The sequence below is a fragment of the Mycobacterium sp. 852002-51163_SCH5372311 genome (genome assembly GCF_001667115.1).
Taxonomy (GTDB): domain Bacteria; phylum Actinomycetota; class Actinomycetes; order Mycobacteriales; family Mycobacteriaceae; genus Mycobacterium.
Map to the genome: position 1 here is coordinate 1 of NZ_LZIJ01000186.1, position 42,734 is coordinate 42,734.

Annotated in this window: 49 protein-coding genes and 1 pseudogene; 18 read left to right on the forward strand and 32 right to left on the reverse strand. The window is 66.6% G+C overall.

The window, feature by feature from the left end:
* Positions 1 to 154 precede the first annotated feature (154 nt).
* From A5791_RS22145 to ruvC, 5 genes are all read right to left on the reverse strand, one after another.
* Positions 155 to 847 carry a hypothetical protein gene (locus A5791_RS22145; RefSeq protein WP_067241462.1) on the reverse strand — a complete coding sequence of 231 codons (693 nt, stop codon included), beginning with the start codon at positions 845 to 847 and terminating at the stop codon, positions 155 to 157.
* 133 nt (positions 848 to 980) lie between these two features.
* A complete protein-coding gene (locus tag A5791_RS22150) occupies positions 981 to 1,367 on the reverse strand; it encodes a DUF1304 domain-containing protein (protein WP_067241463.1) in 387 nt (128 codons plus the stop codon).
* 15 nt (positions 1,368 to 1,382) lie between these two features.
* Positions 1,383 to 2,444, reverse strand: a complete 1,062-nt coding sequence (gene ruvB / locus A5791_RS22155) for a Holliday junction branch migration DNA helicase RuvB (protein WP_067241465.1) — start codon at positions 2,442 to 2,444, stop codon at positions 1,383 to 1,385.
* Positions 2,441 to 3,034, reverse strand: a complete 594-nt coding sequence (gene ruvA, locus A5791_RS22160; RefSeq protein WP_067241467.1) for a Holliday junction branch migration protein RuvA — start codon at positions 3,032 to 3,034, stop codon at positions 2,441 to 2,443. The genes ruvB and ruvA overlap by 4 nt, the downstream gene beginning before the upstream one ends.
* The gene (gene ruvC, locus A5791_RS22165; RefSeq protein ID WP_067241472.1) at positions 3,031 to 3,585 is read right to left on the reverse strand and encodes a crossover junction endodeoxyribonuclease RuvC; all 555 of its coding nucleotides are present in this window, start codon (positions 3,583 to 3,585) and stop codon (positions 3,031 to 3,033) included. Before ruvC ends, ruvA begins: the two co-directional genes overlap by 4 nt.
* Positions 3,586 to 3,702: 117 nt before the next feature.
* Between ruvC and A5791_RS26180 the strand changes: the two are divergent.
* A pseudogene (locus A5791_RS26180) lies at positions 3,703 to 3,869 on the forward strand (AbrB/MazE/SpoVT family DNA-binding domain-containing protein).
* A 13-nt stretch (positions 3,870 to 3,882) separates the two neighbouring features.
* Positions 3,883 to 4,389, forward strand: coding sequence for a DUF2617 family protein (locus A5791_RS22170; RefSeq protein WP_067241475.1), 507 nt, complete (start codon positions 3,883 to 3,885; stop codon positions 4,387 to 4,389).
* Positions 4,390 to 4,420: 31 nt separating this feature from the next.
* On the opposite strand, the gene A5791_RS22175 is transcribed toward A5791_RS22170, so the two are convergent.
* The 12 genes from A5791_RS22175 to A5791_RS22230 all read right to left on the reverse strand — a co-directional run bounded on the left by A5791_RS22175 (position 4,421) and on the right by A5791_RS22230 (position 16,764).
* On the reverse strand, positions 4,421 to 5,176 hold the full coding sequence (locus A5791_RS22175; RefSeq protein WP_067241476.1) for a YebC/PmpR family DNA-binding transcriptional regulator: 756 nt from the start codon (positions 5,174 to 5,176) through the stop codon (positions 4,421 to 4,423).
* A 131-nt stretch (positions 5,177 to 5,307) separates the two neighbouring features.
* The gene (locus A5791_RS22180) at positions 5,308 to 6,651 is read right to left on the reverse strand and encodes an AarF/ABC1/UbiB kinase family protein (protein ID WP_067241477.1); all 1,344 of its coding nucleotides are present in this window, start codon (positions 6,649 to 6,651) and stop codon (positions 5,308 to 5,310) included.
* A gap of 279 nt (positions 6,652 to 6,930) precedes the next feature.
* Positions 6,931 to 7,527 (reverse strand): pyridoxal 5'-phosphate synthase glutaminase subunit PdxT, encoded by a 597-nt coding sequence (gene pdxT, locus A5791_RS22185; RefSeq protein ID WP_067241478.1) that lies wholly within the window; start codon positions 7,525 to 7,527, stop codon positions 6,931 to 6,933.
* A complete protein-coding gene (gene tesB / locus A5791_RS22190; protein ID WP_067241480.1) occupies positions 7,524 to 8,360 on the reverse strand; it encodes an acyl-CoA thioesterase II in 837 nt (278 codons plus the stop codon). Before tesB ends, pdxT begins: the two co-directional genes overlap by 4 nt.
* Before the next feature lie 9 nt (positions 8,361 to 8,369).
* Positions 8,370 to 9,218, reverse strand: coding sequence for a pyridoxal 5'-phosphate synthase lyase subunit PdxS (gene pdxS, locus A5791_RS22195; protein WP_231995986.1), 849 nt, complete (start codon positions 9,216 to 9,218; stop codon positions 8,370 to 8,372).
* Positions 9,219 to 9,405: 187 nt separating this feature from the next.
* The gene (locus tag A5791_RS22200; RefSeq protein WP_067241486.1) at positions 9,406 to 10,470 is read right to left on the reverse strand and encodes an NUDIX domain-containing protein; all 1,065 of its coding nucleotides are present in this window, start codon (positions 10,468 to 10,470) and stop codon (positions 9,406 to 9,408) included.
* Entirely contained in the window at positions 10,470 to 11,594 is a 1,125-nt protein-coding gene (locus A5791_RS22205) for a glycosyltransferase family 4 protein (protein WP_067241488.1), read from the reverse strand. The genes A5791_RS22200 and A5791_RS22205 overlap by 1 nt, the downstream gene beginning before the upstream one ends.
* Positions 11,594 to 12,601: a phosphatidylinositol mannoside acyltransferase gene (locus A5791_RS22210; protein WP_067241491.1), complete on the reverse strand. Its 1,008-nt coding sequence runs from the start codon at positions 12,599 to 12,601 to the stop codon at positions 11,594 to 11,596. The genes A5791_RS22205 and A5791_RS22210 overlap by 1 nt, the downstream gene beginning before the upstream one ends.
* Entirely contained in the window at positions 12,598 to 13,263 is a 666-nt protein-coding gene (pgsA, locus tag A5791_RS22215) for a phosphatidylinositol phosphate synthase (RefSeq protein WP_067241574.1), read from the reverse strand. Before pgsA ends, A5791_RS22210 begins: the two co-directional genes overlap by 4 nt.
* Complete coding sequence (locus tag A5791_RS22220) at positions 13,260 to 13,832, reverse strand: HIT domain-containing protein (protein ID WP_369828119.1); 573 nt, start codon at positions 13,830 to 13,832, stop codon at positions 13,260 to 13,262. Before A5791_RS22220 ends, pgsA begins: the two co-directional genes overlap by 4 nt.
* A 1-nt stretch (position 13,833) precedes the next feature.
* Positions 13,834 to 16,005, reverse strand: coding sequence for a threonine--tRNA ligase (thrS, locus tag A5791_RS22225; protein WP_067241494.1), 2,172 nt, complete (start codon positions 16,003 to 16,005; stop codon positions 13,834 to 13,836).
* Positions 16,006 to 16,140: 135 nt separating this feature from the next.
* Positions 16,141 to 16,764 (reverse strand): PaaI family thioesterase, encoded by a 624-nt coding sequence (locus A5791_RS22230; RefSeq protein ID WP_067241496.1) that lies wholly within the window; start codon positions 16,762 to 16,764, stop codon positions 16,141 to 16,143.
* A 101-nt stretch (positions 16,765 to 16,865) separates the two neighbouring features.
* Between A5791_RS22230 and A5791_RS22235 the strand changes: the two genes are divergently transcribed.
* Positions 16,866 to 17,936 (forward strand): M42 family metallopeptidase, encoded by a 1,071-nt coding sequence (locus A5791_RS22235; RefSeq protein WP_369828120.1) that lies wholly within the window; start codon positions 16,866 to 16,868, stop codon positions 17,934 to 17,936.
* On the opposite strand, the gene A5791_RS22240 is transcribed toward A5791_RS22235, so the two are convergent.
* Positions 17,933 to 18,796 (reverse strand): aldo/keto reductase, encoded by an 864-nt coding sequence (locus tag A5791_RS22240; RefSeq protein ID WP_067241503.1) that lies wholly within the window; start codon positions 18,794 to 18,796, stop codon positions 17,933 to 17,935. The two genes, A5791_RS22235 and A5791_RS22240, sit on opposite strands and share 4 nt — an antisense overlap.
* Positions 18,797 to 18,828: 32 nt before the next feature.
* Here A5791_RS22240 and A5791_RS22245 point away from each other — a divergent pair, with 32 nt between their 5' ends.
* Positions 18,829 to 19,332, forward strand: a complete 504-nt coding sequence (locus tag A5791_RS22245) for a DUF1990 domain-containing protein (protein ID WP_067241505.1) — start codon at positions 18,829 to 18,831, stop codon at positions 19,330 to 19,332.
* 12 nt (positions 19,333 to 19,344) lie between these two features.
* Here the strand turns inward: A5791_RS22245 and A5791_RS22250 are convergent, their stop codons facing one another.
* Positions 19,345 to 19,803, reverse strand: coding sequence for a DoxX family membrane protein (locus A5791_RS22250; protein WP_067241507.1), 459 nt, complete (start codon positions 19,801 to 19,803; stop codon positions 19,345 to 19,347).
* A gap of 83 nt (positions 19,804 to 19,886) precedes the next feature.
* Between A5791_RS22250 and A5791_RS22255 the strand changes: the two genes are divergently transcribed.
* Positions 19,887 to 20,600: a metalloregulator ArsR/SmtB family transcription factor gene (locus tag A5791_RS22255; protein WP_067241509.1), complete on the forward strand. Its 714-nt coding sequence runs from the start codon at positions 19,887 to 19,889 to the stop codon at positions 20,598 to 20,600.
* On the opposite strand, the gene A5791_RS22260 is transcribed toward A5791_RS22255, so the two are convergent.
* From A5791_RS22260 to fdxA, 5 genes are read right to left on the reverse strand one after another with little or no spacing between them, the layout of a single operon-like run.
* Complete coding sequence (locus A5791_RS22260; protein ID WP_067241577.1) at positions 20,581 to 21,528, reverse strand: nitronate monooxygenase family protein; 948 nt, start codon at positions 21,526 to 21,528, stop codon at positions 20,581 to 20,583. The two genes, A5791_RS22255 and A5791_RS22260, sit on opposite strands and share 20 nt — an antisense overlap.
* A gap of 56 nt (positions 21,529 to 21,584) precedes the next feature.
* Positions 21,585 to 21,932, reverse strand: coding sequence for a cupin domain-containing protein (locus tag A5791_RS22265; protein ID WP_067241511.1), 348 nt, complete (start codon positions 21,930 to 21,932; stop codon positions 21,585 to 21,587).
* Between the two features lie 38 nt (positions 21,933 to 21,970).
* Positions 21,971 to 22,396 carry a hypothetical protein gene (locus tag A5791_RS22270; protein WP_067241513.1) on the reverse strand — a complete coding sequence of 142 codons (426 nt, stop codon included), beginning with the start codon at positions 22,394 to 22,396 and terminating at the stop codon, positions 21,971 to 21,973.
* Entirely contained in the window at positions 22,393 to 23,073 is a 681-nt protein-coding gene (locus A5791_RS22275) for a metalloregulator ArsR/SmtB family transcription factor (protein WP_067241516.1), read from the reverse strand. Before A5791_RS22275 ends, A5791_RS22270 begins: the two co-directional genes overlap by 4 nt.
* A complete protein-coding gene (gene fdxA, locus A5791_RS22280) occupies positions 23,070 to 23,426 on the reverse strand; it encodes a ferredoxin (RefSeq protein ID WP_067241519.1) in 357 nt (118 codons plus the stop codon). Before fdxA ends, A5791_RS22275 begins: the two co-directional genes overlap by 4 nt.
* 50 nt (positions 23,427 to 23,476) lie before the next feature.
* Between fdxA and A5791_RS22285 the strand changes: the two genes are divergently transcribed.
* The 3 genes from A5791_RS22285 to A5791_RS22295 all read left to right on the forward strand — a co-directional run bounded on the left by A5791_RS22285 (position 23,477) and on the right by A5791_RS22295 (position 26,771).
* Positions 23,477 to 24,082, forward strand: coding sequence for a DUF2249 domain-containing protein (locus A5791_RS22285; RefSeq protein WP_067241521.1), 606 nt, complete (start codon positions 23,477 to 23,479; stop codon positions 24,080 to 24,082).
* On the forward strand, positions 24,082 to 24,885 hold the full coding sequence (locus A5791_RS22290) for a class I SAM-dependent methyltransferase (RefSeq protein ID WP_067241530.1): 804 nt from the start codon (positions 24,082 to 24,084) through the stop codon (positions 24,883 to 24,885). The genes A5791_RS22285 and A5791_RS22290 overlap by 1 nt, the downstream gene beginning before the upstream one ends.
* Before the next feature lie 311 nt (positions 24,886 to 25,196).
* The gene (locus A5791_RS22295) at positions 25,197 to 26,771 is read left to right on the forward strand and encodes an adenylate/guanylate cyclase domain-containing protein (RefSeq protein ID WP_067241534.1); all 1,575 of its coding nucleotides are present in this window, start codon (positions 25,197 to 25,199) and stop codon (positions 26,769 to 26,771) included.
* Here the strand turns inward: A5791_RS22295 and A5791_RS22300 are convergent.
* Genes A5791_RS22300 through pcaH form a run of 3 tightly spaced genes read right to left on the reverse strand, consistent with a single transcriptional unit; the run spans position 26,768 to position 29,374 of the window.
* Complete coding sequence (locus A5791_RS22300; protein WP_067241536.1) at positions 26,768 to 27,994, reverse strand: lyase family protein; 1,227 nt, start codon at positions 27,992 to 27,994, stop codon at positions 26,768 to 26,770. The genes A5791_RS22295 and A5791_RS22300 overlap by 4 nt on opposite strands.
* Positions 27,991 to 28,608 (reverse strand): protocatechuate 3,4-dioxygenase subunit alpha, encoded by a 618-nt coding sequence (pcaG, locus tag A5791_RS22305; protein ID WP_067241539.1) that lies wholly within the window; start codon positions 28,606 to 28,608, stop codon positions 27,991 to 27,993. The genes A5791_RS22300 and pcaG overlap by 4 nt, the downstream gene beginning before the upstream one ends.
* Positions 28,601 to 29,374, reverse strand: a complete 774-nt coding sequence (pcaH, locus tag A5791_RS22310) for a protocatechuate 3,4-dioxygenase subunit beta (protein ID WP_067241541.1) — start codon at positions 29,372 to 29,374, stop codon at positions 28,601 to 28,603. The genes pcaG and pcaH overlap by 8 nt, the downstream gene beginning before the upstream one ends.
* A gap of 68 nt (positions 29,375 to 29,442) precedes the next feature.
* Here pcaH and A5791_RS22315 point away from each other — a divergent pair, with 68 nt between their 5' ends.
* Positions 29,443 to 29,823, forward strand: a complete 381-nt coding sequence (locus A5791_RS22315; RefSeq protein WP_067241545.1) for a nuclear transport factor 2 family protein — start codon at positions 29,443 to 29,445, stop codon at positions 29,821 to 29,823.
* A gap of 28 nt (positions 29,824 to 29,851) precedes the next feature.
* Here the strand turns inward: A5791_RS22315 and A5791_RS22320 are convergent, their stop codons facing one another.
* Positions 29,852 to 30,337, reverse strand: coding sequence for a hemerythrin domain-containing protein (locus A5791_RS22320; RefSeq protein WP_067241547.1), 486 nt, complete (start codon positions 30,335 to 30,337; stop codon positions 29,852 to 29,854).
* Positions 30,334 to 31,311: a Rieske 2Fe-2S domain-containing protein gene (locus tag A5791_RS22325; RefSeq protein WP_067241552.1), complete on the reverse strand. Its 978-nt coding sequence runs from the start codon at positions 31,309 to 31,311 to the stop codon at positions 30,334 to 30,336. The genes A5791_RS22320 and A5791_RS22325 overlap by 4 nt, the downstream gene beginning before the upstream one ends.
* 326 nt (positions 31,312 to 31,637) lie before the next feature.
* Here A5791_RS22325 and A5791_RS22330 point away from each other — a divergent pair, with 326 nt between their 5' ends.
* From A5791_RS22330 to A5791_RS22350, 5 genes are read left to right on the forward strand one after another with little or no spacing between them, the layout of a single operon-like run.
* The gene (locus A5791_RS22330; RefSeq protein ID WP_067241582.1) at positions 31,638 to 32,966 is read left to right on the forward strand and encodes a Rieske 2Fe-2S domain-containing protein; all 1,329 of its coding nucleotides are present in this window, start codon (positions 31,638 to 31,640) and stop codon (positions 32,964 to 32,966) included.
* Complete coding sequence (locus A5791_RS22335) at positions 32,963 to 33,514, forward strand: 3-phenylpropionate/cinnamic acid dioxygenase subunit beta (RefSeq protein WP_067241553.1); 552 nt, start codon at positions 32,963 to 32,965, stop codon at positions 33,512 to 33,514. Before A5791_RS22330 ends, A5791_RS22335 begins: the two co-directional genes overlap by 4 nt.
* A complete protein-coding gene (locus A5791_RS22340) occupies positions 33,511 to 33,831 on the forward strand; it encodes a dihydrodiol dehydrogenase (protein ID WP_082967077.1) in 321 nt (106 codons plus the stop codon). Before A5791_RS22335 ends, A5791_RS22340 begins: the two co-directional genes overlap by 4 nt.
* Positions 33,828 to 34,628, forward strand: a complete 801-nt coding sequence (hcaB, locus tag A5791_RS22345; RefSeq protein ID WP_067241554.1) for a 3-(cis-5,6-dihydroxycyclohexa-1,3-dien-1-yl)propanoate dehydrogenase — start codon at positions 33,828 to 33,830, stop codon at positions 34,626 to 34,628. Before A5791_RS22340 ends, hcaB begins: the two co-directional genes overlap by 4 nt.
* Positions 34,625 to 35,362: a class II aldolase/adducin family protein gene (locus A5791_RS22350; RefSeq protein WP_067241556.1), complete on the forward strand. Its 738-nt coding sequence runs from the start codon at positions 34,625 to 34,627 to the stop codon at positions 35,360 to 35,362. The genes hcaB and A5791_RS22350 overlap by 4 nt, the downstream gene beginning before the upstream one ends.
* Here A5791_RS22350 and A5791_RS22355 read toward each other — a convergent pair.
* Entirely contained in the window at positions 35,359 to 36,156 is a 798-nt protein-coding gene (locus A5791_RS22355; protein ID WP_067241560.1) for an IclR family transcriptional regulator, read from the reverse strand. The two genes, A5791_RS22350 and A5791_RS22355, sit on opposite strands and share 4 nt — an antisense overlap.
* A 135-nt stretch (positions 36,157 to 36,291) precedes the next feature.
* Here A5791_RS22355 and A5791_RS22360 point away from each other — a divergent pair, with 135 nt between their 5' ends.
* Positions 36,292 to 38,130 carry a PPE family protein gene (locus A5791_RS22360; RefSeq protein ID WP_067241561.1) on the forward strand — a complete coding sequence of 613 codons (1,839 nt, stop codon included), beginning with the start codon at positions 36,292 to 36,294 and terminating at the stop codon, positions 38,128 to 38,130.
* On the opposite strand, the gene A5791_RS22365 is transcribed toward A5791_RS22360, so the two are convergent.
* Positions 38,123 to 39,775 (reverse strand): acyl-CoA synthetase, encoded by a 1,653-nt coding sequence (locus tag A5791_RS22365; RefSeq protein ID WP_067241562.1) that lies wholly within the window; start codon positions 39,773 to 39,775, stop codon positions 38,123 to 38,125. The two genes, A5791_RS22360 and A5791_RS22365, sit on opposite strands and share 8 nt — an antisense overlap.
* Before the next feature lie 115 nt (positions 39,776 to 39,890).
* Here A5791_RS22365 and A5791_RS22370 point away from each other — a divergent pair, with 115 nt between their 5' ends.
* The gene (locus A5791_RS22370) at positions 39,891 to 40,556 is read left to right on the forward strand and encodes a DedA family protein (protein ID WP_067241566.1); all 666 of its coding nucleotides are present in this window, start codon (positions 39,891 to 39,893) and stop codon (positions 40,554 to 40,556) included.
* 3 nt (positions 40,557 to 40,559) lie between these two features.
* Here the strand turns inward: A5791_RS22370 and A5791_RS22375 are convergent, their stop codons facing one another.
* Entirely contained in the window at positions 40,560 to 41,156 is a 597-nt protein-coding gene (locus A5791_RS22375; RefSeq protein WP_067241567.1) for a TetR/AcrR family transcriptional regulator, read from the reverse strand.
* 154 nt (positions 41,157 to 41,310) lie between these two features.
* Here A5791_RS22375 and A5791_RS22380 point away from each other — a divergent pair, with 154 nt between their 5' ends.
* Positions 41,311 to 41,745, forward strand: coding sequence for an anti-sigma factor antagonist (locus A5791_RS22380; protein ID WP_067241572.1), 435 nt, complete (start codon positions 41,311 to 41,313; stop codon positions 41,743 to 41,745).
* Between the two features lie 108 nt (positions 41,746 to 41,853).
* On the forward strand, positions 41,854 to 42,734 hold an 881-nt coding region (locus tag A5791_RS22385), incomplete at its 3' end, for a glutamate--cysteine ligase (protein ID WP_067241573.1).

The window sequence follows — 42,734 nt, forward strand, 5'->3', positions numbered from 1 at the left end:
CAAAGACATTCCGCACATCACCCCGCCGATCATCGCCAAATACGTCAGCGACCTACGCCTACTCGGCCTGCTCTAACCCAGCGCCGACAAGACGCAAAAGCACCCGAAAACAACCATTTTCGGGTGCTTTTGCGTCTACTCGCGAGCGAGCGACTCAGGCCTGCGGGTGCGGCCACCCGGCCGCCGCGGTTTCGCGCTGTCGACGGAAACTCCTCCTCGGCTTCTTCGCGGGAGACGCGGTTCCCACTTGCGGCCGGGTCTCGGCGTCCGGCGACACCTCACGCGGCGGCTCTTCCAGACCGGAGTAGTACGGCTCGCCGGCCGGATGCGCCGCGGGTTCGGCGGATTCGGCAGGCGCCAATGGGTACACATCGCGGGCCAGTCGCACAGCCAGGCGGGCCAGCACGGCCCCACCCAGGAAGACGATCAGCGCACCGAGGCCCGAGAAGTACGCGATCTCGAGTGCCGCCCGTTTACGATCCGTGCCGGCAACCGGGTCGCCGACGGACCCTAGGTGCAACACCGGGGCAACCGCGCCGCCGACGACGAACCACGCGCCAGCAAGGGTTGCCAGCCAGCCGCCGACCATGGCGCTCGCGCGGTTGCCGGAGACGATCAGCAGCAGACCGCCCACCACCGTGATGGCTCCCGGCAGCACTTCCAGCCAGCCCCGGGCTGCGGTCCATGCCCATGCCCGGTCAGGAGTGTAGGCGAAGTTGAAGTGGGGACCGACGAAGGGAATCAGCGCCCCCCAGGCGCCCAGAATGACCAAGATCAGCCCGGTCACCGCGCCACGGGACCGCGGCATCCGCAGCCGGCCCGGACGGTTGCTTTCGACGTTTTTCATGACATCTCCTCGCTTCGGTACCGCGCTTGAGTACCCGGCCTCAGTGACCCCGAAGCGGCGATGCCACGCACAAAACGCCATGTCGCGTGGCCAATGAGGCTGGTGAGGCTGTTGTTATCAATGTGGCGAAATGTTACGCCGCCAGAGCCGTCGCGACCAGCACCACAGCAATGGCCGGAAACAGGCCCTGAACCAACGCGGCCCGCGCCTTCTCCCGTGCCGAGACCAACAGCACCACCGCTGCCAACCCCATCGATCCCACGCCGGCGAAGATCAGTGCGGCTCCGACGGCCTTGTGCCCCATCGCGATCGCGGCGATACCCACTGCGGTGACGATCGCCAGAAACAAGTTGTAGAAGCCCTGGTTGAGCGCGAGCAGCTTGGTGGTCTCGGCTTCCTCGGGCGTTGTGCCGAACGCGGCGCGAGTACGGGGCGAAGTCCAGGTCAGCGACTCCATCGTGAAGATGTAGACGTGCAGCAGCGCGGCCAGCCCGGCGAATACCAATCCGGCGATCAGCATGAGTGCCTCCACTCGCTAGTCGAACAGTCCAGGCTGTCCGAACCCGGTGACACCGGCCGGCGGGATCATGCCCAGGTGGGTCCACGCCTGGGCGGTGGCCACCCGGCCACGCGGGGTACGGGCGACCATACCGGCCCGGACCAGAAACGGCTCGCACACCTCCTCGACGGTCGCCGCCTCCTCCCCGACAGCTACCGCCAGCGTCGACACCCCGACCGGCCCGCCGCCGAAATTTCTGGTCAGCGCGGACAACACCGCCCGGTCCAGCCGGTCCAGACCGAGCTCGTCGACGTCGTAAACCGCCAGCGCGGACTTGGCAACGTCGCGGGTGATCACCCCGTCGGCGCGCACCTCGGCGAAGTCACGGACCCGGCGCAGCAGCCGGTTGGCGATCCGTGGCGTGCCGCGCGAGCGTAGGGCGATCTCCGCGGCGGCCTCGGCGCCCAGCTCGATGCCCAGGATCCCGGCGGAACGGGCCAGCACGCGTTCCAGTTCGGCGGGCTCGTAGAAGTCCATGTGCGCGGTGAAACCGAACCGGTCGCGCAGCGGCCCTGTCAGGGCGCCGGACCGGGTGGTCGCGCCGACCAGGGTGAACGGGGCAACCTCCAAGGGGATCGAGGTCGCGCCGGGACCTTTGCCGACGACCACGTCGACGCGGAAGTCCTCCATCGCCAGATAAAGCATTTCCTCGGCCGGGCGGGCGATGCGGTGGATCTCGTCGATGAACAGCACGTCGTGCTCGACCAGGTTGGACAGCATCGCGGCCAGGTCACCGGCTCGTTCCAGGGCGGGCCCGGACGTCACGCGCAGCGAGGAGCCGAGCTCGGCGGCGATGATCATCGCCAGGGACGTCTTACCCAGCCCCGGCGGCCCGGACAACAAAATGTGATCCGGTGTGCCGCCTCGGTTCTTGGCGCCCTCGATGACCAGTTGCAGTTGTTCGCGCACCCGCGGCTGGCCGATGAATTCGCGCAGCGAACGCGGTCGCAGGCTGCCGTCTACATCGCCCTCGCCGGACAGCAGCGCCCCGGAAATCTCGCGCGCCTCCGGATCTGGAGACTCTGAATCGGTGTTCATTTCGATTTTCCAAGCAGCGACAGGGCGGCGCGCAGGGCAGTCGAGGTGGTCGCGGCATGATCACCGGTCAGCACCTTGTCGGTGGCCTCCTCGGCCTGCTTGGCGGCAAACCCGAGGCCGACGAGAGCCTCGACCACGGGGCTTCGCACCGCGTGCCCGTTGACCGCGGGTGCGCCCACCGAAGCTCCGGCCAGTCCCACCTTGTCGCGCAGTTCCAGCACCATGCGTTCGGCGCCGCGTTTACCGATGCCGGGCACCCGGGTCAGGGCGGTGACGTCGCCGTCGGCCAGCGCCTGCCGCAGAGCGGCGGCGTCGTGCACTGCCAGCGTCGCCATCGCCAGCCGTGGCCCGACACCCGAAACCGACAGCAGCGTCAGGAACAGGTCGCGGGTTTCCCCGTCGCAGAACCCGTACAACGTCATGGAATCCTCACGCACGACCATTGCCGTGACCAGCCGGGCCTCGGTCCCCTGCCGCAGCGTCGCCAACGTCGACGGCGTCGCGTTCACCCGGTAGCCGACGCCGGCGGCCTCTATCACGACGTGGTCGAGCGCCACTTCGAGCACCTCACCGCGAACCGAGGCGATCATCGCGCGGCCTTCAGCTTGGCGAGGTACGCGTGTCGGTGCTGGGCGGCCAGCGCCTCAGCCGCGGCCATCCGCGCGATCATCGGCGCTCGCCAGCAGTGGCAGATCGCCAGGGCCAGCGCGTCCGCCGCGTCGGCTGGTGTCGGTTTGGCTTGCAGCGCAAGTATTTTGGTGACCATCGCGGTGACCTGGGCCTTGTCGGCGGCGCCGTTGCCGGTCACCGCGGCCTTGACCTCGCTGGGGGTGTGGAAATACACGTCGATCCCGCGCTTGGCCGCTGCCAGGGCGATCACGCCGCCGGCCTGGGCGGTCCCCATCACCGTCGACACATTGTGTTGGGAGAACACCCGCTCGATGGCCAGCACATCCGGATGATGCGTGTCCAGCCAATGGTCGACGGCGTCGCTGATGGTCAGCAGGCGCTGACCCAGCGGTGTGTCCGACGGTGTGCGCACCACATCGACATCCAGCGCGACGACCTGCCGGCCGCTTCCGCTCTCGACAACGGACAGCCCACAGCGCGTCAGGCCGGGGTCGACGCCCATCACCCGCATCGTCTGCTCCCCGCGTGGTAGGAAAGCTGCCGGTACGAACAGCTGTTCGAGAGCCTAACGGGCGCCACCGACAGCGGCGGGTAGGACACGCGGTCATGCTGGCGTGGCAAACGGTAGATTTTCCACCAAGCGACGACCATCGACGCAGGGGGCGCTTGGTGATTCCCAAGCGGATTCGCGACCGCCTCGGATTGCGCGGCAATGATCAGGTGGAGCTCCTCGTCGCCAGAGCGAAACGTCCCCTGCCTCCGCTGACCGACGAGGTCGTTCGGGAAGCGCGCTAGGAAGGAACTGCCGGTGCCACTCCATCAACTCGCCGTGGCTCCGGCGGACGTGTCCGGGACGAAACTCGGGCTCGCCCTCAATGTGCCGGCGCCGAGCCCGTTGGCGACCTACCGAGTGGACCACCCCGGTGGCGGTGCACTGCTACTCGGGGTCCTCGGCGCATCGCATGTCGTCACGGTGGAGCACCCGGGATGCCGTTTCTCCGAACAGGTTTCGTGTGCCGCGGGTGGAGACGGCCAACTGCCCCAGTACACGGACGCGCCGGGGTACTACTTGAAATCCCGCACCGAGACGCACGACGAGGCGACGTTCCGCCGGATCGCCGCGGACCTCCGCGAGCGTTGCGCGGCCGAAACCGGTTGGCTGGGCGGAATGTTCCCCGGCGACGACGCGGCGCTGACCGTGCTGGCCGCCGAACCCGACGGTTGCGGCTGGCGCTGGCAGACGTGGCACCTGTACCCCAACGGCTTGCGCGACGGCGGCACAGTGGTCCACACCGCGAGCCGCTGGCACCCGTGAGCCGGCCCGTGCTTGCCGGCCGCGGGCGCGGTCACTCCTCGTCGAGAGCAACCAAGACTTCGTCGGACACGTCGACGTTCGTCCAGACGTTCTGCACGTCGTCACTGTCTTCCAGGGCGTCGACCAGCTTGAACACCTTGCGGGCGCCATCGATGTCGACTGGCACGCTCACCGACGGCTGAAAACTGGCCTCAGCGGACTCGTAGTCGATACCGGCGTCCTGCAACGCCGTTCGCACCGCCACCAGGTCACCCGGCTCGGTGACGATCTCGAAGCTGTCGCCGAGGTCGTTGACGTCCTCGGCGCCCGCCTCCAGCACCGCCATCAACACGTCGTCTTCGGTCAGGCCGTTCTTCTCCAGCGTCACGACGCCCTTGCGGGAGAAAAGGTAAGCCACCGAGCCCGGGTCGGCCATGGTGCCGCCGTTGCGGGTCATCGCCACCCGCACCTCGCTGGCGGCGCGATTGCGATTGTCGGTCAAGCACTCGATCAGCACCGCTACGCCGTTGGGCGCGTAGCCCTCGTAGGTGATGGTTTGCCAGTCGGCGCCGCCGGCCTCTTCGCCGGCCCCGCGTTTGCGGGCCTTCTCGATGTTGTCGTTGGGTACCGAACTCTTCTTCGCCTTCTGAATCGCGTCGTAGAGCGTCGGGTTGCCTGCGGGGTCACCACCACCGACCCGGGCCGCAACCTCGATGTTCTTGATCAGCCGGGCGAACATCTTGCCGCGGCGAGCATCGATGACGGCCTTCTTGTGCTTGGTGGTGGCCCACTTGGAATGGCCGCTCATCCCCTGCTACCTCTTTTTTCTGGTTCTATGTCGTTTCTGGTTCTTATGTCTTTTCTGGTTCTACGTCTCGATAAGTTCGCCAAACGAGTCTACGTGGACGGGGGGCGCTGGTTGTCCCGCGCCCGCACGGCCTAGCCCGTATTGGGCTCGAAGAATCCCGGTAGCCATCGCTTGGCGAGCGTGGCGTATGCCACATGTGCGTCCAGCTGCACGGCGACCCCGAGCAGACCGCCGAGCGTGCGGAGCAACATGACCCATCCGGGCGGGATGGTCAACTGACGGGCGAGCTTGAACCGGTCCGCGAATCCTTCCCGCATCGGATCGGCCGTGACCAATGCCGTCTTCTGGAACCACTTCCGGGTGAAATGGAACTCACCGGCCCGTAGCGGGTCGATATAGGCCCACAGCGGGTCGATGTACTCCACCACTTGCTCGGCGGTCAGCTCGTAGTCGCGCGGCATGAACCCGAGCTTCTTCAGCAGCCGGATCACTTCATCCCACTGTTCGTCGCGCGCCCAGCACAGCAGTTCGCCGAAGTCGGCGGACAGACCGCCGGGATGCTCCGCGACGGCGCCGAAATCAATGACTCCGAGCCGGCCGTCCGCCAGCACCATGAAATTGCCCGGATGCGGGTCGGCGTGGACAAGTCCGACGCGTGCGGGTGAGCTCAAGATGAACTCGAAAAGCAAGGCGCCCACGGTGTCTCGTTCATCCCGAGTGCCCTCGCTGATGATCGTGGAAAGACGGCGGCCCTCCATCCACTCCGAGATGATGACCTTCGGCGCACTGGCGACCACTGCCGGCACGAAGTACTTCTCATCGCCCGCAAAGGCTTTCGCGAACGCACGCTGATAGTCGGCTTCCAGCCGGTAGTCCAGCTCCGCTTCGATGCGCTCGCTGACCTCTGCGACGATTCGGTCCACATCTGCCCGCGGCACAATCTGCTTCACGACCCAGGAGAACCGCTTTATCAGCTTGAGATCCGCCCGCAGGGCCTCGTCGGCACCGGGGTATTGGACCTTGACGGCGACCTCACGGCCGTCTTTCCACCTGCCCTTGTGAACCTGCCCAATGCTCGCGGAGGCGACGGGGGTGTCGTCGAAGGACTCGAAGCGTTGACGCCATTTGGTGCCCAGCTGGGCGTCGAGTACCCGGTGCACCTTTGCTGCGGGCAGTGGCGGGGCCTCGGTTTGCAGCTTGACCAAGGACTCGCGGAACGGCTCCGCGAACTGCGGTGGTATCGCGGCCTCCATCACCGACAGCGCCTGACCGACTTTCATGGCACCACCTTTGAGCTCGCCCAGCACCTGGAACAGCTCGTCGGCGGCCTTCTCCAGAAGTTCGGCGTTGACCTCGTCCTTGGACTTGCCGCTCATCCGCTTGCCCACGCCAAGAGCGGCGCGTCCAGCCGCGCCCGCCGGAAGGCTCGCCAGCTTTGCGACGCGTCCCAATCGGCCCCGCACGATGTCGGCCATGCACACATCATGCCTGGTGGGCGTCTGATCGCGAGGGCGCGAGCAGCTGTCAGGGGGCTTCGCCTCGCCGTGGGGGGTGCGCGTTCAGTGTGAACTGACGGCTTCCGGGGTGAGAGCAGGGTGGGAATCGGCGCGAATCTCCGCCCAGGCTGCACCCGCAAAGCCCAGGGTTCACACCCGCAAAGCCCGAGACTACGAATGGCTCCGCAGGCATGAACACTCGCCTGATCAGTCCGCGGGAATACCGGACTGCCCTCTGGGTTCAGCGTCCCGCGAGGGCTACGCCCGCCCGGTGATGATGTCTACGAACAGCCGGTGGATGCGACGGTCGCCGGTCATCTCCGGGTGGAACGCCGTCGCAAGCACCTGTCCCTGACGTACGGCGACGACGTGGCCGGCGGCGCGCGCCAGCACCTGCACATTGGCGCCCACTCGCTCGACCCAGGGCGCGCGGATGAATACCGCCCGCACCGGGTCATCCAGGCCGGCAAACACGACGTCACCTTCGAACGAGTCCACCTGCCGTCCAAAAGCGTTGCGGCGCACCGTCATATCGACAGCGGCCAATGGCAGCGCCTCGCGCCCGTCGGCGCCCGCGTCCAGGATCTCGCTGGCCAGCAGGATCATCCCGGCGCACGCGCCATAGGCTGGGAGCCCGTCGGCCAGCCGCGCGCGCAACGGCTCCAGCAAGTCGATGTCGACCAGCAAGTGGCTCATCGTGGTGGATTCCCCGCCCGGAATGACCAAGCCGTCCACCGCTTCGAGCTCGCTGCGGCGGCGCACCGTCATCGGTTCGGCGCCGCATTCGCGCAGCGCGGCCAGGTGTTCGCGCGTGTCGCCTTGCAGCGCAAGGACACCGACCTTGGGAGCCTTCACGGCTGGTAGCCGCGCTTGAAGCGGGTCAGCCCTTCCTGCATGACCGCCGCCACCAACTCACCGCGCTGGGTGAAGATCTTGCCCTGGGTGAGCGCCCGACCCCCGTTGGCCGACGGCGAGGACTGGTCGTAGAGCAGCCATTCGTCGGCACGAAAGGACCGCATGAACCACATCGCGTGATCAAGCGAGGCCACTTGCAGATGCTCGCGCACGTCGAGGTGTGTGACCTGCGCCGATCCCAGCAGCGTGAGGTCGCTCATGTAGGCCAGCGCGCAGATGTGCAGCACCGGGTCGTCGGGCAGCGGATCGCGATGCCGAAACCACACCTGCTGCTGGGATGCCTTGCCGGGCAGACGTTGCAGCTTCTCCCGCGGCACGATGCAGACGTCCCACTCCTCGAACTGCTTGAACCCGGCGTCGTCGAACACCCGGACCGACTGCAAGCCTGGGAGGCCGTCGGGCGGCGGAGCGGCCGGCATGGCGTCCTGATGGCTGATCCCCTGCTGGTGGGTCTGAAACGACGCCCCCATGCTGAAGATAATTTCGCCGTGCTGGATGGCGTTGACTCGCCTGGTGGCGAACGATCCGCCGTCGCGGGTGCGCTCCACCAGGAAAATCGTCCGCTCCTTGGCATCGCCCGGCCGCAGGAAGTAACCGTGCAGCGAGTGCACGCGGTAGCGCGGGTCGACGGTCCGCACCGCCGACACCAGCGATTGCCCCGCCACATGACCGCCGAACGTGCGCTGCAGGAAACCCGAGTCTGGGCTGAACACGCTGCCGCGATAGATGTTGACCTCGAGTTGCTCGAGATCAAGGATCTCCTCGATCGCCACGTGAAGTTTTTACCAGCCGCGTTCGGCCAGGCGATGCGGCGCGGCAATCTGCTCCACGTTGATGCCCACCATCGGCTCGCCCAGCCCGCGCGACACCTTGGCCAGCACGTCCGGGTCGTCGTAGAACGTGGTGGCCTTGACGATCGCGGCGGCGCGCTGCGCGGGGTCGCCCGACTTGAAAATGCCCGACCCGACGAAGACGCCCTCGGCCCCGAGCTGCATCATCATCGCCGCGTCGGCGGGGGTGGCGATGCCGCCCGCGGTGAACAGCGTGACGGGCAGCTTGCCGGCCCGCGCCACCTCGACGACGAGCTCGTATGGCGCCTGCAATTCCTTTGCGGCAACGTACAATTCGTCCTCAGACAACGAGGCGAGCCGGCGGATCTCGCCGCCGATCGCCCGCATGTGCGTGGTCGCGTTGGAGACGTCGCCGGTACCGGCTTCGCCTTTGGAGCGGATCATCGCCGCCCCTTCGCTGATTCGGCGCAGCGCTTCACCGAGATTTGTCGCTCCGCACACGAACGGCACGGTGAACTTCCACTTGTCGATGTGGTGGGTGTAGTCGGCGGGAGTCAGCACCTCGGATTCGTCGATGTAGTCCACGCCGAGACTTTGCAAGATCTGCGCCTCGACGAAGTGTCCGATGCGCGCCTTGGCCATCACCGGAATGGTGACCGCGGCGATGATGCCCTCGATCATGTCGGGGTCGCTCATCCGCGAGACCCCGCCCTGTGCGCGGATATCGGCGGGCACCCGCTCCAAAGCCATCACCGCGACCGCACCGGCGCCCTCGGCGACCTTGGCCTGCTCCGGGGTGACGACGTCCATGATGACGCCGCCCTTGAGCATCTCCGCCATGCCGCGCTTGACCCGCGCGGTCCCGGTTTGCCCGCTACCGTTCGGCGAAGGGGCGGTATCCACTGCTGATCTCCTTCAACTGGTGTCCGACCAGTCTAATGAGGGGCGCCCCTTCCCTCGCGAGCAGCCGCAGAATCGCACTCCGCGGGCCCTAAGAGTGCGATTCTGCGTCTGCTCGCCGAGAAACTCAGCGGATGGACTGCAGTTGGCGCGGCCGCTCGGCACTGCGGCTGTCGGCCAGTGCGACCGCATCGGCGAGCCGTTCGGCCAGCTGAAGCGGGTACACGGTTTCGCCGGCCGCCACCAGCTCGGCGATATCGTCCGCGGTGCACCACCGATGGCCGTGGATGTAGCGGCGTTCCAAATCGGTCCGCCCCACGGTGGACGGCTCGAACCGCTGGGTGCGGTAGACGAAGAAGAACTCCTCGCTGTCGATCAGGGCGTCGTTGAACTCGAAGACCTCGTCGCGTCGCCAGACGGGCCCGATCATGTCCGCCGGCTTGACCCGCAAGCCGGTCTCTTCGGCGAGTTCTCGCGCCGCGGCTTCGGCCAGCCGCTCACCTTGCTGCACTTCGCCACCGATGGTGAACCACCACCGCGGCGCAGCGCCCAAGGCCAAATTCTCCATAGCCGGATCCGAACCGCACAGCAACAGCACCGCGCCGGCCTCGTCGAGCAGCACCACCCGGGCCGACGTGCGGTGGTTGAGCACACCTGGCGCCCCGACATCGCTGTGCGCCAACGCATGCGGCCGCTCGGCGATCTCGAAATACGTTGGCAGCGGGGCTCTTCCGCCCAGCCGGAACAAGCGGACCATGCGCCGCTCGGCCAGCACCAGCGTGTCGCGGACCGCGTCGTTGTGGAATCGGCGGGCAAGGAGGACCCGGGCTTCGGCATCCGCGAGCTCGGCGACCAGGCCCGCCGGCAGCGATGCCGGATCCACCATGGCCAGCGCCGCCGAGAGCTCGTTTTCGCACGCTTCGCGCAGGTGCCGCGGCGCCCGCTCGGCGGCGTCGGCCAGCGCGGTCAGCCGACGGCCCTCGGGCGAGTCGCCGTACGCGTCGATCGCGACGGCGCGGGCCACCACCGCACGCCGGGCCAGCGCACTGTCCAGCGCCTGCCACGACAGGTCGTAGCGCACGTTCAACCGGTCCAGCCGGTTGGCCCGCTGATACCCCCAGGCGCCGAACACGGCCAGCACCGCAAAGAGCACCGCTGCCAGCACAATGACGGCGATCGTCAGCGAGGTCATCAGCTGGCCACCTGGACCTTGGTGCCCGCCCCGGCGACGGTCTCGTATACCCGCATGATCTGGCTGGCCACTACCGACCAGTCATAGCGACCGACGGCCTGCGTCCCCGCGGCCACGTATCTTTCCCGCAGCACGTCGTTCTCCAGCACCGCCACCAGCGCATCGGCCAGCGCGGCTCCGTCACCCACCGGCACCAGGCGGCCGATTTCGCCGTCACACAGCACCCGCCGGAAGGCGTCCAGGTCGCTGGCCACCACCGGGGTGCCGGCGGCCATCGCCTCGACCAGGACGATGCCGAAACTCTCGCCGCCGAGGTTGGGCGCGCAGTACACGTCGGCGCTGCGCATCGCCGACGCTTTTTCAGCGTCGTCGACCTGACCCAGAAAACGGATGTGCTGCACCAATTCGCCTGCCTGGGCCCGCAATTGGTCCTCGTCACCGCGGCCCACCACCAGCAACTGCACATCGCTGAAGCGCTCCACCAGTCTGGGCAGCGCGTCGAGCAGTACCGCGATGCCCTTGCGCGGCTCGTCGTAGCGGCCCAGGAACAGCACCGTCTTGCCGGGCCGTGGATAGCCGTCGAGCAGCGGCGCCGACGCCAGCGATTCGACATCGACCCCGTTGGGGATCTCGACCGCGTCGGAGCCCAGCGCCTCCATCTGCCAGCGCCGGGCCAAGTCCGACACCGCGATCCGGCCGACGATCTTCTCGTGCCAGGGCCGCAGCACACCCTGGAAAACGGCCAGCGTCAGCGATTTGGTGGTCGAGGTGTGGAAGGTCGCCACAATCGGGCCCTCGGCAACCCGCAGCGCCCACATCGACAGGCTGGGCGCATTCGGTTCGTGCAGGTGCAGGACGTCGAAGTCACCCTCGGCCAGCCAGCGCCTGACCCGTCCGTGTACGGCCGGACTGAACTGCAACCGCGCCACCGAGCCGTTGTAGGGAATCGGGATCGCCCGCCCCGCCGAGACGACGTAATCGGGCAGCGACACGTCCGGCGAGGCCGGCGCGAGCACACTGACCTCGTGGCCGCGGGCACGCATCACCTCGGCCAGTTGCAACACATGTGACTGGACCCCACCCGGCACGTCGAACGAGTAGGGACACACCATCCCGATCCGCATCAAGCTTCCTTCAACCAAGCCTGTCTCGCATCGGACAGATCGGCCAGCCACTGGGGCTGCATCATGTGCCAATCGGCGGGATGAGCGGCGATGTTGGTGGCGAACTGGTCTGCCAGCGCCTGGGTGATCACGCCCACGTCGCCGCTGCTGCAATCCAGCGGCTCCTGGATCGAGCAACCCCAGCCTTGAACCTCACCGTCCTCGAACCAGCAGTGCACCGGCAGCAACGCCGCCCCGGTCTCGATGGCGAGTTTGGCCGGCCCCGCCGGCATCCGGGTGGCTTCGCCGAAGAAATCCACTTCGACGCCCGTGCGGGTGAGGTCGCGCTCGGCCATCAGGCACACTGCCCGGTTGTCGGCCAGCCGCTCGCACAGCACCTCGAAGGGCGGCCGGAACGACGCCTGGCTGCCGCCCGATAGCGGCAGCACCTCGAAGCCGAGGCTCTGGCGGTAATCGATGAAGCGCCGGTACAGCGACTCGGGCTTGAGTCGTTCCGCGACGGTGGTGAAGGTGCCGCGGGTCTGCACCAGCCACACCCCGGCCATGTCCCAGTTGCCGCTGTGTGGCAAGGCAAGCACCACACCGCGACCGGCGGCTAAGGCGGCGTCCAGGTTGTCGGCGCCGCGGAACGCTTGGTCGAGCACTTGGGCCAGCGCGTGATGGTCCATGGTCGGCAGCCGGAACGCCTCCCGCCAGTAGCGGGCGTAGGACGCCAGCGAGGCGCGCATCAGTGCGTCCGGGACTTCGCGGGGCGGCACCCCGATGACGCGGGCCAGGTTCTTCCGGAGTTGCTCGGGGCCCCCGTGGCGTGACGCGTAGCGCGCCCCGGTGTCGAATGCGCTGCGCGCAGCGAACTCCGGCATCGCCCGCACGGCCATCCAGCCGGTCGCGTACGCCCAGTCGGTCGCGGTATTGGTCACCAGGCTGCGGGCCAGCTGGCGTTGCGCGCCAATGACTCCCAGGCCTAATCGAGGGCTCAATCGGGTGCCGAATCGTGCGGCGGTCATGGCCCGCTCTTTCCCGGACCGACGGCGGGACCGCTGATCCGATCGGTGGCGCCGGGCGAGGTCCACACCGTGTGCAACCGCTGTGCGCAAGTGATCAGGCTGGCCACCGCCAGCGCCCACATGCCGACCGCCAGGGCCGGCGGCCAGCCGATGTATGGAAGGTCGGACACGCCGGCGCCGGTCAGCACGATGATCAGCCGCTCCGGGCGTTCGATGAAACCGCCGTCGCCGCGCAACTTGCTGGCTTCCGCGCGGGCCTTGATGTACGAGATGACTTGCGAGGTGACCAGGCAGACCAGCGTCGCCACCGCCAGCACCGTGTCGTGCTTGTGAAACGCGATCCACCACAGCAGGCCGCAGAACACCGCGCCGTCGCTGATCCGGTCGCAGGTGGCATCCAGCACCGCGCCGAAACGAGTGCCGCCGCCGCGTTCGCGTGCCATCGCCCCGTCGAGCATGTCGAACACCACGAAGAACGTCACCACGAGCACGCCGGCAAAAAGCTTGCCCATCGGAAAGAGTGTCAGCGCCGCGGCCACCGAGGCAGCGGTGCCCAGGATCGTGACACGGTCCGGAGTGAGTCCGATCCGCAGCGCCGCCCGGGCGGCTGGGGTGGTGATCCGTGCGAATGCCGCCCGGGACAGAAACGGCAGCTTACTCATGATTGCCGGGCCCATTCCGTGGCAAGCAGCCGCCGCGTGTCGCGCAGCAACTGTGGGATCACCTTGGAGCCGCCGATGATCGTGATGAAGTTCGCGTCGCCGCCCCACCGCGGCACCACGTGCACGTGCAGGTGCTCGGCCAGCGACCCGCCGGCCGACGTGCCCAGGTTCAGGCCCACGTTGAAGCCGTGCGGGCGGGAGACCTTCTTGATGACGCGAATCGCCTTCTGGGTGAACGCCATCAACTCTGCGCTCTCCGGCTCGGTCAGGTCCTCGAGCTCGGAAACCCGCCGGTAGGGCACCACCATCAGGTGCCCGGGGTTGTACGGGTAGAGGTTGAGCACGGCGTAGACGAGTTCGCCGCGGGCGACCACCAGACCTTCTTCGTCGGACATCCGCGGGATGTCGCTGAATGGCTGGGCGCGTTCGGCGTCGTCGCGCTTCATCGGCGCTTCGGCGAGGTAGTTCATCCGATACGGCGTCCACAGCCGCTGCAGCTGGTCGCGCTCGCCGACGCCGGTGTCGAAGATGGTGTCGTCGGCACGATCGTCACTTTCCGAACGCTCCAGGTCACTCACTGTGTTTCTCCGAGCGCTCCGGGCTCTCCGAGCTCTCCGGGGTGGTCAAATTCACCAATTCGGCTGTGGGAGTGGCATTCTGGCGATCGGCGATCCATCTCACGATGGCTGCCACCGCCGCATCGCGGGGCACGCCGTTGATCTGGGTGCGGTCGCCGAACCGGAAGCTCACCGCGCCGGCCTGGACGTCACGGTCGCCGGCCAGCAGCATGAACGGCACCTTCTGATTGGTGTGGTGCACGATCTTCTTGGCCATCCGATCGTCGCTGGAGTCCACCTCGACCCGCACCCCATGCGACTTCAGCTGTGCCGCAACGTCTTCCAGATAACCGACGTGCTCGTCGGCGACTGGGATGCCGACCACCTGGACGGGCGCCAACCAGACCGGGAACGCGCCCGCGTAGTGCTCGGTGAGAACGCCGAAGAACCGCTCGATCGACCCGAACAGAGCGCGGTGGATCAGCACCGGCCGCTGCCGCGACCCGTCGCCGGCGGTGTACTCGAGGTCGAACCGCTCGGGCATGTTGAAGTCCAGCTGAATGGTCGACATCTGCCAGTTGCGGCCCAGCGCATCCTTGACTTGCACCGAGATCTTGGGGCCGTAGAACGCCGCGCCGCCCGGGTCCGGAATCAAGTGCAGGCCGGAGGCTTCGCCGACCTCGCGCAGGACCTCGGTGGCCTCGTCCCACACCTCGTCGGAGCCGACGTACTTGTCCGGGTCTTTGGTCGAAAGCTCCAGGTGAAACTCGTCGAGCCCGTAGTCGGCCAGCAGGTCGAGCACGAAGCGCAGCAACGAGGCCAGCTCGTCGCGCATCTGCTCGCGGGTGCAGTAGATGTGCGCGTCGTCCTGGGTCATGCCGCGCACCCGGGTCAGGCCGTGCACCACACCGGACTTCTCGTAGCGGTAAACACTGCCGAACTCGAAGAGCCGCAACGGTAATTCGCGGTACGAGCGGCCGCGGGATCGGTAGATCAAATGGTGCATCGGGCAGTTCATCGGCTTGAGGTAGTAGTCCTGCCCGGGCTTGCGTACCGTGCCGTCCTCGTTGAACTCCGCGTCGATGTGCATCGGCGGGAACATGCCCTCGGCGTACCACTCCAGGTGGCCCGACGTGATGTACAGCTGCTCCTTGGTGATGTGCGGGGTGTTGACGAAGTCGTAGCCCGCCTCGATGTGCTTGCGCCGCGAGTAGTCCTCGAGCTCGGCGCGTACGATCCCGCCCTTGGGGTGGAAAACGGCCAAGCCCGAACCAATCTCGTCGGGGAAGCTGAACAGGTCCAGCTCAGCGCCGAGCCTGCGGTGGTCGCGACGCTGGGCTTCCGCGAGCAGTTCGAGATGGTGGTCCAGGGCCTCCTGCGATTCCCAGGCGGTGCCGTAGATGCGCTGCAGGCTGGCGTTGTTCTGGTCGCCCCGCCAATAGGCGGCCGAGCTTCTGGTCAGCTTGAAAGCCGGGATGTGCTTGGTGGTGGGGATGTGCGGTCCGCGGCACAGGTCGCCCCAGACGCGTTGGCGGCTACGGGGATTGAGGTTGTCGTAGGCCGTCAGTTCGTCGCCGCCGACCTCCATTATTTCGGCCATGTTCTCGGTCCCGACCGACTTGTCGTCGACGAGTTCGAGCTTGTAGGGCTCGCCGGCCAGCTCGCGGCGGGCCTGGTCCTTGGACTCGTAGACGCGCCGGTCGAACAACTGTCCTTCCTTGACTATCTGACGCATCCGCTTCTCCACCGCGGCCAGGTCCTCCGGGGTGAACGGCTCGGCCACATCGAAGTCGTAGTAGAAGCCGTCGGTGATGGGCGGCCCGATGCCCAGTTTGGCTTGCGGGAACAAATCTTGGACGGCCTGGGCCAGCACGTGCGCCGCCGAATGCCGGATCACGCTGCGACCGTCCTCGGTGTTGGCCGCGACCGGGACGACGTCGGCGTCGGTGTCCGGCACCCAGCTCAGGTCGCGCAACTGGCCGTCGGCGTCGCGCACCACCACGATCGCGTCGGGCACTCCGCGCCTCGGCAGCCCTGCTTCGCCCACCGCCGCGGCAGCCGTCGTTCCGGCAGGAACCTTGAGGGTCGCTTGCGGTGAACCCGGCGAACCCGGCGCAACCGGCGCAGCCGAGTGCCGCGGGTCGCCGCCGTCGGCTCCCGGGACGGGCTGTGCGGGGACGCTCATCGGGTTGGTCTCCAGGTTTATGCGTGTTCGATAGCCACCAATGGACCTAGCTGGACCTAGCTGGCCCTAGCAATGTTATCGGGGGCCTTTGCGGCTCGTCGGGGCCGAACCCGACGAGCCCAAGCCGTCAATCCCTTACGGCTGCCCGGGCTTGAGTCGCACAAACAACGCTTCGGCTTCGGTCAGCAGGGTGTCGCCGTCGCTCAGGCGGCCAGAGACGAAGATCTTGCGCCCCTCCACCCGGTCTATTCCGGCGTCGATCTGCAGCTCCTTCTCGATCGGCACGATGTGGCGGTAGTCGATCTTGAGGTAGGCGGTGCGCTGGCGGGGGCCGCCGGTGAGGACCGACGTGGTCAGCCCGAGCACGGTGTCGAACAGCATGCCCAGGGCACCGCCGTGCACGGCGCCGTTGCGTCCCAGATGGAACCGGGCGAAGCGGGCCCAGCCTTGGATGCGGCCGTCGTCAGTCTTGTGAGCGGACATCGGGATCGTCAGGATGTTGCCGCGGACCGGTAGGTCCATGCGCCGTCCCGACGGCGACTCCCATTCGTCGGTGTCGAACGGCGTGAGCATGTCCGACAATTTCTCCAGCATGTCGGCGGCCTCGGTGATCACCTCGTCCGGTGCGTCGACGGCCCGAGCGTGGTCCTGCAGCTTGCGTACCGCGTCGATGAACCGGCCGTAGTCGGGACCGCCCTTGGTGGTCGGAACGGGCGGATTGAATCCACCGCCAGGGTGATGCTGAGCTTTGCCGGACACCAGGACACCGTATCGGGGCGGTCTCGTGTCGCGTGCTCATCGGTTCGCGGGTACTCATGGGGCCAGGCGAGCCGCCCGGAATCGAGATGAAGGGAACCCAGGTGGGCAACGAGGAGCACGAGTTCAACCGCGACCTGCTGCAGGAGCTACTCGGCGCGTACGGCCCGTGTGGTCAGGAAGACGCCGTCCGGGATATCTGCCGCCGCGAGCTCGAGCCAGTCGTCGACGAGATCTGGGTAGACCCCGCCGGGAATCTGGTCGGGTTGATCCGCGGCGGCGATGCCCCGGCTATACGGGTCATGGCACACATGGATGAGCTGTCGATGCTCGTCAAGCGGGTCGAGCCCGACGGCACGCTGCACGTCACCCAACTGGGCACGATGTACCCCGGCAATTTCGGGCTCGGCCCGGTCGCGATACTCGGCGACGAAACCCTCTGCGGGGTGCTGACGCTCGGCTCGGAGCACACCACGAAAGAGAGCCAACGAATCTGGGAGACCAAGCCCGACCAGGGCGACAAGGCGCTGGATTGGACCCACGTCTATGTCTTCACCGGTCAGACGCCCGAGGAATTGGCCGAAAAGGGTATAGGTCCGGGCACCCGCGTGTGCGTGCATCGCAGCAAACGGACGCTGATCGAGTTCAGCGACTATCTCGGCTGCTATTTCATGGACGACCGCGCAGCGGTGGTCGCGCTGCTGCAGGCGGCGCGACGGTTGTCGCAAGCGCACCGCCCCCCGGCCGCTGTCTATCTCGTGTTCACCACCAACGAGGAAATCGGCGGGGTCGGCGGTTGTTACGCGAGCCGCGCCCTGCCGGGAGAGCTCACCGTGGCGGTCGAGGTCGGGCCGACCGAGGTCGAGTACGGCACGACGTGCAGCGGCGGCCCGATCGTGGCCTACAGCGACGCGCTGTGCGTCTACGACAAGGACGTCGCCGACGCTTTGCTCGACGTCGCCTCTGGGCTGGGGCTCTCACCGCAGGCGGCGGTGCTGGGCGCCTTCGAGTCGGATGCGTCGCAATCCAAAGCCAAGGGTCTGGCCCCGCGAGCGGGCCTGCTGTGCGTGCCGACCCTGAGCACCCACGGCTATGAAGTCATCACTCGCGGCGCTATTCCGGCGATCGTCGACGTTCTGGTCGGCTTCATCCAGCGCGACGGCGCGGAAGGCTAATCGCTCTGCTGGGCCCCGGCTTCGGCCAGGGTCTCGAACTCCTCGTCGGTGAGGGTGATATCAGCGGCGGCGACGTTCTCCTCCAGGTGTGCCACCTTCGAGGTTCCGGGAATCGGCAGCATTACCGGCGAGCGTTTCAGCAACCAGGCCAGGGCGAGTTGCGACGGCGTCGCGCCATGGTTGTCGGCGATGCGCTGCAGCGGGCCGCCCGGAGCGGCCAGCGGTCCGGCGGCCAGCGGGAACCACGGAATGAAGGCGATGCCCTGGCTGCTTACGGCGTCCAACAGCGGCTCGGAGCCGCGGGCCGTGAGGTTGTACATGTTCTGCACCGACACGATCGGCGTGATCTGCTGAGCCGCGTTGAGTTGGTCGACGTCGACTTCGGACAAGCCGATATGGCGAATTTTGCCCTCGCCCTTCAGCGTGGCCAGCTCGCCGACCTGGTCGGCCAGCGGGAAGTTCTGGTCGATCCGGTGCAACTGGAACAGGTCGATGGTGTCCACGCCGAGGCGGCGCAGGCTCATCTCGAGTTCCTGACGTAGGTAGCTCGGATTTCCCAGCGGGATCCACACGTCGGGGCCGGTCCGTAGCAGCCCCGCCTTGGTCGCGATCACCAACCCGGAATACGGGTGCAGCGCCTCGCGGATGATCTCCTCGGAGATGTAGGGGCCGTAGGAGTCCGCGGTGTCGATGAAGTTCACACCGAGCTCGGCCGCGCGGCGCAGGACCCGCACGCACTCGTCGCGGTCGGCGGGCGGGCCCCAGACGCCCTTGCCGGTCAGGCGCATCGCGCCGAAACCCAGTCGGTTGACAGTCAAGTCGCCGCCGAGGGTGAAAGTTCCGGAAGCTTCAGCAGTCACCCCTCCGACCGTACGCGTGGCAAGCTGGGCGGGTGGACTTGGACGCGCTCGCCGATCAGCCGCTGACATATCGGGAGGTGGGCGCCACTGGGGCGGCCCAGCTCCCGTCTGGTTATCACCACCTCAGCGTGTCGGCCCAGATCGGCACCGGAGACCAGCGTTTCGAGCAGGCGGCCGACGCCGTCATGCATTGGGGCATGCAGCGCGGAGCCGGCCTGCGGGTGCAGGCGAGCTCCGACGTCGTCGTGGTCTCCGCGGTAGTGGTGGTGACGATGCTGGGCTTGATGCGCGCGCCGTGCCGGGTCGTCTACGTCATCGATGAACCGGACGTTCGCGGCTTCGCGTACGGCACGTTGCCGGGCCATCCGGAGTGCGGCGAGGAACGGTTCGCGGTCCGCCGGGACCCGAACACCTCCGCGGTGTTCGCGGAGGTGTCGGCGTTCTCCCGGCCGGGCACCTGGTGGAGCAAGGCCGGCGGGCCGATGGTGACACTGGCTCAGCGCGTCATCGCCAAGCGCTATCTGCGCGCGGTGTGACGTTCCGATCGATCAACGCGGTGCGATGCCGCCCGGAACCCGAATGCTCCCACTGTGCACGCCCTGCGCCAGCCGGGCCAGCGCCAACGCACCAACGAGCAGACCGAAGTCGCGCAGCGCGATGTCGTAATAGCCGGGTCCGGTGACCAGGTCGACGATGATTCCGCACAACCATGCGGCGACCAGCCAGGCACCGAAACGTGGCGCTACCGCAACCACGACACCGGCGACGATCTCGATGACCCCGACCGCATACATGCACTGATCGGCGGTACCCGGAACGATGTCGTCGATCCATCCCGCCAGATACATACTCCAGTGGTGCGGGTGGGTGAGCAGGTTGAAGAACTTGTCCAGCCCGAACACGATCGGCGCGATCGTGAAAACCGTGCGTAGCAGCAGGTAGGCCGAATATGCGGGGTCTTTGACCTGGTCCGCCAATGCGGGCGCGGCGGCTTGTCTGGTAGTCATGACTTCCTCCTGAGTTTCTAACGGGTAATAATGTGAACGTTAGAATCAGTAAACTGTAGCGTCAAGTGTTTTGTCCGTTAGAAATGAGCGCACTCATGGACTTGGAGCGTGACGCGGCCGGCATCGGTGCGCTTGCCGAGCCGGTGCGCCACCAGCTCTACCAATTCGTGTGCGCACAACCGGTGCCGGTCAGCCGCGAACAGGCGGCCGACGCGGTCGGAATTCCGCACCACCAGGCCAAATTCCACCTGGACCGGCTCACCGCCGAGGGCCTGTTGGAAACCGAGTACGCACGGTTGACCGGCCGATCCGGCCCGGGCGCGGGACGGACCGCCAAGCTGTATCGCAGGGCAGGCCGCGACATCGCGGTGAGCCTGCCGCAGCGCGAGTACGAGCTGGCCGGACGGCTGATGGCGACCGCCATCGCCCGGTCCGCCGCCACCGGCGAGCCGGTGCTCGAAGTCCTCAGCCGGGTCGCCCACGACTACGGCAGAACCATCGGTGCTGACGCAGGCGAGCCCCCGGATGATGCCGCGACGGGACTGCAGCTGGTGGCCGAAGTGCTGCGCAAGCACGGCTACGAACCGCGCCGCGCCGACGGCGAAGTCCACCTGGCCAACTGCCCGTTCCATGCCCTAGCCCAGGAGCAGACGGAGTTGGCCTGCAACATGAACCATGCGCTGATCACCGGCGTGGCCGAGGCGTTGGCCCCGCATGGGCCGGAAGCCCAGCTGTGTCCCGCGGCGAACAGGTGTTGCGTCGTGCTGAAGGCGCGCCTCACGTCCCCCAGGCGCTGAGCAGGCGCTCCGCGCCGGCACACATGGTGTCGATGACCTCGGCAACCGTTGCCTCGCGGTCGATCATCCCGACGCCCTGACCGGCGTCGACGGGCGCGATCCGGCGGTCGTCGGCGGCGGTCGCGGCGGCCAGCTCGGCGGCGGCCGAACGGTCTGCGGCCAGCGCCTCCTCCCTGCCAGTCCAGCGCGCGACGAACTCGTTGGCCAGCACGCGCGACGGGAACCGCTCTGCCCACGGCAGCCCATACGCCACGTCGAAGACGCGGGTGACCCGGGTGTCGGTGGCGCCGGCGGCGATCAAGGCCCGACGGCTGGCGTTGCCGGTGAGCGCTTCCGGGCAGGCGGCCAGGCGGGTGCCCACCCACGCTCCGCTCGCACCCGCCGCCAGGACTGCCGCCAGGCTGCGCGCCGAGGCGATGCCCCCGCCGGCCAGCACCGGCACCGACACGGCATCCAAGACGGCGTCGAGAAGCGGCAGCGTCGAAAGCCGCACGTCCCCGTGACCGCCGCCCTCGGCTCCGCGCGCCACCAGGACGTCGACCCCGGCATCGGCCGCCTGACGCGCGCCGAGAGCGTCGTACACCTGGGTGACGGTGGCGATTCCGGCGTCGTGGGCCCTGGCGACCCAGGACCAATCGGTGCCGAAGCTGACCGACAGGATCACGGGCTGTGCGGCCAGAGCGTCCTCGAACAGCGCCGGCTGCTTGCGCATCACCCAATCCACCAGGCCGATGCCGAATCTTCCGCTCACCTGCCGTAACTCGGCGGCCAGCGCTTCGGGCGTCGCGACGCTGCCCATTCCGACCATGCCCAGACCACCGGCGGCGGTGACCGCGGCGGCCAGCCGGCCACCGGCGACGCCGCCCATCGGTGCATTGACGATCGGTACTCGCAGGCCGAAGCCGCGCGACCAGTCGGTAGCGAGCACCACGTCCTGATGGTGACGACCCGCTTCGCCCGGCTCCGCCGCGCTCGCGATCGCCACTAGTGGGCGGCGCCGGGTTGGGACTTCAGCACGGTAAGGATGACCACCGAGTCCTCGACAGCGTGCAGGGCGTGCCGCTGGGCCGGGATCGCGACATAATCGCCCGCCTTGCCGTCCCACGCGTCGTCGCCGGCCGTCAGTTGCACGTGGCCCTGCAGCACCTGCAGCGTCGCCTCGCCCGGGCTCTCGTGTTCGGAGAGGTCGTGGCCGGCCAGCAGGGCCAGCACCGTCTGCCGAAGTTCATGGGTGTGGCCGCCGTGGATGGTGTGCGCTGCCCGCCCGCTGTGTGACTTCTGGGCCTCGGCCAGCTTTTCGGACGCCAAGCCGGTCAACGAAATTGATTCCATCGGACAGTCCTTACCAGTCGATCGGTCGCTTTGTTCTCTTAGCCGGTCAGTAGCAGTATCCCCGCCGCAAGCAACGCGACTACCTTGACCGCCTCCAGCCCCACATAGGCCCAGTGGCCGCGGGACCGGGGCCCGTCCGAACCGGCGAGCACCTGGTCGGAACGGGGGGTCAATCGGGGACGCACAACGACCAACTGGACGGCCAGCGCGACGAACGCCACGGCGAACGCGACGGTAATCCGCACCGGCATCGGCCCGGCCACCACAATCGCCAGGATGACCAGGGCGAACGCGACCTCCACGGTGTTGAGCGCACGAAAGACCAAGCGCCCGATGCTCAGCCCGATCTGCAGGGTCACATTCGGCGCCCGGAACTTCAGCGGCGCTTCCAAAAAGGAGATGGCCAGCACCATGCCGAGCCAGACAAAGGTGACCGCCACGGCAATAGCCGGCCCGGCGGTCACTGTGCGGCACCCACCAACTTGAGGTGGGCCAGACACAGATCCGGTTCGACGAACGGTTCGAGCCGGTCGACGGTGACCGGCGCCGACCAGGTCTCCAATGCGCCCTGCATGAGCCCGAGGTGCACCGGACACACGACCTTGCTTCCGGTTTCGGCCAGTTCGAGGAAAGGACAGTGCCGCAGGCCGACCTGCCTCTCCCCGCCGGAGGTGCGCAGCTCGGGAGCGAACCCCAGCTCGTCGAGCACGTCCACCAGGCGTTCGATCGAATCGTCGGCGTTCGCGGTGGCTTCCAGCGCTTCGGCTTCCAGCCCCGGTTCGACCTTCTGCCCCCAGGCCCGGCCAGCGGCCAGCGCCTTGGCGCTCGGATCCTCGTCTGCCGCCAGGCCAAGGCTGAGGATCTCGGCGAGCAGCTTGTAATGCCGAGTCCCGCCGCGGTCCATCTGGCGGACCGCCTGGAACATCAGCGGCGGACGCCCCGGCCCCTTGCGGCCGGGCTCGACCTGCTCTACCTGCCCGTCGCCGACCAGGCTGTCGAGGTGGAAGCGCACGGTGTTGGGGTGCACGCCGAGCACCTCGGCGATCTCGATGATCGTCATCGCAACGGTCGACGCCCGCAACGTCCGCAGCACCGCGCGGCGACGACCCGCGTTCTCTTCGTTCGGCCTAATGTCGCTCACGCTCCTTGTTCGTCCTCCCCGCTCGGCTGGGCGGCCACCAGGGGTGTGTCGACACCGAGTGGACCAACCTTCGCGGCGCCACCCGGGGAGCCCAGTGGCGCCTCCCTGCCCGGCAGTGTCTCGGCGAAAAACGCCGCGTTGTCGGCCAGATAGGGTTGCAACTCCTCGGGCAGGTCGTCTTCGTAGTAAATCGCATCGACCGGGCACACGGGCTCACATGCGCCACAGTCCACACATTCGTCCGGATGGATGTAGAGCGCTCGGCCGCCTTCGTAGATGCAATCGACCGGGCATTCGTCCACGCAGGCCCGGTCCATCACGTCGATGCACGGCTTTCCGATCACGTACGTCATGGGCTAGAGTTTACACAATCCATATTGTAAAAACTATGACAGGAGAGACTATGGCGCAGAACGAACTTGACGTCCGGCAGCTGCGTAAGCCCGACAAGCACCCGACTATCTTCGCCACCTATTCGGCACTGCCGGTCGGCGAGTCGTTCGTGCTGGTGAACAACCACGACCCCAGGCACCTGCGGGACGAGTTCGATGCCGATCACCCCGGCAGCTACGGCTGGGAGTACCTCGACAAAGGGCCCGAGGTGTGGCGAATCCGCATCACCAAGCTCGCCTCCACTCCGTTGCCGCGAATCGTGGCCGACACCCATGACTTCAGGGCCGAGCCGGACGCCACCGGTGCGGTGTGGAAGCTGCAGGCACGTGACCGCGATCTGGATTCGAACATCATCGCGTTGCCGCCCGCGGGCAGCATCGACGCACATTCCGGGCCCGACCTCGATGTGTTGATTCACGTGCTGTCCGGCAATGGCACACTGACTACCGAAATGAGCACCATCGACCTGTTCCCCGGTGCCTTGGTGTGGTTGCCGCGGGGTTCGCGCCGGCAGTTCGACGCCGGTCCCGACGGGTTGCGATACCTCACCGTGCACCACCGGCGCCAGGCGCTGGTCTTGGAGCCCGCGAAACCCCAAGCGCGGCAGGCGGTCTGATGCCCGGCCAGCGAAGTGAGCCTTTGCCGTCTTCGAATCGTGCTGACGAAAACGTGCAGGGCCACTGGCTGCTGGCCCGACTGGGCAAGCGGGTGCTGCGTCCCGGCGGCGTCGAACTCACCCGCACCCTGCTGGCACGTGCCGAGGTGGCCGATGCCGACGTGCTGGAGCTGGCCCCGGGCCTGGGCCGCACCGCCACCGAGATTCTGTCTCGCGGGCCGCGCTCGTACCTCGGCGCGGAAGCCGACCCCGATGCGGCCAACTTGGTTCGTAACGTCGTCGCGGGACACGGCGAGGTCCGGGTCGCCGACGCGGCCGATACCGGGTTGCCCGATGCCAGCTCCGACGTCGTGATCGGCGAGGCGATGCTGACCATGCAGGGCGACGCGACCAAACACGCCATCGTCGCCGAGGCGGCCCGGGTGCTGCGCCCGCACGGCCGATACGCGATCCACGAACTGGCGCTGACCCCCGACGATGTTTCCGAGGAAGTCAGCACCGAGATCCGGCAGTCGCTTGCCCGCGCGATCAAAGTCAACGCGCGTCCCCTCACAGTTGCGGAATGGTCGCAGCTGTTGGCCGGCCACGGCTTGGTTGTAGACCACGTCGCGACCGCGCCGATGGCGCTGCTGGAGCCGCGGCGGGTGATCGCCGACGAAGGGCTGCTCGGCGCCTTGCGGTTCGCCCGGAACCTGCTCGTTCATCGGGATGCCCGCAAGCGGGTGCTCGGGATGCGCCGCACCTTCCGCAAACACCGCGAGCGACTGGCGGCCGTGGCCATCGTGGCCCGCAAACCCGCCTAGTGGCCGAGTGGCGATCGCAAGCGCGGCGAAGCCGGGCGCAGCGGGTCGCCACCATCTGGCCTAGTGGCGATCGCAAGCGCGGCGAAGCCGGGCGCAGCGGGTCGCCACCATCCGGCCTAGTGGCCGAGTGGCGATCGCAAGCGCGGCGAAGCCGGGCGCTGTGGGTCGCCACCATCTGGCCGAGTGGCGATCGCAAGCGCGGCGAAGCCGGGCGCAGCGGGTCGCCACCATCTAGCCGAGTGCGATCGCGGCTATTCGGCTGCCTCACGGACGTAGGGCCCTTAACCTGGGCTTGTGTCCGAAGGACTCTATTGGCCAAGCTGATCGTCCTGCGCGGAGACCAGGATGACGTCGTCGAGCTGAGTGACCGCACGACCAGTGTCGGCCGCGCGCCGGACAACACGCTCTGGCTGGACGACCCGGGACTTTCCCGACGCCATTGTGAGTTCCGCCGCAGCGGTCGGCACTGGCTGCTGCGCGACCTCGGCAGCTTCAACGGGTCGTACGTGAACAACCTGGCCGTCACCGAGCACACACTGCGTGCCGGTGACCGCATCCAGCTGGCTTCGACCGTGCTCTACTTTGTGCCCGACGAGGGCTCGGGCGGCGAGGCACCCACGGCTCCAACTTCCAAAGCTGCGCTGGCCGAGAGCAAGGAATCTCAGCGGATCACCAGCCAGAAGCTGCGTGACATCACGGCGCTCATCGAAACAACCAAGGCCCTCAACAGCGAACTCGAGATGTCGAAAGTCCTGGAAACGATCGTCGACAAGGGTGTCCAGCTGATGAAGGCCGAGCGCGGCTTCCTGATCCTGGTGCAGGATGGGGCTCTCGACTTCAAAGTCGCCCGCAACCGCGACAGTACCGACATCGACGACCCCTCGAAGCTCATCTCGCGCTCGGTACTCGACAGCGTGACGGATACCGGCGAGCCGGTGCTGACCACCGATGCGCAAACCTCGCTGCGCGGCTCGAGATCGATCATGGCTTTGGAGGTGCGCTCGCTCATCTGTGTGCCGCTGCGGCTCAAGGAGCGCATCCTGGGCGCGCTGTACGTGGACAGCAAGTTCACCGAGACGAAGTTCAACGAAGAGTCTCAGAACCTGTTGCACGCCTTCGCCGATCAGGCGGCGATAGCCATCGAGAACGCCCGGCTGTTCGACGAGGTCGCCGAGTCGCGTGAGTCCGAGAAGCGGGTGCGGCAGATCTTCCAGAAATACGTGCCGGCCGACGTGGTCCGGGAGGCGCTGAACATCAAGGACGGCGGACGGCTGAGCGCAAAGCTCACCGCGACAGTGCTTTTCAGCGACATCCGGGGTTTCACCTCGATCAGCGAGAGACTGCTTCCCGAGGAGGTGGTCGGCTTCCTCAACGACTACCTGCAGCGCATGGTCGACATCGTCTTCGACGAGGGCGGCATCGTGGACAAGTTCATCGGCGACTCCGTGATGGCCGTTTTCGGTGCGCCGGTGCCCAAGCCCGACGATGCTGCCCGCGCCGTCCGTGCGGCGCTGCGGATGATTGAGGAGGTCTCGCGCTTCAACGACCAGCAGCGACGGCAGGGGGGCGTCGAGGTGGACGTCGGGGTCGGCCTGCACACCGGCACACTGATCGCCGGCAACATCGGGTCGGACCGCAAGATGGAGTACACCGTGATCGGTGACACCGTCAACGTGGCGAACCGGGTGGAGTCGCTGAATCAGAAGATGAGAACCAACGTCCTCATCACCCAGGAGTGTTACGAGGCAACCGGCAAGGTCTTCACGGTGCGCGAGCTGCCGCGGATGCAGGTCAAGGGCAAGGCGGAGCCGCTGCAGGTCTACGAGGTACTCGGCGACAAGATCGCTTCTGTCAGAACGGAAGTCCTGCGCCGAATCGATCGTTAACCTCCGCCGAGGGCGCGCCGTGCGCCCTGCAGGCTCTCGTCGATCAGACGGTCGACGGCACCGAGATACGTTGGCGACGGCGCACTGTCCGCGAGGTCGGCGATCGCGCTCTGTTCGCCGAGAACATCACTGCCGCTGAGGTTTTCGGACATCCTACCGGTGTGCACCTGAAGGCCGCCCAGGAGTTCGGCGCACTGCGAGCCCGCCACCACGGTACGCCGGGCCAGCACTCGCAGGGTGTCCCATTCCGCGTGCCACACGCCGTCCGGGCGTTCATCGTGGGCCAGCGCCGCGGCGCTGTGCAGGATGGCGGCCAGGTGTGGCGCCGCGATGGCAGCACGGCGAATCAATATGGACAACACCGGATTGCGCTTGTGCGGCATCGATGATGAGCCGCCCCGCTTTTCGGTGACGGGCTCGCTCAACTCGGCGATCTCCGGACGGACCAGGGTGACGACGTCCGAGGCGATGCGGCCCCAGCAGTCGCTGCACCCGACGAGCGCGTCGCCGGCCGCGGTGATCGGGGTCCGGGTGGTGTGCCACGGTCGACGAAAGTCCAAGCCCAAAGTGGCCGCAGCACTTCGTGCCACGTTCTCGGCCACCGCCGCCGGCTCGGCAGCGCCGGTCAGCAAAGTGGCCAATTCGGTGGTCGCAGACCAGATTCCGACGGCACCGCCGAGCTGCGCCGGGATGACCAGCGCATTGATCTGCCGATAGGCGTCGACGACTCCGTCGAGCCAGCCGGCGGCCTTGGCGCCGAACGTCGTGGGAGCGGCATGCTGAGTCAAAGTGCGGGCCACCATCGGTGTGGCCCGGTGGGCCGACACCAGTGCAGACAACGTCGAAACCTGTTCTGCAAGAATGGTTATCACACGATCGACGACGTCACGCAAGCCCAGCATCAGGCTGGTGTCCAGGACATCCTGACTGGTCAGTCCCCGATGAATCCAGGGCGCGATCGCCGGCATCGCCCGTTCACGCAACAGCGACACCAGGCCGATGACCGGGTTTCCGCCGTCCTCGGCGGTGACCGCGAGCAGCTCGCAGTCGCGCCGGCCCAGCAGGTGCCACAGGTCGGCGCCGGCGCAGTCGGCGGGCGCCAGACCGGCGGCGGCCAGCGCGCCGAGCCAAGCCGATTCCACCGCGACCATCGACTGCAGCAAGGCCTGGTCCGTCATGAGCGGCCCGGCCCGATCGTCTCCGGGCCACAACAGGTTCGTCATCTCGGATCGCCTGGATCGTCCTCAAACGTGACAAACACCGTCTCGTTCGGCCCCTGCAGGTGAATGTCGAAACGGTAACCGCTTTCGGCGGCGCACAGCAGGGTGGCCCGTCTCGTCGGGTCGACGGTGGACAACAGCGGATCGGCGTCCAGATCAGCGCCGGGCAGGTAGGCGCGGGTGAACAATCGGTTCAGCAGTCCCCGCGCGAACACCGCGATCGCGAAGAACGCCGCGTTACCTTGACGAGCAGACGCAGAATCGCACGCGCGAGGCCCGCGTGGTGCGATTCTGCGTCTGCTCGCCACTCCGGGCCGCACCGTGGTGAAGACGTAACGCCCGTCGGAGTCGGTGGCGGCGCGGCCCCAGCCGGTGAACCCGGATCCGTCACGGCGCAGCGAACCGGCTTGTCGCACAATGCGACCCGCGCTGTCGGGTTGCCACAGTTCGACCAGTGCGTCGGGGACCCCGTGGCCCGCGCCGTCGTAAACCGTTCCGTGCAAATGAACGGCGTCCGGGTGCGCGTCGCTGACCAGCGAGCCGCCGCCGCGATACGGCAAGGCCACGCCGAAGAACGGCCCGACCGTTTGCCCTGGGGTGCAAGACAATTCAGCCACTGTGCGAGCTCTCGGTCCAAGTCGGGTAGCTGCCGGACAGCACAATGTCCCACCGGTAGCCGGTCGCGTATTCGGGCTCGGTGACGTCATGGTCGTACATTGCGATCAGCCCTTGGCGCGCAACGGGGTCGACGATCGACTGGCAGATCGGGTCCAAGTCGAACAGCGGGTCGCCCGGAAAATACATCTGGGTGACCAGGCGTTGCGTGAAAGCGGTTCCGAAGACGGAGAAGTGGATGTGCGCCGGCCGCCACGCGTTGTGATGGTTGCCCCACGGATAGGGACCGGGCTTGACCGTGACGAACCGGTAGCTGCCGTCCGCCCCGGTCAGGCAACGGCCCGCACCGGTGAAGTTCGGGTCGAGCGGAGCCGGATGCTGGTCGCGCTCATGGTGGTAACGACCGGCGGCATTGGCTTGCCAGATCTCGACCAGCTGGCCCGCGACCGGCTTGCCCGAGCCGTCGAGCAACCGCCCGGTCAAGACGATGCGCTCCCCGATCGGCTCGCCCGCATGGCCGGCGGTCAGGTCGGCGTCGAGCGCGTCGACGTCCTGCGGCCCGAAGCACGGCGCCCAGCGTTCGACCTCCTCGGGGTCGACGACCAGCAGCGGGTGTTTCGGGTGTCGCAGCGTGCTGCTGCGGTACGGCGGATAGTCGAGCAGCGGTTGGGCTTGCCTGCTGCCGGCGCGTTGGTATTCGGCTGCGATGTACGCGATCTCCACGCTGATGTCAGCTTGCGACGCAACGGGCCCCGACGCGGCTTTCACGAGAGCTGAGGTTACCTGGTCGCGAAACCACTTGGGCCACTGATCCTGCTGCCACTACAGTGCCCACGGTGGACATTGATCCAGTTGCCTTCAGCCGGCAATGGGTAGAGGCGTGGAATGCCCATGACGTTGAATCCGTCCTCGAGCACTTTGACGAGAACGTTGTATTCACGTCACCCGTGGCTGCCAACCTCCTACCCGAGACTGCAGGAGTGATTCGCGGCAAGCCCGCACTACGCCACTACTGGAACCAGGCGCTGCAACGCATTCCGCAGCTTCACTTCGTCGTCGAGAACGTCTATCAGGGCATCGACACTGTCGTCATCGCTTATCGCAACCAAGACGATGGCCTGGTCAGCGAAGTACTGCGGTTCCACGGCGACCTAGTCGTCGAAGGACATGGGACGTATCTCGTTACTGCTGACGACGAAACCAACTGCGCCAGTTAGTTTCACGAAACTGGTGCCAACGCGCCGTCTACAGTGCGCGTACCAGCGCGGCGCGTCCCTTGGTCCGCAGCTTGTGCAACGCGGAGCCGCGGTACTGCTCGATCGTGGCGGCCATCTTGTCACCCAGCTCCTCGATCTCCTCGTCGCTGATCTCAACCGGAGGCGGGGCGGGAATCATGTCGCGTTCTTCTTCGTCCGCATGGGCTTCCAGAACGGTCTTGAATGAGTTCCACTCGTCCTCGTAACCCGGCGCACTCTGCGGGGTCCTCAGCAGCACGGAAAGCTGGTCGATCACCTGGCGGTGCTCGGCGTGGGCGACCGCGATCAGCTTGCTGGCCGCCGCCAGGGCCGGGTAGTACAGGTCGTCCTCGATGCGGAAGTGGATGTCGAGCTCAATCAGCATCTCGTCGAAAAGCGCGTGGCGCTCTTCGCTGTCGATCGGCGCTTCGCTGACCTTTCGGCCCAGCCCCTTCAACGCGACGTGGTGCTCTTTCAAAACGTCGTAGGCGTTCACTTGGCTCCTCCTTTTGCGATCCTTGCCGCCTCGCCCAAACCGGGCTGCTTGCCACCGCGGACCTCGACCATTCCGTCGACCAACCGGGCCTCGTAGTACGGCAGCGGGGCCGCCGCCGGGCCGCGTAGCACGTCTCCCGACTCGGCCTCGAACCACGAGCCATGCCAGGGACAGACGATGCGGCCTCGGTCGACCCACCCGTCGGCCATCGGCGCGGCCAGATGCGGACAGAACTCACCAAACGCTTTGATCTCCCCCGGCTTGGTCTGACACACCACCAGCCCGACGCCGTCGACCTCGACCCGTACCGGCCTTCCGTTCAACGAGCTCGCGGGCAGCACGGGCGTCCATTCTTTGGTGCGCAGCCGCTCACCGGACTGGTCGATGCCGATGCCGGACTCGAACACCAGCGCCCCGCCCAGGTAGCTGCCGCCGACGGTGATGCCGTAGCCCAGCGCGGTGAGCGCGATCCCGCGACCGTGGCGGCCCTGCCGCCGGTCCCACCAGGACATCGCGTACAGCGCGGTCGCGGCCAGGTTCACCACGCCGTGCACCAGCCCCACCCGACGATCCTCCTCGTGGGTGTGTTGCCAGTCGGTGACGCCGGTGACCGCCGAGCCGACGCTTGCCAGAATTCCCAGCCCAAGCGAGCGCGTGGCGAATATTGAGGCATCGAGGACCTCGGTGGCGGGCCGGCCCGGCAGCAAGCTCAGAACATCCAGGGCGACGGTGGTACCGAGTGCCCCGCTGGTCAGCGAAGCCAGCGGCGGGTGCACCGGGTGCCCCAGCCAGACGCCGTGCAGCGCGTTGGTGACGCGGTTACGCGCACCGCCCAGCGCGTTGTAGGCGAAGCTGAGCGCGTGCTCCAGCCGATAGCTGGGCCGATCCAGCCATTCCTGCCGTCCAATCGCTGCCAGCACTTGAGTTCCGATCTTCTGCAATCGACCTTCGGCGTGCCGAGACCGACCGGCCATGACATCAGTCCTTCCTCAACTGCGGATTAGAAAGCATGCTGTTCACGCATTATCGGCGAAATAACACCAATAGATCCGTGTCTACGTACATTGTGACCACCGTAGCGTGTCGCGGTCGGACGGCACCCACGACCTGTCGTTGTGAGCTACCTGTGAATTAGCTCAACGGCACGTGGGGCTATCAACTGGCGCATTGACTACCACGCTCGCACCAGGGATTCTGTTTTCAAGAGTGATTCTCTGTAGAGCAGACACAACCGGAGGGATTGCGTCCAGTGATAGACCAGCGCGACGTCTCCGACCTTTCCAAGAACATCCGCCGGGGCATGGTCCCCGCCCATATCTACAACGACAAAGAGCTGTTCGCGTTGGAGAAAGAGCGGTTGTTCAGCCGCGCATGGATCTTCGTGGCGCACGAGTCGGAGATCCCGCAGGACGGCGACTACGTGGTGCGCAGGGTGCTCGACGACTCGTTCATCATCGCGCGGGATTCGAATGGACATGTACGTGCAATGTTCAATATGTGCCTGCACCGCGGCATGCAGGTGTGTCGCGCGGAACTGGGCAACGCCTCCAATTTCCGCTGCCCGTATCACGGGTGGAGCTACCGCAACGACGGCCGGCTCACGGGATTGCCGTTCCACAAAGACGCCTACGGGGGCGACGAAGGATTCGTCAAAAGCGACCAAACCCTCTTGCCCGCACCCAATTTGGCCAGTTACAACGGTCTGCTGTTCATCAACCTGGACCGCGACGCGCAGCCGCTCGACGAGTTCCTCGGCGACTTCAGGTTCTACCTGGACTTCTACACCAAGCAGAGCACCGGCGGCCTCGAGCTGCGCGGCCCGCAGCGCTGGCGAATCAAGGCGAACTGGAAGATCGGCGCCGAGAACTTCTCCGGCGACATGTACCACACTCCGCACACGCACGCCTCGATCGTCGACATCGGCCTGTTCCGCGAGCCAAAAGCCCAGAAGCGCAAGGACGGTGCCACCTACTGGGCGCACCGCGGCGGGGGGACCACCTACAAGCTGCCGCCCGGCGGCTTCGACGAGCGGATGCGCTACGTCGGCTACCCCGACGAGATGATCCGCCGTATCAAGGACGTCTGGTCGCCACGGCAGCAGCGGGTCGTCGGCGAGGATGGATTCATGATCTCGGCCGCCACCTGCTTCCCGAACCTGAGCTTCGTACACAACTGGCCCCGGGTTCGGGACGAGCCGCACGACTCCGATCGCGCCGGGGAGAGGGACCAAGAAGTCCTGCCCTTCATCTCGATCCGGCTCTGGCAGCCGATCAGTGAGAACGAAACCGAGGTCTGCTCGTGGTTCGCCGTGGACTCCTCGGCGCCCGCAGATTTCAAGAAAGACTCGTACAAGGCTTATTTGATGTGCTTCGGCTCGACGGGAATGTTCGAGCAGGACGACGTGGAGAACTGGGTGTCGCTGACCACCACCGCCGGCGGCTCCATGGCGCGACGGCTGCTGCTGAACAGCCGGATGGGCCTGCTGGCCGACGACCGCCCGGTCATCGAGGCGCTGCCGCCAGCGGCCTTCCACGGCCCGGGCCGCGCCCAGGTCGGCTACAACGAGTACAACCAGCGGGAGCTGCTCAAAATGTGGGCCGAGCAACTGGAATCCACGGTTCCCCGATGAGCACCAAGCTGCCACGAAAGGCATTGCCTTTCAACGATATTAGGCACCTGCAGGCGCATCAGTTCCTGGTGGACGAAGCCTATCTGCTGGATGCCCAGCAGTACCGGCTGTGGCTGGACACGCTGACCTACGACATTCAGTACCTGATGCCGGTTCGCGTCACCACCGCACGCGGTGCCGGCTTCGACACGTTGGCTGGTAGGGAGCCCGGAATGTCCCACTTCGATGAGGACAAGTATTCGCTGAGCCAGCGGGTCGCGCGGCTGGAAACCGAACATGCCTGGACCGAGGACCCACCGTCGCGTCTGCGCCACTTCATCACCAACGTGCGCTGTTTCGAATGGGGGGATCCAGGCCATCTCCGAGTCGAATCGGCCGAACTGTTGTTCCGCAGCCGAGGAGATGTCAACGCGAGCGCCCTGGTGTCCTGCGGCCGTGAGGACCTGCTGCGCTGGTACAACGACACCAAAACGTGGAAACTGGCGCGCCGCGTTATCCACGTCGACGAGTCGGTGTTGCGCATGCAGAATCTGGCGGTGTTCCTGTGAACCCCGAAGTCGCCCGGCTACTGGACGGAGCCGTGGGCGAACCACTCACGGTCGCAAACGAATTCACTGAGGTGGTGGTGCGCCGTGTCGACACCCGCAACGGGTCACGGCTATTGATCACCTCGCCCAAGTCCGGACAGTGGATTACCCTCGACGCGCTCGAAGTCGAGGCACTGACGTGGCAGAACACTCGCACCCTGGCGGCGATGGTGGGCAATTCCTATGCGCCGCTGCTACCTGACGAACCGGACCAGCCCGACGAGCGCGAGCAACCGGACAGGCCCGACGGCGATGATGTGGTGGAATCGCAACCATGACCGAGTGGCTGCACGGCAAACGGGCGCTGATCGTCGGCGGCGGATCCGGAATCGGCCGCGCCGTCGCAGACGCATTTCTCGCCGAGGACGCGAGAATCACTGTGCTGGAACTAGATCGACGCAAGTGCGACATGCTGCGCGAGCAACTGCCCGGAGTGCCGGTGGTCGAAGGTGATGCCGTCACCCGGCAGGCCAACGAGCAGGCCGTCAACGTCGCGGTGAATACCTATGGGGGCCTGGACACTTTGGTCAACTGCGTCGGCGTGTTCGATTTCTACAAAGGCATCACCGACATCAACGCCGACGACCTATCAAGCGCGTTCGACGAAATGTTCCGGACCAATGTGCTCAGCCACCTGCAATCCGTCAAGGCCGCGGTGCCGTGGCTGCGCGCCGGAACCGGACCCTCGATCGTGCTCACCGAGTCAACGTCGTCGTTCTACCCCGGACGCGGTGGCGTGCTGTACGTGTCGTCGAAGTTCGCCGTCCGTGGGCTGGTGGCCGCGCTGGCGCACGAGCTGGCACCGGGCATCCGCGTCAACGGGGTGGCCCCGGGCGGCACACTGAACACCGACCTGCGGGGCCTTACCAGCCTGGGGATGGACGGTGTCCGCCTCAGCGACACCCCCGACCGGGCCGGCGACCTGGCCGCACGCACACCGCTGAACGTCGCGATGTCGGCCGAAGACCACGCGTGGAGCTTCGTGTTCCTGGCCTCCGACCGCTCCCATGGGATCACCGGCGAGACCATCCACCCCGACGGCGGATTTCGCATGGGCCGAGCCAAGTCGACATGACGGCGCCCGAATCATTAGACCAGCAACGGGCTTTGGTGGCGCAGGGCTGCCGGGTCGCCGCGACCCGCGGACTGGTCGACGGGATCCTCGGTCACCTCAGCCTGCGAGTCGACGACGACCGCCTGCTCATCCGCTGCCGAAGTGACAGCGACAGCGGGGTGGCTTTCACCCGGCCCGCCGACATCCGCCTCGTTCGATTCGACGGCAGCCCAGCGGCCGACGGCGAACTCGACGGTTACCGGGTGCCGAATGAGCTGCCCATCCATGTCGAAACCATGCTCGCGAATTCGCATCACCGGGCCGTCGCGCATCTGCATCCGCCCGCCGTCGTCGCCGCCGATCTGGCCGGCATCGTGATCCGGCCGATCTACGGCGCCTACGACATTCCCGGCGCCAGGCTGGCGCGTGTCGGGGTGCCGGTCTACGAACGGGCGGTGCTCATCCGGAACTCGCGGCTGGGCAAGGAAATGGTGGCCGCCATGCGCGGTGCACCCGTGGTCATCTGCCGCGGGCACGGAATCACCAGCGCCGCAACCACTGTGCAACAGGCGGTGCTGCAGGCGATGAGCGTCGACGAGCTGGCCCGGATGTCGTTGCGGGTGCGCGCAGCCGGCGGGACCTTGCGTGATATCGACGATGCCGACTGGGAAGACCTGCCCGACCTGGGTTCTGCGTTCACCGCCGAAGCGGCCTGGCGCCACGAGATCGCCCGACTAACCCGAGCGGACGACTAACCCAATCGGTCGCCGATTTCCTTGGCTGCCTCCACAAGTGCGGCAACCACGGTGGTGTACTGCGAGCTGTCCAGCCGGTTCTGCGGGGCGGCTGCGTTCAGTGCAAGGCGCAATCCCGGAGCCCGTGTGGGTATCGGAACCGCAACCGAGGCAACACCTTCCTCGCTCTCTTCGCGATTGACCGCATAACCGCATTCCCGGATCCGGGACAGCTCGGCCTCCAACTCGGTGCGGTTACCGATCGAGCGCGCGGTGACGCGCTCCAGCTTCTCGTACGGAAGTAGTTGCCGCACTTCGGGTTCGGGCAACTGGGCCAGCATGACCTTGCCCGTCGAGGTGCAGTGCGCCGGCATCGTACGTCCCAGCCGGGAAGCAACGCGAACCGCGGCCGGACCCTCGACCGCCGCGACGAAACGAACGCTGGCGCCGTCGAGCATGCCGACATGGATCGTTTCGCGCAGACGTTCGCTGAGGCTGCGCATGATCGGCGTGGCGGTCGCCGGAACATCGATGCGGCCGAAGATCGCAAACGCAACGCTGGTCAGCGCCGGCCCCGGGAGATACGCCTTGGACACCGGGTCTTGGCGGACGAACCCGCGGTAGGTGAGCATCGCCAGTAGCCGGTGCGCAGTGGACGACGCCACACCCAGGTAGGCGGTCGCCTCGCTCAACCGGATCTGGGGCTGCTCGCCCAGCAGCAGCAGCAGCTTCAGCGCATTGTCGACGGACTCGATCGGGTACTGCGGCGCAGGCGAAGCCGGCGCGTTCGAATCCCGCTGCCCCTTCTTCTGCATGACCGTGAGGCTACCTTGGCACTTTCTGCCCTGACCGGACCGAGTTCGCCAAAATCCTCATTGGTGGCGGCGGGTTTCTTATACGGTTCTACGGTCCAAATACGGTCGACTCGTCCAGGGCAAAGGGCATACGTGGTGAATTTCTTGGTGCTTCCACCGGAGGTCAATTCGGCGCTCATGTTCGGCGGCGCGGGTTCGGACCCGATGCTGGCGGCAGCGGCGGCCTGGGAGGGGCTGGCCGGCGAGCTAGGTTCGGCAGCCGAGTCGTTCGGTTCGGTGACGTCGGGTTTGGCGGGTGCGGCCTGGCAGGGCCCTGCGGCGGCGGCGATGACGGCCGCGGCGGCACCCTACGCAGGGTGGCTCAGCGCCGCGGCAGCGCGGGCCGCGGGGGCAGCCGGGCAGGCCAAAGCAACGGCTGCCGCATACGAGGCGGCGCGGGCGGCAACGGTGCATCCGGCGGCGATCGCTGGAAACCGCTCGCAGCTGGTGTCGCTGGTGACGTCGAATCTGTTCGGGCAGAACGCCCCTGCGATCGCGGCCGTCGAGGGCCTGTACGAGGAGATGTGGGCCCAGGACATCACCGCGATGACCGGCTATCACGCCGGAGCCTCGGCGGCCGCGGCACAGCTGACGTCCTGGCAGCAGCCGCTGGCGTCGCTGGCGGGCCTGACCAGCAACGGCGCGGGAAACCTGGGCATCGGAAACACCGGCAACGTCAACCTCGGCAGCGGGAACACCGGTGACCTGAACCTGGGCAGCGGCAATTACGGCAACACGAACCTGGGCAGCGGTAACCTCGGCAACGGCAACCTGGGCAGCGGCAACTGGGGCAATACCAACGTCGGCAGCGGGAACGCCGGCAACACCAACGTCGGCAACGGCAACATCGGCAATCTCAACTTCGGCAGCGGAAATGGGCACTCAGACCAGTTCTCCCTGACGTCCGGTAACGGCAACCTGGGCAGCGGAAACATCGGCGACGGCAACCGGGGCGGCGGTAACTCCGGCAACACCAACGTCGGCAGCGGAAATACCGGTTCCGCCAACCTCGGCAGCGGCAACATCGGCGATTCCAACGTCGGCTTCGGCAACAAGGGCAATGCCAACTTCGGGTTCGGCAACAACGGCAATAACAACATCGGCTTCGGCCTCACCGGCGACAACCAGATCGGCATCGGCTCACTGAACTCCGGCCTCGCCAACCTCGGTCTGGGCAACTCCGGCAACAACAACATCGGCTTCTTCAACTCGGGCGACAACAACGTCGGCTTCTTCAACTCGGGCAACGGAAACTTCGGCTTCGGCAACGCCGGTGCCACCAACACCGGCTTCTGGAACGCTGGCGCCGTCAACACCGGCTTCGGCATCGGCGGCGATTACAACTTCGGTTTCGGTAACGCCGGCAGCAACAACGTCGGCGCCGGAAACGCGTTCTTCAACAACGTGGGCTTCTGGAACGCCAGCTCTGGAAACACCGGCATCGGAAACAGCGGTTACTTCGCCGACCTCGCCCCATACGACACCGGCTACGGCACCAACACCGGCTTCTTCAACTCGGGGTTTTTCAATACCGGCATGTTCAATTCGGGCAGCGTCAACACCGGACTGTTCAACTCGGGCAACTACAACACCGGCTTCGGCAGTCCGAACACCCCGGTCGGGGCCGTCAACTCCGGTTTCAACAACACCGGCAGCAATCTGTCCGGGTTCAACAACACCGGCAGCGAGAGCTCTGGCTTCAGCAACACGACGGACGCCCCCTTCGGCTTCACCTCCGGATTCCACAACTCGGGTGGGCGGGGCAACGTCGGGTTCTACAACACCGGCTTTGCGGACTCAGGTTTCGGCAACGCCGGTAGCTACAACGCCGGACTGTTCAACTCCGGCAACAACAGTTCGGGTGTGGGGAACTCCGGCAACGGCAGTTCAGGCGGCTTCAACTCCGGTGACAATCAGTCTGGTTTCTTCAACTAGTCTGTGCCACTTGGGCTTTCGCCCATCGATAATCCGCCTTGCCCGACGGTGAACGCTGCAGCTTGGCGCAGAAGACGACCTCTTTGGGCAGTTTGTAGCGTGCGATGTGGCGGGCGGCCTCGGCGACGATGCTGTCGGCGTCGACTTGTGCACCGGGCGCCAACTGGACGAGTGCAACAACTTCGTTGCCCCACCGCTCGCTCGGGCGACCCGTCACCACCACGTCGGCGACCGCCGGATGCTCGGCGATGGCGGCCTCGACCTCTTCGGCGAAGATCTTCTCGCCGCCGGAGTTGATGGTGACGGAATCCCTTCCGAGCAACTCGATTTGGCCATCGGCGTGCCAGCGGGCCCGGTCGCCCGGCACCGAATGCCGGATACCGTCGATGACGGGGAAAGTCTTCGCGGTCTTCTCGGGGTCGCCGAGGTAGCCCAGCGGAATCAGACCCTGCTGGGCCAGCCAGCCGATCTCGTCGTCACCGGGCGACAGGATTCTGGTCAAGTCCTCGCTGACCACCACCGCGCCCGGATTCGGCGCGAACCGGCCGCACGAGGTCTGCACACGGTTGGAAAACCGTCCCATCTGCGCTCCGGATTCCGACGACCCGCCGGTGTCCATGATCGTCAGGTGCGGCAGCAGCTGCAGGAATCGTTGTTTGACCGGTGCGCTCAGCGCGGCGCCGCCGGTGACAAGGACCATCAGGCCGGACAGGTCGTAGTCGCCGGATTCGAGTTCGTCGACCAGCGGCCGGCCGAAAGCGTCGCCGACGATCGAGAGTGAAACCACGCGTTCGCGGCTGGCCAGCGCCCAGACCTCGGCTGGCTCGAGATGAGTGGTCGTGGGTGCCATGACGAACGGCCGTCCGGCGCACAGGTTGATGAACGCGGCCCATTGCGCCGCGCCGTGCATCAGCGGAGCGGCGGTCATCGAACCCGGGCCCTCGGGCCGCGAGCGCTCTACGATCTGCTCCAGGCTGGTCACCATCTCGCTGGTGCCGAACGTCCGCCCGCCCATGGCGTTCATGTAGATGTCGTGCTGGCGCCAGAGCACCGCCTTGGGCAGCCCGGTGGTGCCGCCGGTGTAGAGCACATACAGGTCGTCGGGCGAAGGAACGACGTCGAGCGTCTCCGGGATCCCCGACATCCCGGACATGGAAGCCAGCAAGTCCTCGTAGTGCACCGCGCCGGATAGCGGATCATTTCCGGATCCGTCCTCGACATGGATCAGGCGCGGCCGGCGGTCCAGCTGCTGCAGCGCCTCGGCGAGCGTCGGGGCGAACCGTGCGTGATACATGATCGCGTCGGCATTCGCATTGCCGAGCAGATACACCAGTTCATCGGCGACATACCGGTAGTTGACGTTGAACGGCGCGACCCGGGCCTGGTATGCGCCCAGCATGGCCTCGAGAAACTCGTTGCAGTTCGCCATGTACAGGCCGAGGTGGGTCTGGCCCGATTCGTAGGGCGCCAGCTCGGAGCGTTCCCGTCGCGCACCGAAGCCCCACTCGTGTAGCGCGTGGGCGAATCGGCGGGCGCGTTCGGCGGTCTGCGCGAAAGTGAGGCGGCGATCCCCGAACACGATGCAGTCCCGGTCCGGGTTGGCCGCCGCCACTGCGCCGAAGACCTGCGCGAGATTGAATTCCATGCGGCAATAGTGCCGAGCAGACGCAAAAGCACGGATATCGGGTCGAAATTGCGTGCCTTTGCGTCTGCTCGCCATACCAACCGCACATGCAGCTCCGGTCAGGCATTCTGTACGAATGAATGTCCAGGGCATGCTGCAATCCATCCCGCCGATCCTGGTGTACCTCGTCGTCGGGGGGGTGGTCGGGATCGAGAGCCTGGGCATCCCGCTGCCGGGCGAGATCGTGCTGGTCAGCGCGGCGCTGATGTCGGCGCACCACGACCTGGCCGTCAATCCGATTGGGGTGGGGGCCGCCGCGGTGATCGGCGCAGTGATCGGCGACTCGATCGGCTACTCGATCGGCCGCCGGTTCGGCATGCCGCTGTTCGATCGGCTTGGCCAGCGCTTCCCGAAGCACTTCGGTCCCGGGCATGTCGCACTGGCCGAAAAGTTGTTCAACCGCTGGGGTGTCCGGGCGGTGTTCTTCGGCCGCTTCATCGCTTTGCTGCGCATCTTTGCCGGCCCGCTGGCCGGCGCCCTCAAAATGCCCTATCCACGCTTCCTGGTGGCCAACGTCTCCGGTGGCATCTGCTGGGCCGGCGGCACCACCGCGGCGGTGTACTTCGCCGGCGAAGCCGCCGAACGCTGGATGCAGGATTTCTCGTGGATCGCGCTCGTCGTCGCCATCGTTTGCGGCATCACCGCTGCAATCTTGTTGCGCGAACGCACATCCCGCGCGATCGCCGAACTCGAAGCCGAGCACTACCGCAAGGCCAACAGCACGGCCGCCGATGCCGCCTGAGCGCTATTCGGCCGCCGGCCGGTGCTCCTCGATGAGGTAACGAGCCATCTTCTGGGCGCGCCGAGCCGCGTTCACGTCGCCTACGGCGGCGAGAATGATGGCGCCCTTCATCAGGATGTGCCACGACCAGGCAAAGTCCTCGACATCGCTCAGCCCAGCCGCCACAGCCCGCTGGCGCACGATGTCGCGGACATTGTCGATGTGGCTGATGCAGGCCTTTCCGGCAGGGTGTTCCGGTCCCAACTCGAGCAACACGTTGATAAACGAGCAACCCTCATAGCCGTCGCGGTTCTGGAACCAGTCGTGCAAGACGTCGAAGATGGCCAACAGTTGTTCTTCGGGGGTCTCGCCGCGCAGTCGCGACTGCTCCTCGATCAGGCCGTGAGTCCAGAGCTGCTCGCGACGCTGCAAAACGGCCAGCACCAGGTCGTCCTTCGTCGCGAAGTGACGGTACAGCGTTGCCCTGGCCACGCCCGCCCGGTCGATCACCTCGTCGGTACCTACCGCGCGGATTCCACGCCGGCTGAACAGCTCATACGCCGCACCCAAGATACGCTCCCGGGCCGACGCTCCCGGCGTCGCCGGGTCGAGGCTAGTCATAACGATCCTTACGATAACCACAGCCCCGAACATGTAGACAGACCGCCCTGTCTTGTTATACAAATGAGATTCCGCACTTGCGGAAAGTCTGTCTTCAGACAACAGGACGGGCATCCATCCTGGCGCCTCGCGCCAGTTGATGAGGGAGTCCACAATGCGCCTGGCTATAGCAGAACCCATCTCCACACACCTGATGCTCAGCACGCGGCTCGTCTACGAACTCGGCGATCCGAACAGCACCCTGAGAGCGACCACCGACCGCAGCGGGCCGGCGGTGCTCATCAACGCCGGCGGTGAGGTCGACGCCCACAACGAGCGCACCTGGCAACAGCTCATCAGGGAGGCGGCCGGCGTCGTCACCCCGCCGGGTCCGTTCGTCATCGACGTCAACGGTCTGGACTTCATGGCCTGCTGCGCGTTCGCCGTTCTGGCCGACGAAGCGGAACGCTGCCGCCGTCGCGGTATCGAACTGCGTCTGGTTGCCCGCCAGCCACTCGTCGGCAGAGTCCTCAAGGCCTGCGGCCTCACCGAGTTGCTGCCCACTTATCCGACCGCGGACTCGGCACTCGCGACAACGCTCGCCGGCTAGTCTGCCTGGCCGTCCTGAGACTTTGACGTCGGTGGCGGATCCAAGTTTTGCCGTATCGTCGCGTGGGTAGTTCGCGCGACATGAGCGCCACTGCCAGGTGGAGGCCAGGTGAGCGGCATTGCGACGGTCGGCGTTGAGGAAGAGTTCCTGCTCGCCGATCCGCTGACCGGCGAGCCGATCCCGCTCAACACCGCGGTGGCCGAGGAGGCCAAGCGCCGGGGCGTCGAACTGCAACTGGAACTGAGCAGCTGTCAGGTCGAAACCACCTCTGCCGTAATGACAACCAGCGCCGAACTCGGCGCGGAACTCGCCAGGCTGCGACGGGTCGCAGCGCAGTCCGCCGAGGCCGCCGGAGCTCAACTGCTGGCGCTGGGGCTGCCTCCTGTCACGCCGCACAAGTTCCCGGTCACCGACACCGAGCGCTATCAGCGGATCGGGGCGGAGTACGGGATGGTCGCACACGAACAGGGCATCTGCGGTTGTCACGTGCATGTGCAGGTGCCAGACCGTACGGCCGCCATCCACGCCAGCAACTGGCTGCGGCCGTGGCTGCCGTCGCTGCTTGCCTTGTCGGCCAATTCGGCGCTGTACCGAAACACCGATTCGGGCTACGCAAGCTGGCGCAGCATCTTGTGGAGACGCTGGCCGGCCGCGGGCCCGCCGCCGTTCTTCTCCTCCATCGAGGAGTACGACCGCACGGTGCGCATGCTGGTGGACACCGGCATCATCCTGGATGCCGGCATGATCTATTGGGATGTGCGGCCATCGGCAGACTTCCCAACGATCGAGGTGCGGGTGGCCGACGTGCCGGCAACGGTCGCTGAGACGGTGTTGCTGGCCAACCTGATCAGAGCCGCCGTCATGACGGCGCTCGACGAGCGCTTGCGAGGTGCGAAGGTCGGGCATCTACCACCGGCCGCGCTGCGGGCGGCGTACTGGAAAGCCGCACATGACGGGCTGTCGGGAAACACGCTCGACCTGGTGGGCGG

Coding starts and splice junctions, on each gene's coding strand:
- A5791_RS22265 (WP_067241511.1), bottom strand. CDS start 21,932: ATGGAATCAATTTCGTTGACCGGCTTGGCGTCCGAAAAGCTGGCCGAG.
- A5791_RS22370 (WP_067241566.1), top strand. CDS start 39,891: ATGAATGTCCAGGGCATGCTGCAATCCATCCCGCCGATCCTGGTGTAC.
- A5791_RS22210 (WP_067241491.1), bottom strand. CDS start 12,601: ATGACCGCCGCACGATTCGGCACCCGATTGAGCCCTCGATTAGGCCTG.
- A5791_RS22380 (WP_067241572.1), top strand. CDS start 41,311: ATGCGCCTGGCTATAGCAGAACCCATCTCCACACACCTGATGCTCAGC.
- pgsA (WP_067241574.1), bottom strand. CDS start 13,263: ATGAGTAAGCTGCCGTTTCTGTCCCGGGCGGCATTCGCACGGATCACC.
- A5791_RS22250 (WP_067241507.1), bottom strand. CDS start 19,803: ATGACTACCAGACAAGCCGCCGCGCCCGCATTGGCGGACCAGGTCAAA.
- A5791_RS22330 (WP_067241582.1), top strand. CDS start 31,638: ATGGTCCCCGCCCATATCTACAACGACAAAGAGCTGTTCGCGTTGGAG.
- hcaB (WP_067241554.1), top strand. CDS start 33,828: ATGACCGAGTGGCTGCACGGCAAACGGGCGCTGATCGTCGGCGGCGGA.
- A5791_RS22285 (WP_067241521.1), top strand. CDS start 23,477: ATGGCGCAGAACGAACTTGACGTCCGGCAGCTGCGTAAGCCCGACAAG.
- A5791_RS22150 (WP_067241463.1), bottom strand. CDS start 1,367: ATGCTGATCGCCGGATTGGTATTCGCCGGGCTGGCCGCGCTGCTGCAC.
- A5791_RS22300 (WP_067241536.1), bottom strand. CDS start 27,994: ATGACGAACCTGTTGTGGCCCGGAGACGATCGGGCCGGGCCGCTCATG.
- fdxA (WP_067241519.1), bottom strand. CDS start 23,426: ATGACGTACGTGATCGGAAAGCCGTGCATCGACGTGATGGACCGGGCC.
- A5791_RS22290 (WP_067241530.1), top strand. CDS start 24,082: ATGCCCGGCCAGCGAAGTGAGCCTTTGCCGTCTTCGAATCGTGCTGAC.
- A5791_RS22145 (WP_067241462.1), bottom strand. CDS start 847: ATGAAAAACGTCGAAAGCAACCGTCCGGGCCGGCTGCGGATGCCGCGG.
- A5791_RS22375 (WP_067241567.1), bottom strand. CDS start 41,156: ATGACTAGCCTCGACCCGGCGACGCCGGGAGCGTCGGCCCGGGAGCGT.
- ruvA (WP_067241467.1), bottom strand. CDS start 3,034: ATGATCGCCTCGGTTCGCGGTGAGGTGCTCGAAGTGGCGCTCGACCAC.
- A5791_RS22350 (WP_067241556.1), top strand. CDS start 34,625: ATGACGGCGCCCGAATCATTAGACCAGCAACGGGCTTTGGTGGCGCAG.
- ruvC (WP_067241472.1), bottom strand. CDS start 3,585: ATGCGGGTGATGGGCGTCGACCCCGGCCTGACGCGCTGTGGGCTGTCC.
- A5791_RS22200 (WP_067241486.1), bottom strand. CDS start 10,470: ATGACCTCGCTGACGATCGCCGTCATTGTGCTGGCAGCGGTGCTCTTT.
- A5791_RS22255 (WP_067241509.1), top strand. CDS start 19,887: ATGAGCGCACTCATGGACTTGGAGCGTGACGCGGCCGGCATCGGTGCG.
- thrS (WP_067241494.1), bottom strand. CDS start 16,005: ATGAGCGTCCCCGCACAGCCCGTCCCGGGAGCCGACGGCGGCGACCCG.
- ruvB (WP_067241465.1), bottom strand. CDS start 2,444: ATGAACACCGATTCAGAGTCTCCAGATCCGGAGGCGCGCGAGATTTCC.
- A5791_RS22365 (WP_067241562.1), bottom strand. CDS start 39,775: ATGGAATTCAATCTCGCGCAGGTCTTCGGCGCAGTGGCGGCGGCCAAC.
- A5791_RS22205 (WP_067241488.1), bottom strand. CDS start 11,594: ATGCGGATCGGGATGGTGTGTCCCTACTCGTTCGACGTGCCGGGTGGG.
- pdxS (WP_231995986.1), bottom strand. CDS start 9,218: ATGGCGGAGATGCTCAAGGGCGGCGTCATCATGGACGTCGTCACCCCG.
- A5791_RS22335 (WP_067241553.1), top strand. CDS start 32,963: ATGAGCACCAAGCTGCCACGAAAGGCATTGCCTTTCAACGATATTAGG.
- A5791_RS22180 (WP_067241477.1), bottom strand. CDS start 6,651: ATGGCCGACATCGTGCGGGGCCGATTGGGACGCGTCGCAAAGCTGGCG.
- A5791_RS22355 (WP_067241560.1), bottom strand. CDS start 36,156: ATGCAGAAGAAGGGGCAGCGGGATTCGAACGCGCCGGCTTCGCCTGCG.
- A5791_RS22325 (WP_067241552.1), bottom strand. CDS start 31,311: ATGGCCGGTCGGTCTCGGCACGCCGAAGGTCGATTGCAGAAGATCGGA.
- A5791_RS22175 (WP_067241476.1), bottom strand. CDS start 5,176: ATGAGCGGCCATTCCAAGTGGGCCACCACCAAGCACAAGAAGGCCGTC.